Source organism: Nonomuraea sp. NPDC005983 (assembly GCF_040614375.1).
Classification (GTDB): domain Bacteria; phylum Actinomycetota; class Actinomycetes; order Streptosporangiales; family Streptosporangiaceae; genus Nonomuraea.
Genome location: NZ_JBEXUP010000055.1, coordinates 1 through 53,635 on the forward strand (window position 1 = coordinate 1; position 53,635 = coordinate 53,635).

At 68.6% G+C, this 53,635-nt stretch carries 64 protein-coding genes and 2 pseudogenes; 55 read left to right on the plus strand and 11 right to left on the minus strand.

Annotated elements, in window-relative coordinates; genetic code table 11:
* Window positions 1–125 precede the first annotated feature (125 nt).
* The 40 genes and pseudogenes from ABZ297_RS23585 to ABZ297_RS23780 all read left to right on the plus strand — a co-directional run.
* A complete protein-coding gene (locus ABZ297_RS23585) occupies window positions 126–4,001 on the plus strand; it encodes a DNA-directed RNA polymerase subunit beta' (protein ID WP_355349925.1) in 3,876 nt (1,291 codons plus the stop codon).
* A 1,169-nt stretch (window positions 4,002–5,170) separates the two neighbouring features.
* Window positions 5,171–5,545: a 30S ribosomal protein S12 gene (gene rpsL, locus ABZ297_RS23590; protein WP_043623420.1), complete on the plus strand. Its 375-nt coding sequence runs from the start codon at window positions 5,171–5,173 to the stop codon at window positions 5,543–5,545.
* Between the two features lie 2 nt (window positions 5,546–5,547).
* Window positions 5,548–6,018, plus strand: coding sequence for a 30S ribosomal protein S7 (gene rpsG, locus ABZ297_RS23595; protein WP_020542314.1), 471 nt, complete (start codon window positions 5,548–5,550; stop codon window positions 6,016–6,018).
* A gap of 39 nt (window positions 6,019–6,057) precedes the next feature.
* Window positions 6,058–8,157, plus strand: coding sequence for an elongation factor G (gene fusA, locus ABZ297_RS23600; protein ID WP_355349929.1), 2,100 nt, complete (start codon window positions 6,058–6,060; stop codon window positions 8,155–8,157).
* Window positions 8,158–8,320: 163 nt separating this feature from the next.
* Entirely contained in the window at window positions 8,321–9,514 is a 1,194-nt protein-coding gene (tuf, locus tag ABZ297_RS23605; RefSeq protein WP_350803936.1) for an elongation factor Tu, read from the plus strand.
* Window positions 9,515–9,787: 273 nt separating this feature from the next.
* Window positions 9,788–10,096, plus strand: a complete 309-nt coding sequence (rpsJ, locus tag ABZ297_RS23610; RefSeq protein ID WP_012887830.1) for a 30S ribosomal protein S10 — start codon at window positions 9,788–9,790, stop codon at window positions 10,094–10,096.
* A 14-nt stretch (window positions 10,097–10,110) separates the two neighbouring features.
* Complete coding sequence (gene rplC / locus ABZ297_RS23615; RefSeq protein ID WP_355349933.1) at window positions 10,111–10,764, plus strand: 50S ribosomal protein L3; 654 nt, start codon at window positions 10,111–10,113, stop codon at window positions 10,762–10,764.
* The gene (gene rplD, locus ABZ297_RS23620) at window positions 10,761–11,423 is read left to right on the plus strand and encodes a 50S ribosomal protein L4 (RefSeq protein WP_355349936.1); all 663 of its coding nucleotides are present in this window, start codon (window positions 10,761–10,763) and stop codon (window positions 11,421–11,423) included. Before rplC ends, rplD begins: the two co-directional genes overlap by 4 nt.
* Window positions 11,423–11,725 (plus strand): 50S ribosomal protein L23, encoded by a 303-nt coding sequence (gene rplW, locus ABZ297_RS23625; protein WP_111180891.1) that lies wholly within the window; start codon window positions 11,423–11,425, stop codon window positions 11,723–11,725. Before rplD ends, rplW begins: the two co-directional genes overlap by 1 nt.
* Before the next feature lie 105 nt (window positions 11,726–11,830).
* Window positions 11,831–12,667 (plus strand): 50S ribosomal protein L2, encoded by an 837-nt coding sequence (gene rplB, locus ABZ297_RS23630; RefSeq protein WP_090769688.1) that lies wholly within the window; start codon window positions 11,831–11,833, stop codon window positions 12,665–12,667.
* Between the two features lie 11 nt (window positions 12,668–12,678).
* Complete coding sequence (gene rpsS, locus ABZ297_RS23635; protein ID WP_049572698.1) at window positions 12,679–12,957, plus strand: 30S ribosomal protein S19; 279 nt, start codon at window positions 12,679–12,681, stop codon at window positions 12,955–12,957.
* 28 nt (window positions 12,958–12,985) lie between these two features.
* A complete protein-coding gene (gene rplV, locus ABZ297_RS23640) occupies window positions 12,986–13,339 on the plus strand; it encodes a 50S ribosomal protein L22 (protein WP_350803932.1) in 354 nt (117 codons plus the stop codon).
* Window positions 13,339–14,181, plus strand: a complete 843-nt coding sequence (gene rpsC / locus ABZ297_RS23645) for a 30S ribosomal protein S3 (RefSeq protein ID WP_350803930.1) — start codon at window positions 13,339–13,341, stop codon at window positions 14,179–14,181. The genes rplV and rpsC overlap by 1 nt, the downstream gene beginning before the upstream one ends.
* A 2-nt stretch (window positions 14,182–14,183) precedes the next feature.
* Window positions 14,184–14,603, plus strand: a complete 420-nt coding sequence (gene rplP / locus ABZ297_RS23650) for a 50S ribosomal protein L16 (protein WP_049572692.1) — start codon at window positions 14,184–14,186, stop codon at window positions 14,601–14,603.
* Window positions 14,603–14,839: a 50S ribosomal protein L29 gene (gene rpmC, locus ABZ297_RS23655; protein ID WP_138694754.1), complete on the plus strand. Its 237-nt coding sequence runs from the start codon at window positions 14,603–14,605 to the stop codon at window positions 14,837–14,839. The genes rplP and rpmC overlap by 1 nt, the downstream gene beginning before the upstream one ends.
* Window positions 14,832–15,116 carry a 30S ribosomal protein S17 gene (rpsQ, locus tag ABZ297_RS23660; protein ID WP_350803929.1) on the plus strand — a complete coding sequence of 95 codons (285 nt, stop codon included), beginning with the start codon at window positions 14,832–14,834 and terminating at the stop codon, window positions 15,114–15,116. Before rpmC ends, rpsQ begins: the two co-directional genes overlap by 8 nt.
* A 188-nt stretch (window positions 15,117–15,304) precedes the next feature.
* A complete protein-coding gene (rplN, locus tag ABZ297_RS23665) occupies window positions 15,305–15,676 on the plus strand; it encodes a 50S ribosomal protein L14 (protein WP_026214151.1) in 372 nt (123 codons plus the stop codon).
* Window positions 15,677–15,684: 8 nt separating this feature from the next.
* The gene (gene rplX, locus ABZ297_RS23670) at window positions 15,685–15,972 is read left to right on the plus strand and encodes a 50S ribosomal protein L24 (protein WP_350803975.1); all 288 of its coding nucleotides are present in this window, start codon (window positions 15,685–15,687) and stop codon (window positions 15,970–15,972) included.
* The gene (gene rplE, locus ABZ297_RS23675; protein ID WP_355349945.1) at window positions 15,972–16,547 is read left to right on the plus strand and encodes a 50S ribosomal protein L5; all 576 of its coding nucleotides are present in this window, start codon (window positions 15,972–15,974) and stop codon (window positions 16,545–16,547) included. Before rplX ends, rplE begins: the two co-directional genes overlap by 1 nt.
* A gap of 1 nt (window position 16,548) precedes the next feature.
* Complete coding sequence (locus tag ABZ297_RS23680) at window positions 16,549–16,734, plus strand: type Z 30S ribosomal protein S14 (protein WP_350803927.1); 186 nt, start codon at window positions 16,549–16,551, stop codon at window positions 16,732–16,734.
* Window positions 16,735–16,919: 185 nt separating this feature from the next.
* The gene (gene rpsH, locus ABZ297_RS23685; protein ID WP_355349948.1) at window positions 16,920–17,318 is read left to right on the plus strand and encodes a 30S ribosomal protein S8; all 399 of its coding nucleotides are present in this window, start codon (window positions 16,920–16,922) and stop codon (window positions 17,316–17,318) included.
* A 16-nt stretch (window positions 17,319–17,334) separates the two neighbouring features.
* Window positions 17,335–17,877: a 50S ribosomal protein L6 gene (rplF, locus tag ABZ297_RS23690; protein WP_355349951.1), complete on the plus strand. Its 543-nt coding sequence runs from the start codon at window positions 17,335–17,337 to the stop codon at window positions 17,875–17,877.
* A 2-nt stretch (window positions 17,878–17,879) separates the two neighbouring features.
* Window positions 17,880–18,263 (plus strand): 50S ribosomal protein L18, encoded by a 384-nt coding sequence (rplR, locus tag ABZ297_RS23695; RefSeq protein WP_355349954.1) that lies wholly within the window; start codon window positions 17,880–17,882, stop codon window positions 18,261–18,263.
* A gap of 25 nt (window positions 18,264–18,288) precedes the next feature.
* Window positions 18,289–18,918 (plus strand): 30S ribosomal protein S5, encoded by a 630-nt coding sequence (gene rpsE, locus ABZ297_RS23700; RefSeq protein WP_355349957.1) that lies wholly within the window; start codon window positions 18,289–18,291, stop codon window positions 18,916–18,918.
* Between the two features lie 2 nt (window positions 18,919–18,920).
* On the plus strand, window positions 18,921–19,103 hold the full coding sequence (gene rpmD, locus ABZ297_RS23705; RefSeq protein WP_080043226.1) for a 50S ribosomal protein L30: 183 nt from the start codon (window positions 18,921–18,923) through the stop codon (window positions 19,101–19,103).
* A gap of 2 nt (window positions 19,104–19,105) precedes the next feature.
* Window positions 19,106–19,561: a 50S ribosomal protein L15 gene (gene rplO, locus ABZ297_RS23710; protein ID WP_350803922.1), complete on the plus strand. Its 456-nt coding sequence runs from the start codon at window positions 19,106–19,108 to the stop codon at window positions 19,559–19,561.
* A 168-nt stretch (window positions 19,562–19,729) separates the two neighbouring features.
* Window positions 19,730–21,040, plus strand: coding sequence for a preprotein translocase subunit SecY (gene secY, locus ABZ297_RS23715; RefSeq protein WP_355349961.1), 1,311 nt, complete (start codon window positions 19,730–19,732; stop codon window positions 21,038–21,040).
* Entirely contained in the window at window positions 21,040–21,690 is a 651-nt protein-coding gene (locus ABZ297_RS23720) for an adenylate kinase (RefSeq protein WP_355349964.1), read from the plus strand. Before secY ends, ABZ297_RS23720 begins: the two co-directional genes overlap by 1 nt.
* Window positions 21,691–21,801: 111 nt before the next feature.
* The gene (map, locus tag ABZ297_RS23725) at window positions 21,802–22,611 is read left to right on the plus strand and encodes a type I methionyl aminopeptidase (RefSeq protein ID WP_355349967.1); all 810 of its coding nucleotides are present in this window, start codon (window positions 21,802–21,804) and stop codon (window positions 22,609–22,611) included.
* Between the two features lie 15 nt (window positions 22,612–22,626).
* The gene (locus tag ABZ297_RS23730; protein WP_355349970.1) at window positions 22,627–23,055 is read left to right on the plus strand and encodes a DUF1707 domain-containing protein; all 429 of its coding nucleotides are present in this window, start codon (window positions 22,627–22,629) and stop codon (window positions 23,053–23,055) included.
* A 177-nt stretch (window positions 23,056–23,232) separates the two neighbouring features.
* On the plus strand, window positions 23,233–23,454 hold the full coding sequence (locus tag ABZ297_RS23735; protein ID WP_355349973.1) for a hypothetical protein: 222 nt from the start codon (window positions 23,233–23,235) through the stop codon (window positions 23,452–23,454).
* 511 nt (window positions 23,455–23,965) lie between these two features.
* Window positions 23,966–24,187: a translation initiation factor IF-1 gene (gene infA / locus ABZ297_RS23740; protein ID WP_012887858.1), complete on the plus strand. Its 222-nt coding sequence runs from the start codon at window positions 23,966–23,968 to the stop codon at window positions 24,185–24,187.
* A 24-nt stretch (window positions 24,188–24,211) separates the two neighbouring features.
* Complete coding sequence (gene rpmJ, locus ABZ297_RS23745; RefSeq protein ID WP_003956441.1) at window positions 24,212–24,325, plus strand: 50S ribosomal protein L36; 114 nt, start codon at window positions 24,212–24,214, stop codon at window positions 24,323–24,325.
* A 210-nt stretch (window positions 24,326–24,535) separates the two neighbouring features.
* Window positions 24,536–24,916 (plus strand): 30S ribosomal protein S13, encoded by a 381-nt coding sequence (gene rpsM / locus ABZ297_RS23750; RefSeq protein WP_350803915.1) that lies wholly within the window; start codon window positions 24,536–24,538, stop codon window positions 24,914–24,916.
* A gap of 45 nt (window positions 24,917–24,961) precedes the next feature.
* Window positions 24,962–25,366 carry a 30S ribosomal protein S11 gene (gene rpsK / locus ABZ297_RS23755; protein ID WP_020542285.1) on the plus strand — a complete coding sequence of 135 codons (405 nt, stop codon included), beginning with the start codon at window positions 24,962–24,964 and terminating at the stop codon, window positions 25,364–25,366.
* A gap of 20 nt (window positions 25,367–25,386) precedes the next feature.
* A complete protein-coding gene (gene rpsD / locus ABZ297_RS23760) occupies window positions 25,387–26,013 on the plus strand; it encodes a 30S ribosomal protein S4 (RefSeq protein ID WP_350803914.1) in 627 nt (208 codons plus the stop codon).
* Window positions 26,014–26,113: 100 nt separating this feature from the next.
* Window positions 26,114–27,130 carry a DNA-directed RNA polymerase subunit alpha gene (locus ABZ297_RS23765; RefSeq protein ID WP_189126373.1) on the plus strand — a complete coding sequence of 339 codons (1,017 nt, stop codon included), beginning with the start codon at window positions 26,114–26,116 and terminating at the stop codon, window positions 27,128–27,130.
* A gap of 147 nt (window positions 27,131–27,277) precedes the next feature.
* Window positions 27,278–27,820, plus strand: a complete 543-nt coding sequence (gene rplQ / locus ABZ297_RS23770) for a 50S ribosomal protein L17 (RefSeq protein WP_355349981.1) — start codon at window positions 27,278–27,280, stop codon at window positions 27,818–27,820.
* Between the two features lie 103 nt (window positions 27,821–27,923).
* A pseudogene (locus tag ABZ297_RS23775) lies at window positions 27,924–28,142 on the plus strand (tRNA pseudouridine(38-40) synthase TruA); the annotation flags it as partial.
* Between the two features lie 393 nt (window positions 28,143–28,535).
* A pseudogene (locus ABZ297_RS23780) lies at window positions 28,536–29,123 on the plus strand (tRNA pseudouridine(38-40) synthase TruA); the annotation flags it as partial.
* Between the two features lie 30 nt (window positions 29,124–29,153).
* Here the strand turns inward: ABZ297_RS23780 and ABZ297_RS23785 are convergent.
* The 3 genes from ABZ297_RS23785 to ABZ297_RS23795 form a co-directional block, all read right to left on the minus strand.
* Window positions 29,154–31,163 carry a hypothetical protein gene (locus ABZ297_RS23785; protein ID WP_355349984.1) on the minus strand — a complete coding sequence of 670 codons (2,010 nt, stop codon included), beginning with the start codon at window positions 31,161–31,163 and terminating at the stop codon, window positions 29,154–29,156.
* 103 nt (window positions 31,164–31,266) lie between these two features.
* Window positions 31,267–32,121 (minus strand): hypothetical protein, encoded by an 855-nt coding sequence (locus tag ABZ297_RS23790; protein WP_355349987.1) that lies wholly within the window; start codon window positions 32,119–32,121, stop codon window positions 31,267–31,269.
* Between the two features lie 25 nt (window positions 32,122–32,146).
* A complete protein-coding gene (locus tag ABZ297_RS23795; protein WP_355349990.1) occupies window positions 32,147–32,890 on the minus strand; it encodes a CAP domain-containing protein in 744 nt (247 codons plus the stop codon).
* Window positions 32,891–33,211: 321 nt separating this feature from the next.
* Between ABZ297_RS23795 and rplM the strand changes: the two genes are divergently transcribed.
* From rplM to glmM, 3 genes are read left to right on the plus strand one after another with little or no spacing between them, the layout of a single operon-like run.
* A complete protein-coding gene (rplM, locus tag ABZ297_RS23800; RefSeq protein WP_355349993.1) occupies window positions 33,212–33,655 on the plus strand; it encodes a 50S ribosomal protein L13 in 444 nt (147 codons plus the stop codon).
* A 26-nt stretch (window positions 33,656–33,681) separates the two neighbouring features.
* Window positions 33,682–34,203 (plus strand): 30S ribosomal protein S9, encoded by a 522-nt coding sequence (gene rpsI / locus ABZ297_RS23805; RefSeq protein WP_350803906.1) that lies wholly within the window; start codon window positions 33,682–33,684, stop codon window positions 34,201–34,203.
* A 1-nt stretch (window position 34,204) separates the two neighbouring features.
* On the plus strand, window positions 34,205–35,551 hold the full coding sequence (gene glmM / locus ABZ297_RS23810) for a phosphoglucosamine mutase (protein ID WP_355349997.1): 1,347 nt from the start codon (window positions 34,205–34,207) through the stop codon (window positions 35,549–35,551).
* 57 nt (window positions 35,552–35,608) lie between these two features.
* Here glmM and ABZ297_RS23815 read toward each other — a convergent pair whose 3' ends face one another.
* The 5 genes from ABZ297_RS23815 to ABZ297_RS23835 form a co-directional block, all read right to left on the minus strand.
* A complete protein-coding gene (locus ABZ297_RS23815) occupies window positions 35,609–36,325 on the minus strand; it encodes an ABC transporter permease subunit (protein ID WP_355350000.1) in 717 nt (238 codons plus the stop codon).
* 264 nt (window positions 36,326–36,589) lie between these two features.
* Entirely contained in the window at window positions 36,590–37,504 is a 915-nt protein-coding gene (locus ABZ297_RS23820) for an ABC transporter ATP-binding protein (RefSeq protein ID WP_355350003.1), read from the minus strand.
* Window positions 37,501–38,355, minus strand: coding sequence for an ABC transporter permease subunit (locus ABZ297_RS23825; RefSeq protein WP_355350006.1), 855 nt, complete (start codon window positions 38,353–38,355; stop codon window positions 37,501–37,503). The genes ABZ297_RS23820 and ABZ297_RS23825 overlap by 4 nt, the downstream gene beginning before the upstream one ends.
* On the minus strand, window positions 38,348–39,256 hold the full coding sequence (locus ABZ297_RS23830; protein WP_355350009.1) for an ABC transporter ATP-binding protein: 909 nt from the start codon (window positions 39,254–39,256) through the stop codon (window positions 38,348–38,350). Before ABZ297_RS23830 ends, ABZ297_RS23825 begins: the two co-directional genes overlap by 8 nt.
* Before the next feature lie 39 nt (window positions 39,257–39,295).
* Entirely contained in the window at window positions 39,296–40,222 is a 927-nt protein-coding gene (locus tag ABZ297_RS23835) for a DUF389 domain-containing protein (RefSeq protein ID WP_355350012.1), read from the minus strand.
* 63 nt (window positions 40,223–40,285) lie between these two features.
* Here ABZ297_RS23835 and ABZ297_RS23840 point away from each other — a divergent pair, with 63 nt between their 5' ends.
* Window positions 40,286–40,420, plus strand: a complete 135-nt coding sequence (locus ABZ297_RS23840) for a hypothetical protein (protein WP_355350015.1) — start codon at window positions 40,286–40,288, stop codon at window positions 40,418–40,420.
* Here ABZ297_RS23840 and coaA read toward each other — a convergent pair.
* A complete protein-coding gene (gene coaA, locus ABZ297_RS23845; RefSeq protein ID WP_355350052.1) occupies window positions 40,392–41,294 on the minus strand; it encodes a type I pantothenate kinase in 903 nt (300 codons plus the stop codon). The genes ABZ297_RS23840 and coaA overlap by 29 nt on opposite strands.
* Window positions 41,295–41,603: 309 nt before the next feature.
* On the opposite strand from coaA, the gene ABZ297_RS23850 reads away from it, so the two are divergent.
* The 11 genes from ABZ297_RS23850 (at window position 41,604) to tsaD (ending at window position 50,681) form a co-directional block, all read left to right on the plus strand.
* Window positions 41,604–41,954, plus strand: a complete 351-nt coding sequence (locus tag ABZ297_RS23850) for a holo-ACP synthase (protein WP_355350018.1) — start codon at window positions 41,604–41,606, stop codon at window positions 41,952–41,954.
* A gap of 9 nt (window positions 41,955–41,963) precedes the next feature.
* Window positions 41,964–43,454, plus strand: coding sequence for an NAD(P)H-hydrate dehydratase (locus ABZ297_RS23855; RefSeq protein ID WP_355350021.1), 1,491 nt, complete (start codon window positions 41,964–41,966; stop codon window positions 43,452–43,454).
* Window positions 43,455–43,458: 4 nt separating this feature from the next.
* A complete protein-coding gene (gene alr / locus ABZ297_RS23860) occupies window positions 43,459–44,601 on the plus strand; it encodes an alanine racemase (protein WP_355350024.1) in 1,143 nt (380 codons plus the stop codon).
* A complete protein-coding gene (locus ABZ297_RS23865; RefSeq protein WP_355350027.1) occupies window positions 44,598–45,647 on the plus strand; it encodes an alpha/beta hydrolase in 1,050 nt (349 codons plus the stop codon). Before alr ends, ABZ297_RS23865 begins: the two co-directional genes overlap by 4 nt.
* Window positions 45,647–46,156, plus strand: coding sequence for a tRNA (adenosine(37)-N6)-threonylcarbamoyltransferase complex ATPase subunit type 1 TsaE (tsaE, locus tag ABZ297_RS23870; protein WP_355350030.1), 510 nt, complete (start codon window positions 45,647–45,649; stop codon window positions 46,154–46,156). Before ABZ297_RS23865 ends, tsaE begins: the two co-directional genes overlap by 1 nt.
* A 129-nt stretch (window positions 46,157–46,285) precedes the next feature.
* The gene (locus tag ABZ297_RS23875) at window positions 46,286–46,978 is read left to right on the plus strand and encodes a hypothetical protein (RefSeq protein WP_355350033.1); all 693 of its coding nucleotides are present in this window, start codon (window positions 46,286–46,288) and stop codon (window positions 46,976–46,978) included.
* A 2-nt stretch (window positions 46,979–46,980) separates the two neighbouring features.
* On the plus strand, window positions 46,981–47,520 hold the full coding sequence (locus tag ABZ297_RS23880) for a class F sortase (protein ID WP_355350036.1): 540 nt from the start codon (window positions 46,981–46,983) through the stop codon (window positions 47,518–47,520).
* A gap of 55 nt (window positions 47,521–47,575) precedes the next feature.
* Window positions 47,576–48,508: an aminoglycoside phosphotransferase family protein gene (locus ABZ297_RS23885; RefSeq protein WP_355350039.1), complete on the plus strand. Its 933-nt coding sequence runs from the start codon at window positions 47,576–47,578 to the stop codon at window positions 48,506–48,508.
* Window positions 48,509–48,569: 61 nt separating this feature from the next.
* A complete protein-coding gene (gene tsaB, locus ABZ297_RS23890) occupies window positions 48,570–49,214 on the plus strand; it encodes a tRNA (adenosine(37)-N6)-threonylcarbamoyltransferase complex dimerization subunit type 1 TsaB (RefSeq protein WP_350803972.1) in 645 nt (214 codons plus the stop codon).
* Window positions 49,215–49,225: 11 nt separating this feature from the next.
* Complete coding sequence (gene rimI / locus ABZ297_RS23895) at window positions 49,226–49,657, plus strand: ribosomal protein S18-alanine N-acetyltransferase (protein ID WP_355350055.1); 432 nt, start codon at window positions 49,226–49,228, stop codon at window positions 49,655–49,657.
* On the plus strand, window positions 49,650–50,681 hold the full coding sequence (gene tsaD, locus ABZ297_RS23900; protein WP_355350042.1) for a tRNA (adenosine(37)-N6)-threonylcarbamoyltransferase complex transferase subunit TsaD: 1,032 nt from the start codon (window positions 49,650–49,652) through the stop codon (window positions 50,679–50,681). Before rimI ends, tsaD begins: the two co-directional genes overlap by 8 nt.
* A gap of 190 nt (window positions 50,682–50,871) precedes the next feature.
* Here tsaD and ABZ297_RS23905 read toward each other — a convergent pair whose 3' ends face one another.
* Both ABZ297_RS23905 and ABZ297_RS23910 read right to left on the minus strand, forming a co-directional pair.
* On the minus strand, window positions 50,872–52,557 hold the full coding sequence (locus ABZ297_RS23905; protein WP_355350045.1) for a hypothetical protein: 1,686 nt from the start codon (window positions 52,555–52,557) through the stop codon (window positions 50,872–50,874).
* Window positions 52,558–52,762: 205 nt separating this feature from the next.
* Window positions 52,763–53,635 (minus strand): SAM-dependent methyltransferase (locus ABZ297_RS23910; RefSeq protein ID WP_355350048.1); only part of this gene is annotated, 873 nt, incomplete at its 5' end.

Sequence of the window (53,635 nt, forward strand, 5' to 3'; positions counted from 1 at the left end):
GGCATGTCCATCGAGATGCGCGACACCGACGAGGACGTCTTCCGCGCGGCGGAAGAGCTCGGTATCGACCTGTCCCGGCGTGAGCCGAGCAGCGTGGAAGAAGTCTGAGGGGGAGATCGCACATAATGCTGGACGTCAACTTCTTCGACGAGCTTCGGATCGGGCTGGCGACGGCCGACGACATCCGTCAGTGGTCGCACGGTGAGGTCAAGAAGCCAGAGACCATCAACTACCGGACTCTCAAGCCGGAAAAGGACGGGCTCTTCTGCGAGAAGATCTTCGGTCCGACCCGCGACTGGGAGTGCTACTGCGGCAAGTACAAGCGCGTCCGCTTCAAGGGCATCATCTGTGAGCGCTGTGGCGTCGAGGTGACTCGCGCCAAGGTGCGTCGTGAGCGGATGGGCCACATCGAGCTGGCCGCGCCCGTCACGCACATCTGGTACTTCAAGGGCGTTCCTTCGCGCCTCGGCTACCTGCTCGACCTGGCCCCGAAGGACCTTGAGAAGGTCATCTACTTCGCGGCCTACATGATCACGCATGTCGACACCGAGATGCGTGAGCGTGACCTGCCCTCGCTGGAGGCGAAGATCTCCGTCGAGCGGCAGCACATCGAGCAGCGCCGCGACGCCGACGTCGAGACCAGGCAGAAGAAGCTCGAAGGCGACCTGGCCGAGCTGGAGGCCGCCGGCGCCAAGGGCGACCAGCGCCGCAAGGTGCGCGAGGGCGCCGAGCGCGAGATGCGTCAGCTCCGCGACCGGGCCCAGCGCGAGCTGGACCGCCTCGACGAGGTCTGGAGCCGCTTCAAGAACCTCAAGGTCCAGGACCTCGAGGGCGACGAGCTGCTCTACCGCGAGATGCGCGACCGCTTCGGCCGCTACTTCAAGGGCGGCATGGGCGCGCAGGCGATCCAGGACCGCCTGATCAGCTTCGACCTCGACGCCGAAGCCGAGAACCTGCGCGAGACGATCCGCAGCGGCAAGGGCCAGAAGAAGGCCCGCGCGCTCAAGCGGCTCAAGGTCGTGTCGGCGTTCCTGAACACCACCAACTCGCCGCGCGGCATGGTCCTCGACTGCATCCCGGTCATCCCGCCGGACCTGCGCCCGATGGTGCAGCTCGACGGTGGCCGGTTCGCGACGTCCGACCTGAACGACCTGTACCGCCGGGTGATCAACCGGAACAACCGCCTCAAGCGTCTGCTCGACCTCGGTGCGCCCGAGATCATCGTGAACAACGAGAAGCGGATGCTCCAGGAGGCCGTCGACGCGCTGTTCGACAACGGCCGTCGCGGTCGCCCGGTCACCGGGCCCGGCAACCGTCCGCTGAAGTCCCTCAGCGACATGCTGAAGGGCAAGCAGGGCCGGTTCCGCCAGAACCTGCTGGGCAAGCGAGTCGACTACTCCGGCCGTTCGGTCATCGTCGTCGGCCCGCAGCTCAAGCTGCACCAGTGCGGCCTGCCCAAGCAGATGGCGCTGGAGCTGTTCAAGCCGTTCGTGATGAAGCGCCTGGTCGACCTGAACCACGCGCAGAACATCAAGTCGGCCAAGCGGATGGTCGAGCGTGCCCGTCCGGTCGTGTGGGACGTGCTGGAAGAGGTCATCACCGAGCACCCGGTGCTGCTCAACCGCGCGCCGACGCTGCACCGTCTGGGCATCCAGGCGTTCGAGCCGCAGCTGGTCGAGGGCAAGGCCATCCAGATCCACCCGCTCGTCTGCACCGCGTTCAACGCGGACTTCGACGGCGACCAGATGGCCGTGCACCTGCCGCTGTCGGCTGAGGCCCAGGCCGAGGCTCGCATCCTGATGCTCTCGACCAACAACATCCTCAAGCCGGCCGACGGCAAGCCCGTGACGATGCCCACCCAGGACATGGTCATCGGCCTGTACTGGCTCACCACGCAGAAGGACGGCGCCGAGGGCGAGGGCCGGGTCTTCGGCTCGATCGCCGAGGCGCAGATGGCCTTCGACCGTCGCGAGCTGGAGATCCAGGCGAAGATCCAGATCCGGCTCAAGGACGTCCTGCCGCCTCGCGACTGGGTCGCGCCCGAGGGCTGGGAGCAGGGCGACCCGATCCGCCTGGAGACGACGTTCGGGCGGTGCCTGTTCAACCAGACGCTGCCCGCGAGCTACCCGTTCGTCAACTTCCAGGTCGGCAAGAAGCAGCTGTCCACGATCGTGAACGAGCTGGCCGAGACCTACCCCAAGGTCGAGGTCGCCAACTCGCTCGACGCGCTCAAGGACGCCGGCTTCCGCTGGGCGACTCGCTCCGGTGTGACGATCTCGATCGACGACGTGGTCGCGCCGCCGAACAAGTCCGACATCATGGAGAACTACGAGCGCCGGGCCGACAAGGTCCAGCGTGAGTACGAGCGTGGTCTGATCACCGACGAGGAGCGCCGCCAGGAGCTCATCGAGATCTGGACCCACGCGACGGCCGACGTCGAGACCGACATGGTCAACGCCTTCCCGGCGACCAACCCGGTCTGGATGATGGTCAACTCCGGCGCCCGAGGCAACAAGATGCAGGTGCGCCAGATCGCCGGTATCCGTGGCCTGGTGTCCAACACCAAGGGTGAGACCATCCCGCGTCCGATCAAGGCCTCGTTCCGCGAGGGCCTGTCGGTGCTGGAGTACTTCATCTCCACCCACGGTCAGCGGAAGGGTCTGGCCGACACCGCCCTGCGTACCGCCGACTCGGGTTACCTGACCCGTCGTCTGGTGGACGTCGCGCAGGACGTCATCGTCCGCGAGATCGACTGCGGCACCGACCGCGCGGTCCCGCTGCACGTCGGCGAGCGCGACGCGTCCGGCAACCTGGTCAAGGCGGAGAACGCCGAGTCCAACGTGCACGGCCGCATCCTGGCCGAGGACGTCGAGGTCGACGGCAAGGTCATCGTGTCGGTGGGCACGGACATCAACGACATCCACGTCACCAAGCTGGTCGACGCCGGTATCGAGACGGTCCGCACCCGCAGCGCGCTGGTCTGCGAGGCCAAGATCGGTGTCTGCGCGACCTGCTACGGCCGCTCGCTGGCCACCGGCAAGCTCGTGGACGTCGGCGAGGCGGTCGGCATCATCGCCGCCCAGTCGATCGGCGAGCCCGGCACGCAGCTGACGATGCGTACCTTCCACACCGGTGGTGTGGCCGGTGCCGACATCACGCACGGTCTGCCCCGAGTCCAGGAGCTGTTCGAGGCGCGCATCCCCAAGGGTGTCGCCCCGATCTCCGAGGCCGAGGGCAGGGTCCGCATCGACGAGACCGACAAGGCCAGGAAGCTGGTCATCACCCCCGACGACGGGTCGGAGGAGATCGCCTACCCGGTCTCGATGCGCTCGCGCCTGCTGGTCTCCGACGGCCAGCGCGTCTCCGTCGGCCAGCAGCTGGTCGCCGGTGCGGTCAACCCGAACGAGGTGCTGCGCATCCTCGGCCCGCGTGCGGTGCAGCTGCACCTGGTGGCCGAGGTCCAGCAGGTGTACCGGTCGCAGGGTGTGTCGATCCACGACAAGCACATCGAGATCATCGTGCGCCAGATGCTCAAGCGGGTGAACGTGCTGGAGTCGGGCGAGACCGACCTGCTCCCCGGCGAGCTGGTCGAGCGTCCGCGCTTCGAGCAGATGAACCGCGAGACGGTGGCCGAGGGCGGTTCTCCTGCCGCGGGCCGTCCGGTGCTCATGGGCATCACGAAGGCGTCGCTCGCCACCGAGTCGTGGCTGTCGGCGGCCTCCTTCCAGGAGACGACCAGGGTCCTGACGGACGCGGCGATCCACGCCAAGTCCGACTCGCTCCTGGGCCTGAAGGAGAACGTCATCATCGGTAAGCTCATCCCGGCCGGTACGGGTATGCCCCAGTACCGCAACATCCGGGTGGAGCCGACCGAGGAGGCCAAGGCCGCGATGTACACGGTCGGCGGCTACGACGGCTCGGCGGCCGACTACACCTTCGGCACGGGCAGCGGCGAGGCCGTCCCGCTGGAGGAGTACGACTTCGGCCAGTACAACCGGTAACACGGCGTAAGGCGACGCGCCCGGTCTCTTCGGAGGCCGGGCGCGTTCGTTTTGGGGCGGCTTCCTGGGTGCCGCGCATGATGTGAGGGCGCGTGTCGGCGGGAAGCGTCGTGGTGGTGCCTTGCGGTCGGTGGCACTCGTCTGACTCCTCGGCGGGAGAAGGCCGGAGGCTGCCCACTTTCGCGGCAGCGGGCGAAACGTCGGTGTGGCGGGCGGAGCGCCAGGCCCTCGGCCGTTGGCCGGCCCACGGACTCCCGGGGTGTGCGTGATGAGAACGGCGATGTCGTCGGTGCTGCTGCGATCGTCATCGCGGGCTTGGGCTGCGGCACCGGCTCTTCGCACCTCGCCGACGCCCCTGTGCGCGCCGCTGTGGCTCTGCCCCGTGGCTGCCGGGACGGAGGGATGGCTGGGGCGCTGTGCGCCGGTGAGCGGGCAAACGGCGTGCCCGATCGGGCGGTCCTGGGGCCCACCGTGGAGGAGGGTTGTGTCGGCGATCTGTTCAGGATGGTGCGGAAGATCGCGCAGCAACGCGATGTCCCCGTGTGCAGCGTCAGAGTGGCGAGGCCTGCCGTCGAGGTGGGGTGTCGGCCGTCCTCGGCGGCAGTGCGGACTTTCTCTGTTCGGCGCCCCGTCCTGTGTTCATCCAGTAGGGCGTATGGCGGGGTGGGGGCGGCGCCTGGGGTTCATTCGTCGGACCCGCGGCGCGCCTTGCCGCAGTCACGTTCGCCCGGCGTCGGCCCGTACGCGGGGCCCGGCGCTATGCACGGAGGGGGGTGGCGCGTTCGCCGTCCTGTCGAAGCGCGCCGAAACGCTCCCCGAGCCGGATATCATGTCTCGGGAGCAGTAGCCGGGCATGGCTCGAAGCAGGCTCAGTGACCAGCGGAGTGACAAAGCTTGTCCGCTTTGTCGCGCTGCTTTGACGTGTCGCGTGGGCCTGGGTAGTCTTGTGCATCGTGCCCGTTGCTAGCGGGCTCTCGACCGTGCGCTCATTGCGGGAGCGCGGGACGGCTTCCTGGCTCGTAGTCCTCGTGGATGTGATTGCGCGAAGAGCGCGACACGCCCGAGCGCGGGGGCGCGGGAGCAAGGAATACCAGCAGGTCATGACACCGGCAGAACCTGCGAATTGAACAAACAGACGTAACACCGGCCAGGCACGAAACGGAGTGGCAGTGCCCACTATTCAGCAGTTGGTCCGCAAGGGCCGGCAGGACAAGGTCGCTAAGACCAAGACTCCTGCCCTCAAGGGGAGTCCGCAGCGGCGCGGTGTGTGCCAGCGCGTTTACACCACGACTCCGAAGAAGCCCAACTCGGCACTGCGCAAGGTGGCCCGCGTTCGGCTCACGAACGGCATCGAGGTCACGGCCTACATCCCGGGTGTGGGTCACAACCTGCAGGAGCACTCCATCGTGCTCGTGCGTGGCGGTCGTGTGAAGGACCTGCCGGGTGTTCGCTACAAGATCATCCGCGGCTCGCTCGACACCCAGGGTGTCCGCAACCGCAAGCAGGCCCGTAGCCGTTACGGCGCGAAGAAGGAGAAGAGCTAACAATGCCTCGCAAGGGTTCTCCTGGCCGTCGTCAGCTGATGGCTGACCCGGTTTACAGTTCGCCGCTGGTCACTGCCCTGATCAACAAGGTGCTTCTGGACGGCAAGCGCTCCATCGCGCAGTCGATCGTCTACGGCGCCCTCGAGGGCTGCAGGGAGAAGACGGGCAACGACCCGGTCGTCACCCTGAAGCGCGCGCTTGACAACGTCAAGCCGACGCTCGAGGTCCGCAGCCGTCGAGTCGGTGGCGCGACCTACCAGGTCCCGGTTGAGGTGCGCGCCGCGCGCAGCACCACCCTGGCCCTGCGCTGGCTGGTGCAGTACTCCCGCGCCCGCCGCGAGAAGACCATGACCGAGCGCCTCATGAACGAGCTCCTCGACGCCAGCAACGGCCTCGGGGCGAGCGTGAAGAAGCGCGAGGACACCCACAAGATGGCCGAGTCCAACAAGGCCTTCGCCCACTACCGCTGGTAACCCCGGCGGGTTCGACGAGACGACGAGGACGCGAGAGAAGTGGCCACCACGACCGCTCTTGACCTGGCCAAGGTCCGAAACATCGGGATCATGGCCCATATCGACGCGGGCAAGACCACCACGACCGAGCGCATCCTGTTCTACACCGGCATCAACTACAAGCTCGGTGAAGTCCACGAGGGCGCTGCCACCATGGACTGGATGGAGCAGGAGCAGGAGCGCGGCATCACGATCACGTCTGCCGCGACGACCTGTGAGTGGCTCGGTCACACCATCAACATCATCGACACCCCGGGTCACGTCGACTTCACCATCGAGGTGGAGCGTTCGCTTCGCGTCCTCGACGGCGCGGTCGCCGTGTTCGACGGCGTCGCTGGTGTCGAGCCGCAGTCGGAGACGGTGTGGCGCCAGGCTGACCGCTACGACGTTCCGCGCATCTGCTTCGTGAACAAGATGGACCGCGTCGGCGCGGAGTTCCACCGCTGCGTCGACATGATGATCAACCGTCTGGGCGCGACCCCGGCGGTCATCCAGCTTCCGTGGGGCGTTGAGGCCGACTTCAAGGGCGTCATCGACCTCATCAGGATGAAGGGTCTCATCTGGAGCGCCGAGGCTGCGAAGGGCGAGATGTACGACACCGTCGACATCCCGGCCGACCACGCCGAGGCGGCGCGCGAGTGGCGCGACCGGCTGATCGAGACCGTCGCCGAGAACGACGACGAGCTGATGGAGCTCTTCCTCGAGGGCGTCGAGCCCACCGAGGAGCAGCTGATCGCGGCCATTCGCCGCGCCACGGTGAGCAGCTCCATCAACCCGGTGCTGTGCGGCACCGCGTTCAAGAACAAGGGCGTGCAGCCCCTGCTCGACGCGATCGTCGCCTACCTCCCCGCCCCGACCGACATCCCGGCCTTCAAGGGCCACGCGGTCGGCAAGGAGGACCAGGTGATCGAGCGTCACGCGGACCCGAGCGAGCCGTTCTCCGCGCTGGCCTTCAAGATCGCCAGCGACCCGCACCTGGGCAAGATCACCTATATCCGCATCTACTCGGGCACGCTCGAGGCCGGTTCACAGGTCGTCAACTCTGTGAAGGGCAAGAAGGAGCGGATCGGCAAGATCTACCAGATGCACGCCAACAAGCGTGAAGAGCGGCCTACGGCCACCGCTGGTCAGATCGTCGCCGTCATGGGTCTGAAGGACACCACGACTGGCGACACGCTGTCCGACCCGTCGAACCAGGTCGTGCTCGAGTCGATGACGTTCCCGGCTCCGGTCATCAACGTCGCCATCGAGCCCAAGACCAAGGGCGACCAGGAGAAGCTGTCCACCGCGATCCAGCGCCTGGCCGAGGAGGACCCGTCCTTCCAGGTCCGTCGCGACGAGGAGACCGGCCAGACCGTCATCTGGGGCATGGGCGAGCTTCACCTGGAGATTCTCGTCGACCGCATGCGGCGCGAGTTCAAGGTCGAGGCCAACGTCGGCCGTCCCCAGGTCGCCTACCGCGAGACCATCCGCCGCAAGGTGGAGAAGATCGACTACACCCACAAGAAGCAGACCGGTGGTTCTGGTCAGTTCGCGCGGGTCATCATCAACCTCGAGCCGCTCGGCGAGGGCAACGACGGCTACGAGTTCGAGAACAAGGTCACGGGTGGCCGTGTCCCGAGGGAGTACATCCCGTCGGTCGACGCGGGCGCTCAGGAGGCCGCCGAGTTCGGCGTGCTGGCCGGCTACCCGATGGTGGGCGTGAAGGTGACGCTGACCGACGGTGCCGCGCACGACGTCGACTCCTCGGAAATGGCCTTCAAGATTGCCGGCTCGATGGCCTTCAAGGAGGCCGCGCGCAAGGCCGACGCTGTGCTCCTTGAGCCGATGATGGCCGTCGAGGTCACCACGCCCGAGGACTACATGGGTGACGTCATCGGCGACCTCAACGGTCGTCGCGGGCAGATCCAGGCGATGGACGAGCGGGCAGGTGCCCGAGTCGTCCAGGCGCTCGTGCCGCTGTCTGAGATGTTCGGCTACGTGGGCGACCTGCGTAGCAAGACGCAGGGGCGCGCGAGCTACAGCATGCAGTTCGACTCCTACTCGGAGGTGCCTCCGGGCATCGCCAAGGAGATCGTCGCGAAGGCCCGGGGCGAATAGTCCCGGGACCCCAATGGCGGGTGCCGAGTGATCGGTGCCCAGCCGCCATAGGGGCCTCGGCCCCTGGTGAGGCGGTGCGAGCCGCCTCACCGCTTAGGGGTTCGGGATTACCCGGGCCCGAGTGTGCAGACGAAAGTCAGTCAGATTCTCAAGGAGAGAACCAGTGGGCAAGGCCAAGTTCGAGCGGAACAAGCCGCACATGAACATCGGCACCATTGGGCATATCGACCACGGTAAGACCACTCTGACCGCGGCGATCACCAAGGTGCTTCACGACCGTTTCCCCGAGCTGAACCAGGCTACGCCGTTCGACAAGATCGACAAGGCGCCCGAGGAGAAGGCCCGCGGTATTACGATCTCCATCGCGCACGTCGAGTACCAGACCGAGAAGCGCCACTACGCCCACGTGGACTGCCCCGGTCACGCCGACTACGTGAAGAACATGATCACCGGTGCCGCCCAGATGGACGGCGCGATCCTCGTGGTCGCCGCCACCGACGGCCCGATGCCGCAGACGAAGGAGCACGTCCTCCTGGCCCGCCAGGTCGGCGTTCCCTACATCGTCGTGGCCCTGAACAAGGCCGACATGGTCGACGACGAGGAGATCCTGGAGCTCGTCGAGCTCGAGGTCCGCGAGCTCCTGTCCGCTCAGGAGTTCCCCGGCGACGACCTGCCGGTCGTCCGCGTCTCCGCGCTCAAGGCTCTTGAGGGCGACGAGAAGTGGGCCGACAGCATCATCGAGCTGATGAACGCCGTCGACGAGAACGTGCCCGAGCCGCCGCGTGAGACGGACAAGCCGTTCCTCATGCCGGTCGAGGACGTCTTCTCGATCACCGGTCGCGGTACGGTCGTCACCGGCCGTATCGAGCGCGGTGTCGTCAAGATCAACGAGCAGGTCGACATCATCGGCATCAAGCCGGAGAAGACCACCACCACCGTCACCAGCATCGAGATGTTCAACAAGATGCTCGACGAGGGTCACGCGGGTGACAACGCCGCCCTGCTGCTCCGCGGCATCAAGCGCGACGACGTCGAGCGCGGCCAGTGCATCATCAAGCCGGGCACGACCACCCCGCACACCGAGTTCAACGGCCAGGTCTACATCCTGTCCAAGGACGAGGGCGGCCGCCACACGCCGTTCTTCAACAACTACCGTCCGCAGTTCTACTTCCGTACGACTGACGTGACCGGTGTGGTGAACCTCCCCGAGGGCACCGAGATGGTCATGCCGGGCGACAACACCGAGATGCGCGTTGAGCTGATCCAGCCCATCGCCATGGAGGAAGGCCTCAAGTTCGCGATCCGTGAGGGTGGCCGCACCGTCGGCGCCGGTCGGGTCACGAAGATCATCAAGTAGCGCGACCGCGGGGCGGCGGTCGGCCCCCACACCGGGGCCGACCGCCGAACCACGAGGGGCGGGAACCAGCATGGTTCCGGCCTCACAGGGCTCCACGAAAAAGCCGTGATCTCGCAGTCACTTCGGCGTGACCGAAGTAACTGCCGGATCACGGAAGAAACGGCAGGCACCATACGCCTGCCACGTGGGGTCATGCGGGCTCGACCTGCATGAACAGCGGCAACAGGCCGCACGATACTTTTTCAGACGACAGCGAAGGACACCGAGGCCACTATGGCGGGACAGAAGATCCGCATCCGGCTTAAGGCCTATGACCACGAGGTCATCGACAGCTCGGCCAAGAAGATCGTCGAGACGGTGACGCGGACTGGCGCGAAGGTCGCGGGCCCGGTGCCGCTGCCGACCGAGAAGAACGTGTACTGCGTCATCCGCTCGCCGCACAAGTACAAGGACAGCCGCGAGCACTTCGAGATGCGCACGCACAAGCGGCTGATTGACATCATCGACCCGACGCCCAAGACCGTCGACTCGCTCATGCGGCTCGACCTTCCCGCGGGTGTCGACATTTCGATCAAGCTCTGAGGGAACGCACTGACATGGCTAAGACGATCAAGGGCGTCCTGGGCAAGAAGCTCGGCATGACCCAGGTCTTCGACGCGGACAACCGGATGGTTCCGGTGACCGTGGTCGAGGCCGGTCCGTGTGTGGTGACCCGTGTCCGCACCGCCGACAAGGACGGCTACTCCGCCATCCAGCTCGGCTTCGGGCAGGTCGACCCCCGGAAGGTCAACAAGCCGCTCGGCGACTACCTGCGTAAGCACGACATCACCCCGCGCCGTTACTTCGCGGAGATCCGCACCGACGACGCGAGCGACTACACCCTCGGCCAGGAGCTGCTGGCCGACACCTTCGAGGCCGGCCAGTTCGTCGACGTGACGGGCAAGAGCAAGGGCAAGGGCTTCGCCGGTGTCATGAAGCGGCACGGCTTCGGTGGTCTGGGTGCGTCGCACGGTACGCAGCGCAAGCACCGCTCGCCGGGTTCCATCGGTGGCTGCGCCACCCCGGGCCGCGTTTTCAAGGGTCTGCGCATGGCTGGTCGGATGGGTAACGTCCGCACCACGGTGCAGAGCCTCAAGGTTCACGCCGTCGACGTCGAGAAGGGCCTCATCCTGATCAAGGGTGCGATCCCCGGCGCCAACGGCAGCCTGGTCCTCGTCCGCACCGCTGCCAAGAAGGGGGCTGCCAAGTGACCAGCATTGACGTCCTCGACGCCAGCGGCGCCAAGGCCGGCACCGTCGACCTGCCCGAAGACATCTTCGGCGCCAAGGTCAACATTCCTCTGATCCACCAGGTGGTCGTGGCCCAGCTCGCCGCTCGCCGGCAGGGCACCCACAAGGCCAAGACCCGTGGTGAGGTCAGCGGCGGTGGCAAGAAGCCGTACCGCCAGAAGGGCACCGGCCGCGCCCGTCAGGGCTCGACCCGTGCGCCGCAGTTCACCGGCGGTGGCGTCGTCCACGGCCCGGTGCCGCGCGACTACTCGCAGCGGACTCCCAAGAAGATGAAGGCCGCCGCGCTGCGCGGCGCCCTGTCTGACAGGGCGTCCGGCGGTCGCGTGCACGTGGTGAGCAGCCTGGTCGCCGGCGAGACGCCGAAGACCAAGGTGGCGCTTACCGCGCTTCGCAAGATCACCCAGGCCAAGTCGGTGCTCGTCGTCGTCGGCGAGACCGACGAGATGACCTGGCTGAGCCTGCGTAACGCTCCCGAGGTCCACCTGCTGGACGCCGGGCAGCTCAACACCTACGACGTTCTCTGCTACGACGACGTGGTCTTCACTCAGGAGGCGTACGACCAGGTCGTGGCGAGGCTGTCGGCTCAGGCGGCAGCTCAGAGTGAGAAGGAAGACGCCTGATGGAGAAGATCGCCGACCCGCGCGACATCATCATCAAGCCGGTCGTCTCCGAGAAGAGCTACGGCCTGATCGATGAGAACAACAAGTACACGTTCCTGGTGAAGAAGACCGCGAACAAGACCCAGGTCAAGATCGCGGTTGAGCAGATCTTCGGGGTCAAGGTCACCAGCGTGAACACGATCAACCGGCAGGGCAAGCGCAAGCGCACCCGTACCGGTTTCGGCAAGCGTCCCGACACCAAGCGCGCGATCGTGAGCCTGGTCGAGGGCGATCGGATCGACATCTTCGGTCAGATCGGCTAGCAGCCATAGAAGTAAGCGGGCCCGCTGGGCCTGCGCGGGGCCGAGACCGCCGCACTCCTGTGCGGCGGGCTCACCCATGTAACCGACGAAGGATGAACGAAAAAGATGGGCATCCGTAAGTACAAGCCGACGACGCCGGGTCGCCGCGGTTCGAGTGTCTCGGACTTCTCCGAGATCACCCGCAGCACGCCCGAGAAGTCGCTGCTTGCGCCCCTTCACAGCAAGGGCGGCCGCAACGTACACGGCCGGGTCACCGCTCGCCACCAGGGCGGCGGTCACAAGCGCGCCTACCGGATCATCGACTTCCGTAGGCATGACAAGGACGGCATCCCGGCGAAGGTCGCTCACATCGAGTACGACCCGAACCGCACTGCCAACATCGCTCTGCTGCACTACGCCGACGGCGAGAAGCGCTACATCATCGCGCCGACGGGCCTCAAGCAGGGCGACCGTATCGAGAACGGCCCTGCGGCCGACATCAAGCCGGGCAACTGCCTGCCGCTGCGCAACATCCCGACCGGTACCTTCATCCACGCGGTGGAGCTCCGTCCCGGTGGCGGTGCCAAGCTCGGCCGTTCCGCGGGCGCTCAGATCCAGCTGCTCGCGAAGGAAGGCCAGTACGCCACGCTGCGTATGCCGTCTGGTGAGATGCGCATGGTCGACGTGCGCTGCCGGGCGTCGGTGGGCCAGGTCGGCAACGCCGAGCAGGCCAACATCAACTGGGGCAAGGCCGGCCGTATGAGGTGGAAGGGCAAGCGCCCGACCGTCCGCGGTGTCGCGATGAACCCCGTCGACCACCCGCACGGTGGTGGTGAGGGCAAGACCTCCGGTGGTCGCCACCCGGTGAACCCGAAGGGCAAGCCTGAGGGCCGCACGCGCCAGGCCAACAAGGCCAGCGACCGGCTGATCATCCGGCGTCGTAGCAAGAGGAAGAAGCGGTAGGAGCAGCCGAAATGCCACGTAGCCTTAAGAAGGGTCCCTTCGTGGACGAGCACCTTCAGAAGAAGGTCGACGTCCAGAACGAAAAGGGCACCAAGAACGTCATCAAGACGTGGTCGCGGCGCTCCATGATCGTTCCCGACATGCTGGGGCACACGATCGCCGTGCACGACGGCCGCAAGCACGTCCCGGTGTTCGTCACCGAGTCGATGATCGGTCACAAGCTGGGAGAGTTCGCCCCGACGCGGACGTTCCGCAGCCACGTCAAGGAAGACCGCCGCAGCCGGCGATAACGGCCTTCAGAAGTAAGAGGAGTAAGCGATGGAAGCCAGGGCTCAGGCGCGGTTCGTCCGCGTCACGCCCCAGAAGGCCCGCCGCGTGGTGGACCTTATTCGCGGGCTGCCCGCTTCGGAGGCGCAGGCCGTGCTGCAGTTCGCTCCCCAGTCGGCGAGCGAACCGATCTACAAGGTGCTCTCCAGCGCCATGGCGAACGCAGAGCACAATTTCGATCTCGACCCTCAGTCGCTCGTCGTGAGCCGCGCGTGGGTCGATGAGGGCCCGACGCTGAAGCGGTTCCGTCCGCGTGCCCAGGGTCGTGCCTATCGGATCAACAAGCGGACGAGCCACATCACTGTGATCGTGGAGTCCCGCGAGCCGAAGGGAAGGACCCGATAGTGGGCCAGAAGGTTAACCCGCACGGGTTCCGCCTCGGCATCACGACCGACTTCAAGAGCCGGTGGTACGCCGACAAGCTGTACAAGTCGTACGTCGCTGAGGACGTGTCGATCCGCCGCATGCTGCAGAAGGGCATGGAGCGGGCCGGTATCTCCAAGGTGGAGATCGAGCGCACGACCGACCGTGTTCAGGTCGACATCCACACCGCGCGTCCGGGCATCGTCATCGGCCGTCGCGGCGCGGAGGCCGACCGCATCCGCGGTGACCTGGAGAAGCTGACCAAGAAGCAGGTCCAGCTCAACATCCTCGAGGTGAAGAACCCCGAGATCGACGCCCAGCTCGTCGCGCAGGGCGTCGCCGAGCAGCTCTCCAGCCGTGTCTCGTTCCGTCGCGCCATGCGCAAGGCGATGCAGTCGGCCATGAAGAGCGGCGCCAAGGGCATCCGGGTCCAGTGCTCGGGTCGTCTTGGCGGCGCCGAGATGTCGAGGTCGGAGTTCTACCGCGAGGGCCGCGTGCCGCTGCACACGCTCCGCGCTGACATCGACTACGGCTTCTACGAGGCCCGCACCACCTTCGGCCGCATCGGCGTGAAGGTCTGGATCTACAAGGGCGAGGCTCCGACCAGCCGCGCCGAGCGCGAGGCGGCCGCCGCCGGTGCTCGCGCCGGCCAGCGTCGCGAGCGCGACGACCGTCGTGGTGGCGGCGACCGTCCCCGTCGCGGTGGCGCCGGTGGCGCCCGTCGTGGTGGCGGCCGCTCGGACCGCGCCCCCCGCACTGAGGCGGCCGCACAGGCCGCCCCCGAGACCGGCCCGGCTGCGCAGCCGGGTGCTGAAGGGAGCTGACCATGCTGATCCCGCGCAGGGTCAAGCACCGCAAGCAGCACCGGCCCGACCGCAGTGGCGCCGCCAAGGGCGGCACCAGGGTCGTGTTCGGCGAGTTCGGCATCCAGGCGATTGAGCACTCCTACGTGACCAACCGCCAGATCGAGTCGGCTCGTATTGCGATGACCCGTCACATCAAGCGTGGTGGAAAGGTGTGGATCAACATCTACCCTGACCGCCCGCTGACCAAGAAGCCGGCCGAGACCCGCATGGGCTCCGGTAAGGGTTCGCCCGAGTGGTGGATCGCGAACGTCAAGCCGGGGCGCGTCATGTTCGAGCTTTCCGGCGTTGCCGAGCCGATTGCCCGTGAGGCACTCACTCGCGCGATCCACAAGCTCCCCATGAAGTGCAAGATCGTTAAGCGTGAAGTTGGTGAGGCGTGATGGCTAAGGGCCTGACCGCCGGCGAGCTGCGGGTGGAGGACCAGGACACCCTGGTCCAGAAGCTCAAGGAAGCCAAGGAGGAGCTGTTCAACCTCCGCTTCCAGTCAGCGACCGGTCAGTTGGAGAGCCACGGGCGGCTGCGCGCCGTCCGCCGCGAGATCGCCCGTATCTACACCGTGATGCGCGAGCGGGAGCTCGGCATCGTCACGGTCGAGAAGGAGACGAGCGATGGCTGAGACCGAGACCACCGAGACCACCGACGCGCGGAACTTCCGCAAGGTCCGCGAGGGCCTGGTCGTCAGCGACAAGATGGACAAGACCGTCGTCGTCGCCGTCGAGGACCGCGTCAAGCACCGTCTGTACGGCAAGGTCATCCGCCGTACGACCAAGTACAAGGCGCACGACGAGGGCAACGCCTGTGGCGTCGGCGACCGCGTGCTGCTGATGGAGACCCGCCCCCTCTCCGCCACCAAGCGGTGGAGGGTCGTGGAGATCCTCGAGAAGGCCAAGTAGGCCCTCTCGGATATACCGCGCCTCGTGGGGGTGGAGACACCCCCATGACAGCGTCCAAGGACGGGCGAGCGTCCGCTCGCCCGTCGCCTGCGGTGCGGCTCCAGGCGGAGCTGTGGCCGGAGGAACAAGACAACGACGGGTTCCGCCAGGCTCAGCGATGAGAACCGGCGCGACTAACAGGAGTTAACGTGATCCAGCAGGAGTCGCGGCTCAAGGTCGCCGACAACACGGGTGCCAAGGAGATCCTTTGCATCCGTGTTCTCGGTGGCTCGGGCCGACGCTACGCCGGTATCGGCGACGTCATCGTCGCCACTGTCAAGGACGCCCTGCCCGGCAGCACGGGCGTCAAGAAGGGCGACGTGGTCAAGGCCGTCATCGTCCGCACGGTCAAGGAGCGCCGCCGGCCCGACGGCTCCTACATCCGCTTTGACGAGAACGCCGCCGTCATCATCAAGGACAGCGGCGACCCTCGCGGCACTCGTATCTTCGGCCCGGTGGGCCGCGAGCTGCGCGACAAGAAGTTCATGCGCATCATCTCGCTCGCCCCGGAGGTGCTGTAATGCCGAAGCTGCATGTGAAGAAGGGTGACCTCGTCCAGGTCATCGCCGGCAAGGACAAGGGTGCCAAGGGTCATGTGATCGCTGCCTACCCGCGGGAGGACCGCGTGGTGGTCGAGGGCGTCAACATGATCAAGAAGCACTCTAAGGAGACCAACCAGGGTCCGCGTGGCGCCAAGACCGGCGGCGTGCAGACCATGGAGGCCCCCATCCACGTGAGCAACGTGAAGAAGCTCAAGGACGACAAGCCCGCCGACAAGAAGGCCGACAAGGCCGACGAGACGGGTGAGGACAGCTGATGACTGCCACGACCACCGAGACCGAGCGCCCGACGCCGCGCCTCAAGACGAAGTACCGCGAGGAGATCGCGGCCAAGCTTCGCGAGGACTTCGGCATCGAGAACGTCATGCAGATCCCTGGCCTGGTGAAGATCAAGGTCAACATGGGTGTCGGCGAGGCGGCCCGCGACTCCAAGCTCATCGAGGGCGCCGTCCGCGACCTCACCGCGATCACCGGTCAGAAGCCGGCCGTCGTCCGGGCCCGCAAGTCCATCGCGCAGTTCAAGCTGCGTGAGGGCATGCCGATCGGCGCGCACGTCACGCTTCGCGGCGACCGGATGTGGGAGTTCCTCGACAGGCTGCTGTCGTTGGCGCTGCCCCGTATCCGCGACTTCCGCGGTCTGTCGCCGAAGCAGTTCGACGGCAACGGCAACTACACCTTCGGTCTGACCGAGCAGGTCATGTTCCACGAGGTCGACCAGGACAAGGTCGACCGGCCGCGGGGCATGGACATCACGATCGTGACCACCGCGAAGAACGACGACCAGGGCCGGGCGCTGCTGAAGCTCCTCGGCTTCCCGTTCAAGGAGGCCTGACATGGCGAAGAAGTCGCTGATCGCCAAGGCAGCGCGTAAGCCCAAGTTCGAGGTTCGCGCGTACACCCGCTGCTCGCGCTGCGGGCGCCCGCGCGCCGTCTACAGGAAGTTCGGCCTGTGCCGCGTGTGCTTCCGCGAGATGGCGCACCGGGGCGAGCTGCCTGGCATCACCAAGTCCAGCTGGTAGTTACCCTAGGGGGCGGCCACTTGTCGCCCCCTAGGCGGCTGCGAGCCGTACATATCGATAGAAATGTCAAACCCAGGGGCTCTCGACGAGAGTCCCGATGACCGCGCCGAAGGTCCACCGGCAGAGCAGTGCTGAGGCACTGGACTTCGCTGGCAGTGAAACCGCGGCGAGGAAGGCCACTGGCCATGACGATGACCGACCCGATCGCAGACATGCTCACGCGTCTGCGTAATGCGAACTCGGCGTACCACGACAGCGTGTCGATGCCGTACTCGAAGATCAAGGCGCACATCGCCGAGATCCTCCAGCAGGAGGGTTATATCCAGGCTTGGTCCGTCGAGGACGCCAAGGTTGGAAAAAACCTCGTGGTGGAGCTCAAGTTCGGGCCAACCCGTGAGCGTTCGCTCGCGGGCCTGCGCCGGGTGTCCAAGCCCGGTCTGCGGGTCTATGCGAAGAAGGACAACCTGCCTCGAGTCCTGGGCGGGCTGGGCGTCGCGATCATCTCGACGTCCGCCGGTCTCATGACCGACAAGCAGGCCGGCAAGCGTGGTGTGGGCGGGGAAGTCCTCGCCTACGTCTGGTAGAGGGGAGGAACACAGCATGTCGAGAATCGGACGGCTGCCCATCCCTGTGCCCAGTGGCGTAGACATCACGATCACCGGCCGGGATGTCCAGGTCAAGGGCCCGAAGGGCACGCTTTCTCACACGGTCGCCGAGCCCATCGCCGTGGCTCGTGACGACGACGGCGCCATCGCCGTCACCCGACCCAACGACGAGAACAAGGTCCGTGCGCTGCACGGCCTGTCCCGGACGCTGATCGCCAACATGGTGCAGGGCGTCACCCAGGGGTACTCCAAGACCCTGGAGATCGTCGGCGTCGGTTACCGCGTCCAGGCCAAGGGGCCGACGCAGCTGGAGTTCTCGCTGGGCTTCAGCCACCCGGTCATCGTCGACGCTCCCGAGGGCGTCTCCTTCCGCGTCGAGAAGCCGACCCTGTTCCACGTCGACGGCATCGACAAGCAGAAGGTCGGCGAGGTCGCGGCCAACATCCGCAAGTTGCGCAAGCCCGACCCGTACAAGGGCAAGGGCGTTCGCTACCAGGGCGAACAGATCCGCCGCAAGGTCGGAAAGGCTGGTAAGTAGGCATGGCTCCGAAGACTGCGTTCAGCAAGCACACGGCTGCCCGCACGCTCTCGCGGGCCCGCCGTCACCGCCGCGTCCGCAAGAACGTCGTCGGCACGGCCGCGCGTCCGCGCCTGGTCGTCAACCGTTCGACCCGTCACCTGTTCGTGCAGATCGTGGACGACACGGTCGGCCACACGCTGGTGAGCGCGTCCACCATGGACGCCTCGCTGCGCGCGCTGGAGGCGGACAAGACCGAAAAGGCCAAGAAGGTCGGCGAGCTCCTCGCTCAGCGGGCCAAGGATGCCGGGATCACCGCTGTCGTCTTCGACCGCGGTGGCAACCGCTACGCCGGGCGCATCGCCGCCCTGGCGGACAGCGCTCGCGAAGGCGGGCTCGAGTTCTAATGGCTACTGAGATGAGGAACCACTGATGGCTGCAGCTCCGCGTCGCGGTGGCGGCACCGGTGGCGAGCGGCGGGACCGTCGTGACGATCGCCGCGGTGGCGCCGCCGACAAGGGCGTCTCGTACATCGAGCGCGTAGTGAAGATCAACCGAGTGGCCAAGGTCGTGAAGGGTGGTCGTCGCTTCAGCTTCACCGCCCTGGTTGTCGTCGGTGACGGCAACGGCCTGGTCGGCGTCGGCTATGGCAAGGCCAAGGAAGTCCCCGCGGCCATCGCCAAGGGTGTCGAAGAGGCGAAGAAGCACTTCTTCAAGGTGCCTCGGATCCAGGGCACGATCCCGCACACGGTCCAGGGCGAGGAGGCGGCCGGTGTCGTCTTCCTGCGTCCGGCCTCGGCCGGTACCGGCGTCATCGCCGGCGGCCCGGTGCGCGCGGTCCTGGAGTGCGCCGGCATCCACGACGTGCTTTCGAAGTCGCTCGGCTCCGACAACCCGATCAACATCGTGCACGCCACGGTGGCCGCTCTGAAGGGCCTGTCCCGGCCCGAGGAGATCGCCGCCCGCCGCGGCCTGCCGATCGAGGACGTCGCTCCGGCCCGGATGCTCAAGGCTCGCGCCGAGGGTCTCGCCGAGGCTGCGGCGGCCAAGGCGGTGAGCTAGTCATGGCACGCCTGAAGATCACTCAGGTTCGCTCGAAGATCGGTGGCAAGCAGAACCAGCGTGACTCGCTGCGTTCGCTTGGCCTGAAGCGAATCGGCGACGTCGTCGTCAAGGAGGACCGGCCCGAGATTCGCGGGATGGTCTCCGTGGTGACGCACCTCGTCGAGGTGGAAGAGGTCGACTAGTCATGACTGACAAGGCTCCGCTCAAGATTCACGACCTGCGTCCGGCCCCCGGCGCCAACAAGGCCAAGATCCGCAAGGGTCGCGGCGAGGCGTCCAAGGGCAAGACGGCCGGTCGCGGCACCAAGGGCAGCCGCGCCCGTACCACGGTTCCCCTCGGCTTCGAGGGTGGCCAGGTGCCGCTGCAGAGGCGTCTGCCGAAGCTCAAGGGCTTCTCCAACGCGCTGTTCAAGACGACCTACCAGGTCGTCAACCTCGACAGGATCAGCGAGCTGTTCCCCGAGGGTGGCGAGGTCACCGTCGAGGCCCTGGTCGCCAAGGGTGCTGTTCGCAAGAACCAGCTCGTCAAGGTGCTGGGCACCGGTGAGATCTCGGTCGCGGTCGACGTGAAGGTGCACGCCTTCTCGTCCGCCGCGAAGGAGAAGATCGCCGCGGCCGGTGGCTCCGTTACCGAGCTGTAAGAGGTATTACGAGGCGTGGGGGCTCCGACAATGGGCCCCCACGCCCGTAGTGCGTTAGAGTTCGCGAGACGGCAGGCATCTGTCCGGCTCGTATGACCTGATACTTCAGATGGCAGATCCCCGCACCATTGCATACTCACATCGCCTCATAGGCGCGCAGGAGGGACCGTGCTGACCGCGTTTACCCGGGCGTTCCGGACCCCGGACCTGCGCAAGAAGTTGCTCTTCACGCTGGGCATCATCGCGCTGTTCCGGCTGGGTTCGGTACTTCCGACCCCGGGCGTCCACGTCCAGAACATTGCGGCCTGTTTCGATCAGGTCCGCAACGGCCAAAACGGCAACATCTACGGGATGGTGCAGCTGTTCAGCGGCGGCGCGCTCCTGAAGCTGTCGGTATTCGCGCTGGGCATTATGCCTTACATCACCGCGAGCATCATTCTGCAGCTGCTCGTCGTGGTCATTCCCAGGCTCGAGGCGCTCAAGAAGGAGGGCCAGGCCGGGCAGACCAAGATCACGCAGTATACGCGGTATCTGACCATCGGTCTCGGCATTCTCCAGTCAACGGCGTTCATCGCGCTCGCGCGCTCCGGCCAGCTCTTCCAGGGCTGCGACCGGGACGTTCTGCTCGACCCCGACAACGTCTTCATGATCGTCACGATGGTCATCATCATGACGGCGGGTACGTCCGTGATCATGTGGCTGGGCGAGCTGATCACCGACCGGGGTGTCGGCAACGGCATGTCCATTCTGATCTTCACCCAGGTCGTCGCGGTCTTCCCGTCCGAGCTGGCCAACATCTTCTCCGCGAACAAGTTCACCTTCGCGGTCGTCATGGTCGTCGGCGTCTTCATGATCGCCGCGGTCGTCTTCGTCGAGCAGGCGCAGCGGCGCATTCCCGTCCAGTACGCCAAGCGGATGGTCGGGCGCCGGATGTACGGCGGCACGTCCACCTACATCCCGCTCAAGGTCAACCAGGCCGGCATCATCCCGGTCATCTTCGCGTCCTCGCTGCTCTATCTGCCGCAGCTGCTGACCTCGCTGTTCGCGAACGCCGAGAACCCGAACGCGGTCGTGCAGTGGATCTCGCAGCACCTCGTCAAGGGTGACACGCCCATCTACATGGGCACGTTCTTCCTCCTGATCGTGTTCTTCACGTACTTCTACGTGTCCATCACGTTCAACCCCGCTGAAGTCGCTGACAACATGAAGAAGTACGGTGGGTTCATTCCGGGCATCCGCCCGGGCCGGCCGACGGCTGAATACCTGAACTTCGTGCTCACCCGTCTGACCGCGCCTGGCGCGCTCTATCTGGGTCTGATCGCCATGATCCCGATCGTCGCGTTGGCGGTGTCCGGTGCGAGCCAGAACTTCCCGTTCGGAGGGACGAGCATTCTGATCATGGTTGGCGTCGGCCTTGATACGGTGAAGCAGATCGAGAGCCAGCTGCAGCAGCGCAACTACGAAGGTTTCCTGCGGTAGTGCGTCTCGTTCTTGTCGGGCCCCCCGGAGCGGGTAAGGGGACACAAGCCCAGTACATCGCGTCGAACCTGTCCATCCCGAAGATCTCGACAGGTGACATCTTCCGTGCCAACGTCTCCGGCGGCACGGAACTCGGCAAGCTCGCCAAGACCTACATGGACCGCGGCGACCTGGTGCCTGACGAGGTCACGATCGCGATGGTCCGCGATCGTCTCTCGGAGGAGGACGCGCAGGACGGTTTCCTGCTCGACGGCTTCCCGAGAAACGTGCCGCAGGCCGAGATTCTCAAGAAGATGCTCAACGAGTGGGGCCAGTCCCTCGACCTGGTCCTTGAGCTGGTCGTCGACGACGACGAAGTGGTCAGGCGGCTCGCGGGGCGGCGTACCTGCAGCCAGTGCGGGCGCATCTGGCACGTGGAGTTCGACGACAAGCAGGACGATCGGTGCGACGCCTGCGGCGGCACGCTGTTCCAGCGTGACGACGACAAGGAGGAGACCGTCAGGCACCGCCTGGAGGTCTACCAGGAGCAGACCGCGCCGCTGGTCTCGTACTACGCCGATGAGGGCATCCTGGTGGGCGTCGACGCGACCGGTCCGGTCGAGGAGATCACCACGCGCGCCATGGAGGCGATTCGCCCCTACATGGGATAGTTCTGCCGACGTACTGCGGAGGTGGCACGGTATTCCGTGCCACCTCGCGGCTATTGTGGGGGAATTGGGCTCCCATGTCGGCCCGTTCAAACCCCGGGGGGTGCCGAAAGAATGTTCAAGAAGAACCGACACGGAATCCAGATCAAGTCGCCGGAGCAGCTTGAGAAGATGCGCGCGGCCGGTCTGGTGGTCGGGCGTACGCTCGACCTGCTCGCGCGCTCAGTGGAGCCCGGCATGACGCCGCTCGACCTCGACGTGATCGCCGAGAAGGCGATCAGGGACGAGGGCGCGATCCCGTCCTTCAAGGGATACCAGGGCTTTCCCGCGTCGATCTGTGCGTCGGTCAATCACGAGGTCGTGCACGGGATCCCGACGAACGCCCGCAAGCTCCGTGAGGGCGACATCATCTCGATCGACTGTGGGGCCATCCTCGACGGCTGGCACGGCGACTCGGCCGTCACGGTGCCCGTCGGGGGGGTGGATCCGAAGCTGACCGAGCTGATGCGGATCACCGAGGAGGCCATGTGGCGCGGGATCGCCGCGCTCGGCGCCGGACGCCACCTGTCCGACATCGGCCACGAGGTGGAGCGGTACGTCAAGTCGCAGGGACGCTTCGGCATTCCGCCTGAGTACGGCGGGCACGGCATCGGCACCGAGATGCACATGGACCCGTGGATCGCCAACCACGGCAGGCCAGGAAGAGGCCCTGCGCTGGAGGTCGGGATGTGCCTGGCGATCGAGCCGATGGTCAACCTCGGCACCGAGCGCACCCGCGTGCTGGCCGACGACTGGACGGTCGTCACCGTCGACGGCAAGGCGTCGGCACACTTCGAGCACAGCGTCGCGGTGACACATAATGGACCTTGGGTGCTAACCGCCCTCGACGGGGGCAAAGAGCGCCTCGCCCAACTGCAGAACTAGCCAGGAGTGGTGGGTATGGCGCAGAGCCCCGAGATGCGTGCCTCCGACGTCGACCGCGACCGGGTGGCCGCCATACTCCGCGAGCACACCGCCGACGGCCGCATCACCATGAACGAGTTCAACGAGCGGCTGGAGCAGCTCTACAAGACCAAGACCTACGGCGAACTGGCCAGGCTCACCGCCGACCTGCCCGACGTGGACCTGCGCGCCAGGCCCGCCAAGGTCGCCCCCACACCCGTGCCGAAAGCGGGCATGCACCCCGGCATGCGCGCGGCCTGGGGAGCCTGGGCAGCGGCGAGCTCCATCAACTGGGCGATCTGGTTGATCGTCAGTATCACGAGCGGCCACATGATCTACCCGTGGCCGCTCTGGGTGATGGGTCCGTGGGGCGTGGTGCTGCTGATGAGCACGATCTTCGGGAACGCGCCCGGCAAGCGGCCGTGAACTGCCGCTGTGTGGAGGAGTGCACTGTGTGCATTCCTCCGCAGAAGGGATGAACGCTTCTTCCTAGCGTGAGTGGTGTCGAAAGCACCGCTCTCCCGGAAGAAACGACATGCGTAGGCTCCTTACGGCCGTCGCCCCCACCGCCGCCAACGCGTCGAGCGCGGCTCAGGCGAGCAGGTGCACAACTGGGGCAAGTTGTACTCCAGCAACCGCAAGGCCTACACGTTCGGCTCCACGTACGCGTCGCACGGCGAGGTCTACACGAAGTGGTACGGCAAGGAGTCGACCCCGAAGCTCGGGTACGTGTGGTGGCCGGCGCCGTGCGGTCCCGTCGTTTCGGATGGCGATCGGACGGTCGGGCGGCGGCGGTCGGCTCTCGTGGTTGCCGCGGGCGCGTGACCGTGCCCGCTGGCGCTCCGTGAGTGTGTGATCGCCTCTCGCAGGCGCCTGACCCGTTCTCGCGAGCGGGTGACCGTTCCCGCAGGCGCGTCACTTGTTCTCGCGAGTCCGTCAGCGTTCCTAGGGGCATGTGGTGTGCGCCCGCGGGCCTCTGGCTGGTCCCCTCTACGGGCGGGGTGGCCCGTTTCCGCTGGTGCGGCCTTGTTCCTGCAGTGAGCGTCGACGGGGGAGCGGCGTCTTGGGCCGCGAGGTCCTGCGGGCTGCTTTGCCGGTCCTTGCGGGAATGGCGGAGCGCGGTGACAGGTTGGGGTAAACTGGCTCATGGTTGTGTCAGGACACCTGGCACGCGCTTTCGCGTTTTGGGCTCAGGTGTCGTACACTCCTTAGTCGGCTCACTATGACTATCACGCGTCGGCGGTCCTTGCAGATCGCCGCTCTCTTCGAAGCGTGAAGTCGCGGCTGCTTAGTGAACCGGAGCCTCAGACGACCGATCAGTGAAACGCGAGGGATTTTGGCCAAGAAAGACGGCGCCATCGAGATCGAGGGCACTGTGGTTGAGTCGCTCCCGAACGCCATGTTCCGGGTGCAGCTCGACAACGGCCATAAGGTCCTGGCCCACATCAGCGGACGGATGCGGATGCACTACATCCGAATCTTGCCTGACGACCGGGTGGTCGTGGAACTGAGCCCCTACGACCTCAGTCGTGGGCGGATCGTCTACCGATACAAGTAAGACGTCTGAGGAACACGAAGGACTATGAAGGTAAAGCCGAGCGTCAAGAAGATCTGTGACAAGTGCAAGGTGATCCGCCGGCACGGTCGCGTCATGGTGATCTGCGACAACCTGCGCCACAAGCAGCGCCAGGGCTAGTCGCCGCAAGGCTTCTCCGAGTCCGCCCCAGCAGGGTGCGGGCTCGACGCATGAGAAGCCTGAGTCAGTAATCGCGCGTCACACCTGGGCAGGCGGCGCAAGTCGTACCACCCAGGAGACCCCCGGTCGGAGGCCGGGGCCCTCACCCCGGGCATGGGGAGGGGTAGTGAGGCGCAAGACCTCCGCCAAAGTGAAGGAGAATGCCCGACCATGGCTCGCCTGGTTGGCGTCGACCTCCCCCGCGAGAAGCGGCTGGAGATCGCTCTCACCTACATCTACGGAATCGGCCGCACCCGGGCCCAGGAGATTCTCCAGGCCACCGGTGTCAGCGGCGACATCCGCGTGCACCAGCTCACCGACACTGAGCTCGTCCCGATGCGTGACTACATCGAGGCGAACTTCAAGATCGAGGGTGACCTGCGCCGCGAGGTCCAGGCCGACATCCGTCGCAAGATCGAAATCGGTTGCTACCAGGGCATCCGGCACCGCAAGGGGCTGCCTGTCCACGGTCAGCGCACGCAGACCAACGCGCGCACCCGCAAGGGCAAGAAGAAGACCGTGGCCGGCAAGAAGAAGCCCGGTAAGAAGTAGTCCGCGCAGCCGCAGGACCGAACACCTCAGGAGTGAAGGCAAAGGATGCCTCCTAAGAGCCGCCAGGGTGCGCCGAAGAAGGTGCGCCGCAAGGAAAAGAAGAACGTCGCTCACGGGCACGCCCACATCAAGAGCACGTTCAACAACACGATCGTCTCGATCACCGACCCGAACGGGAACGTGATCTCCTGGGCCAGCGCCGGCCACGTGGGTTTCAAGGGCTCCCGTAAGTCCACCCCGTTCGCCGCTCAGATGGCCGCCGAGAACGCCGCCCGCCGGGCCATGGAGCACGGCATGCGCAAGGTCGACGTCTTCGTCAAGGGTCCCGGCTCCGGCCGTGAGACCGCGATCCGCTCCCTCCAGGCCACGGGTCTCGAGGTCGGCTCGATCCAGGACGTCACGCCGGTTCCGCACAACGGCTGCCGTCCGCCGAAGCGCCGCCGCGTCTGATCCCCAGGAGATATTGAGAAATGGCTCGTTACACGGGCGCGGACTGCAAGCTCTGCCGTCGCGAGAAGACCAAGCTCTTCCTCAAGGGCAGCAAGTGCGAGTCCGCCAAGTGCCCCATCGAGATCCGTCCTTACCCGCCGGGTGAGCACGGCCGCGGACGCCCCAAGGAGTCCGAGTACCAGCTTCAGCTTCGCGAGAAGCAGAAGACCCGTCGCATCTACGGCGTCCTCGAGAAGCAGTTCCACAACTACTACGAGGAAGCCAGCCGCAAGACCGGCAAGTCGGGTGAGGTCCTGCTCCAGATCCTGGAGAGCCGCCTCGACAACGTGGTCTACCGCGCCGGTTTCGCCCAGTCGCGCGACGCCGCTCGCCAGCAGGTCCGCCACGGCCACATCACGGTGAACGGCAAGAAGGTCGACATCCCGTCGTACCGCGTGCGCGAGCACGACATCATCGAGGTCCGCGAGTCCAAGCGGAACCTGCTGCCGTACGAGGTGGCCCGCGCCACCGCCGGCGAGCGCACGGTTCCGGCCTGGCTGGGCGTCGTGCCGGAGAAGCTCCGCGTCCTGGTGCACCAGCTGCCCGTCCGGCAGCAGATCGACACCCAGGTCCAGGAGCAGCTCATCGTTGAGTACTACTCCAAGTAGTCACTCATAGTTCGGGTACAGCAGTGCGCTGTACCCGAACTAAGCTGTTTATCGGAGTGGCGTCATATAGCGGTCGCCACACGACAGGGGGAGAACCCGCATGCTGATCGCTCAGCGTCCGACTCTTCTCGAAGAGTCCATCGACGACACCCGTTCCAGGTTCGTTATCGAGCCGCTGGAGCCGGGCTTCGGTTACACCATCGGCAACTCGCTCCGCCGCACGCTGCTGTCGTCCATTCCGGGCGCGGCCGTGACGAGCATCCGGATCGAGGGTGTGCTGCACGAGTTCTCGACCGTTCCCGGGGTCAAGGAAGACGTCACCGACATCATCCTGAACCTCAAGGAACTGGTCGTCTCGTCCGAGCACGACGAGCCGGTCGTGATGTACCTGCGCAAGCAGGGCCCGGGTGAGGTCACCGCCGCCGACATCGCGCCTCCGGCCGGTGTCGAGGTGCACAACCCCGAGCTGCGCATCGCCACGCTGAACGGCAAGGCGAAGCTGGAGATGGAGCTGACCGTCGAGCGCGGTCGCGGCTACGTCTCCGCCGCGCAGAACAAGCAGCCCGGCCAGGAGATCGGCCGTATTCCGATCGACTCGATCTACTCGCCGGTGCTCAAGGTCACCTACAAGGTCGAGGCGACCCGAGTCGAGCAGCGCACCGACTTCGACCGCCTGATCCTCGACGTCGAGACCAAGCCGGCCATGAAGCCGCGCGACGCGGTGGCGTCCGCCGGTAAGACGCTCGTCGAGCTCTTCGGCCTGGCCCGTGAGCTCAACGTCGAGGCCGAGGGCATCGACATCGGCCCGTCGCCGACCGACGCCGCCCTGGCCGCCGACCTGGCACTGCCGATCGAGGAGCTGAACCTGACCGTTCGCTCCTACAACTGCCTCAAGCGCGAGGGCATCCACACCGTGGGTGAGCTCGTCGCCCGCAGCGAGCAGGACCTGCTCGACATAAGGAATTTCGGCGCCAAGTCGATCGAAGAGGTCAAGCAGAAGCTGCACGAGATGTCGCTGGCGCTCAAGGACTCCCCGCCCGGGTTCGACCCGAGCGCGGTGGCCGGCGCCGGTTACGACGACGACGACAGCGCGTACGTCGAGACCGAGCAGTACTGATTTCCGCGAGATCCCTCGCGAGCCCCCGCGCCAGGCGGCCCAGCCGCCCGGCGCGGGTGACAGGAACGGACCGCACCTGACAGGTGCGTCCGGCCCGACTCCGGTACCTGGCACGGCCGGGGCGGGTTAACTCACAAGGAGAGCGCAATGCCCAAGCCCACCAAGGGCGCACGCCTTGGCGGCAGCCCGGCGCACGAGCGGCTGATCCTGGCGAACCTCGCCACGGACCTGTTCCGCCACGGCAAGATCCGCACCACGGTTACCAAGGCCAAGCGGCTCCGCCCGCTGGCGGAGCGTCTGATCACCAAGGCGAAGAAGGGCGACATCCACAACCGTCGCCAGGTGCTGACCGTCGTCAAGGACAAGGGCGTCGTCCACCAGCTGTTCACCGAGATCGCGACGACGTTCGCCGAGCGTCCTGGCGGCTACACCCGCATCACCAAGGTCGGGCCGCGCAAGGGCGACAACGCCCCGATGGCGGTCATCGAGCTGGTGACCGAGCCGCTGAACGCGGTCCGCGTCTCCCGCCCCGAGGCTCCGGCCGCCGCTGCGGCGCCCGCCGCCGAGGAGGCCCCGGCTGCTGAGGCTCCCGAGGCTCCGGCCGCTGAGGCTGCTGAGGCCCCGGTCGCCGAGGCCGCCGAGGAGACCCCGGCCGCTGAGGGTGGCGAGGCGAAGAAGGACGAGGCCTGATCCGTCAGGCCACCAGGAACGGGTCCGGCCCCCTCGCGGGGGCTCCGGGCCCGTTTCGCATTTCACCGGCCCGGTTGTGCTGGGCTGCTGAGTTTTCAGGAGGATGATCGTGGTACGGCTCCGCCTCGATCTCGCGTACGACGGGACGGACTTCAGAGGGTGGGCCCGCCAGCCTGGGAAGCGGACGGTCCAGGGGGAGATCGAGGAGGCCCTCGGCAAGATCCTGCGCCTGCCCGAGCCGCCCATGCTGACGGTGGCGGGGCGCACCGACGCGGGCGTCCACGCCCGGGGGCAGGTGGCGCACGTGGACCTGCCGGTGTCGGCCCTGGCCGAACTGGACCGCAACCGCCGCGCTGCCGTTCGCACCGTCCTCGGCGAGGCAGGTGGTGCCGGCGAGGGGGAGGTAGCCGCCGTCAGTGGTGCTTCGGGGAGTCGTGTCACCGCTGGTGCCGGCGGGGTGAGCGGTGCCGGCGGTGGTGCCTGCGAGGCGGGGGGAGCCGTAGCAAGCGGTGCGGGTGGGTTCGCGATGGGCGCTTCCGGGACGTGGGGCGCCGCGAACGGCCTTGCCGCGGGTGCTGGTGCCCTGGGCGGTGGCGGAGGCGTTCCAGGGAACGGTGTGCCTGGTGGGGACGCTTCGGCGGATGGTCTGTCCGGTGGGGACACCCCAACGGGTGAAGGGCCTGGCGCGGGCGAGGAGTTGCCCCTGGACGTGGGTGAGCGGCTTGCTGCGCTGGTGCGACGGCTGGCCGGGGTGCTTGACCCGGATGCGCGGATTCATCGCGTCACAGTCGCTCCTGAGGGCTTTGACGCTCGGTTCGGTGCGATGTCGCGCCGGTACGCCTATCGGGTGAGCGACGCGCCTGGCGGCGTGGACCCGTTGCGGCGGCGCGAGGTGGTCTGGCACAACCGGCCGCTCGACCTTGACGCGATGAACGCGGCCGCCGCGCGGCTGCTGGGTGAGCACGACTTCGCGGCGTTCTGCAAGAAGCGCGAGGGAGCGACCACGATCAGGGAGCTCCAGCGGCTCGAGTGGGTGCGCGATGACGACGGGGTCCTGGTCGCCACGGTGGTGGCCGACGCGTTCTGCCATTCGATGGTGCGGGCCTTGGTGGGGTCGCTGCTGGCCGCCGGTGACGGGCGCAGGCCGGTGGAGTGGCCGGGCGAGGTGCTGACGCGCGCCGTACGGGACTCGGGTGTGCACGTGGCGCCCGCGCACGGGCTCTGCCTGGAAGAGGTCACGTATCCGCCGGACGAGGAACTGGCGACACGGGCCGCCCTCACCCGCCGGGTCCGGACGCTCTGACGGAGGCCCTGGCGGGCTCCCGCCAGAGGGTCAGCCCTTGGCGAGGCGGCGTTCCAGGACGAGGGACATCTGGTCGCGGAAGGCGCTGCTCAACTTGCTGAGGGCCTTCTCCTTGGACGTGGGAGTGTGCCCGTCGGCGTAGGTGGCGTAGCTGAACACGATGTAGCGCCCCCAGACGAGCCCGGCCGCGTAGCCGCCCGCGATGTGGACGCGGTCGCCGCCCGTGCCCGCCGCCGCCGGAAGCGCGCGGAACCACAGGTTGCGGCCGAGGTTCTTCGCCTGGTCGGCCTCGATGGCGGCCTCCCTGGTGGGAAGGACGGCGATGCCGGTCGTCACCGCGTACCGCTTCTTGGAGTCGACGTAGGTCGCCCTCAGCACGCGGCTGCACTTCTGGTCCCGCAGCGCGTCGGCGAAGGGGCCCGCGGCCGCCTGGCCGCAGTTCGTCGCCAGGTTCGTCTTGACCCTGTTGAACGCCGATCCCGCCGCCTGGATCTTCTTCTGGGGGAAGGCCTCGGTGAGTGACAACTTCTTGGGGTCCGTCTCCTCGGAGTTCAGCATGGACGCGCTCGGCTGCTCCGGGGGCGGGCTGGTGGAAGGGGAGGCGGTGGACGTGGGGGCGGCGGCCTGGGACTTGGCGGGCGAGGCGCTCGGAGCGCTGGACGTCGCCTTGTAGGCGAAGAAGCCTCCGGTGGCGACTCCGGCCATCGCCAGCACGCCGAGCGTGACCAGCAGGGCCTTCCTGCTTCTGCCGCGCTGGGGGGCGGGAGGCGGGAGCTGGAACTGCGGCTGCTTGAACGCGCCCGGCGGGAAGGCGGGGCCGCCGTGCGGCGGGGTGGGCTGGTCGCCGAGGGCCGGAGGGAGGGCCAGTGGCGTGCGGGTGGCCGGTTGGGTGGACTTCCCGCTCCAGATGTCCGCGCCGAACGGCAGCTCTGGGAGTCGGTCGCTCTGAGGGGACTCGTGGGCGGGCAGCGGTGGCCACACCGGCACGTCTCCGGGCTCGGCCGGACGCGCCTGGACGTTGGGGTCGAACAGCGACGGAGGCGTGCTGTCGGAGGGCGGTGAACCCTTCGTGACTGCGCCGAAGGGCGGCGGGCCCGCGTTGAGGGAGTGCGGCGCGGTGGCGTTGGGGTCGGGTTGCTGGGGCGCGGGGATGTTCGGGACGAGCTGGTGCGGCGCTGTCGCGTTGGGGTCGGTGTCGTCCGGCGCTGTGGCGTTCCATCCCGCCTGACGTGGTGCGGTCGGGGCCGGGTGGGTGTCTTCCGGTGTGGTGGTGTTCCAGCCGGTCTGTCGTGGTGTGGTCGCGTTGGGGTCGGTGTCTTCCGGCGTTGTGGTGTTCCAGCCGGTCTGACGTGGTGGGGTCGGGTTCGGGTCGGTGTCTTCCGGCGCGGTGGCGTTCCAGCGCGCCTGTCGTGGTGTCGTCGCGTACGGGTCCCGCGGCTGCGGTGCCGCAGGCGTGGCTTCGGCGGCGGGGGCGCCGGACGCGGGCTCGTCCTCGGTGTCGGGGTCGAGTTCGCCGGTGGCGGCCGGCCACGGCGGCGTGGTGGGCGGGCCGCCCGGGGGCCACACCTGCATGCCTGCTGCCGCCGCGGTGAAGGCCGGAGGCGGCTCCCATGGGGGAGAGCCAGGGGGCGCCCAGGCGTCGGCGGGCGTCGCCGCGGCGGTTACCTGCGGGTGGTCGTGGTTGACGACCGGGCAGCCGGCGGGCGGAAGGGCGGACTCGCCCGGGGCGTCCGCGAACCAGTCGTACGGGGCGGCGTCGTCCTCGGAGACCTCCCATGGCTGCGCGCCGGGGAAGGCAGGGAGAGTGCCCTCACCGGGCTCGGGCTCGGGCGGGCTGGTCTGGGGGACGTCCCGCCACGCGCCGGGGGACCACGCCTCGAACGGCGGCGGGCCGGAAGGCTCGCTGCCCGGCGGGTCGACGTCCGGTTGTGGAACGTTCTGATCGGTCGGCGGCTGCTGGCCGAAGCTCGGCGGCGGCGTCGCCGGTGTGGCCGAGCCGTCGGATTCCCTACGCTCGTGCTCAGACCCAGGTCCCCGCATAAGGGCGAGCCTAGCGAGAGTGGCGAGATCGTCATGCCGGTATGGGCGTTCCCGGCCGGATCGGCAGCCCTGTTTGCCCTCCTAACTCGTCGAAAGACCGAGTTCAGGCCGGGTAGCCGGTCAGGGTCCGGGAGTCCAGGGCCTTGAAGACGCTCGCCTTGGTGAAGTCGTCGACCGCCTCGAAGAGTCGCTTGGTGCCCTTCTTGTCGGGCTTCGTGCCGTCCTTGGTCTGCACCCAGACCATCACGGCGTAGTGGCCGTGAGTCCACACCTTGGTGCCGCCGCTGCCCGTGCCGACGAGCTTGGTGACGGAGTCCTTGCCGGCCAGCGGCTTGACGTAGTTCTTCTGGTCGCCGATGGCCGCCACCTTGCCCGCGTTCGTGGCGGTGCTGAGGTTGGCGACGCCGACGGTGCCGATCACCTTGCCGCCCTTGTCGCGGAAGCTGGCGCGTACCAGCTGGGTGCACTTGGCCTTCTTGAGCGCCTTCTGGAGCTTGTCGCCGATCACCACGTCAGCGCACTTCTTGGCCTTGCCGGTGACCGTCATCTCGTACGAGCGGCCCTCGAAGGCGAGCTTCTTCGTCGGGAACAGCTCCTTGACCGTGAGCGGCTCCGGGTCGGTCGACCGGTTCTCCGCGAAGCCGTACTTGCCGGGGGGCGTCGTCGGGAGCGGCGCGGACGACGGCCGGCTCGCCTCGGTCTCCGCCGACTGCGGCCCATCGGCGTTCCACATCACCCACAGGCCGGCGCCGAGCAGGCCCAGCACCGCCACTCCGCCGATCGCGAACCAGAGCGGGCCGCGGGAGCGCTTGCCTTCGGCGTAGGGGCTCCACGTCTGGGCTCGGGGGGCGGCAGGCTCCTTGGCCTTGTCGCGAGGCTCCTTGGTCTTGTCGCGGTCCTTACGGGAGCGGCGGGGGACGCTCTGCGTGCTGGACTCGCCTTCCTCGGGAAAACCCATGCGGGTGACACTATCGCGAGGCGGCTCAGGGATAACCGAAGTCCTGCGTCCACCACGGCCCGCCGGGCCCGGTCACGACGCCCACCCCGATCGTGCCGAGCCGGCAGTTGAGGATGTTCTTCCGGTGGTCGGGGCTGGCGAGCCAGGCGTCCACCGCCTCTTGGGGGGACGAGTAACCGCGTCCGATGTTCTCGGCGGCGCCCAGGCCGTACCCGGCGCGCTCCATCCGGTCCCACGGCGAGGAGCCGTCGGGGGAGTCGTGCGAGAACCGGCCGGTACGGGCCATCTCCAGCGAGTGCGTACGGGCTGAGCGGGTGAGCCTGGAATCGACCCTGAGCCGACGGCATCCCTGCTCGACCCTGGCGGTGTTGGTGAGCGTGACGACCTGGGACGCCATCGCCGGAAGCGCTTCGACGGGCTGCCCGCCGAGCACCTGTGTGGGGTCCTCCGCGGTGAAGCCGGGCACCTCGCCCGTTGGACGTCTGGTCGGCTTGGACGTCACCCTGCCGCGCGGGACGGCTGTGGTGATCTCCCTGGCCACCCGGCCGGCGTGCTGCTGCGACTTCTTGGGCGTCGGCACGGCCTTCAGCGCGGCCGCGGGCGGGGCGGTCTCGTTGAGGTAGACGTGGCCGGTCGGCTCGGCCGTGTCGGACAGCCGTCCGAGCAGCACGCCCGTGAACAGGGCGGCCATGAGGCAGGCGAGGGCCCCCAGATGGTTCCGGCGCCTTGCGCTCCGCTGGGTGTGCCGGTTGAGAAAGCTCTGCCACATGCCGGAGCCCACGATAGAGAGGAGAGGTCCTGGTGAAGAAGGGGTCCCAGGGAACCGAAATCGAACCGTTCTATGTCAGGTAGACTCGACGCGGGTTACCGGTCTTTTGACCACCACCCGTTAGGGCAGGTAGCCTAATCGTTCGTTGTGTGCATAGGTCCTGCGTGACCGATGCGCGGCGCGTCCGGCGTCATCTCCCATCAGCGACCCATTCGGGCGGGGAGACGGAAGGTCCGGGCCGTCGTGTGCCCGCACCGACCGACCAATGTAGCTGTCACATCCGACAGCGCCGAAGACGCGAGCATAAAGAAGGCTACGACCGTGCGCACGTACTCACCGAAGCCCGCCGACGTCCAGCGTCAGTGGTACGTCATCGACGCGACCGATGTCGTGCTGGGCCGGCTGGCCAGCCACGTCGCGACCCTGCTCCGCGGCAAGCACAAGCCGATCTTCGCCAACCACGTCGACACCGGTGACTTCGTCATCGTCATCAACGCCGACAAGATCGCGCTGAGCGGCAACAAGCTTGAGCAGAAGAAGGCGTACCGCCACTCGGGCTACCCGGGCGGTCTGCGTTCCGTCAGCTACGGCGAGCTCATGGAGAAGCGGCCCGACAAGGCCGTCGAGAAGGCCGTCAAGGGCATGCTGCCGAAGAACTCCCTCGGCCGGAAGATGGCCAAGAAGCTGAAGGTCTACGCGGGTTCCGAGCACCCGCACCAGGCCCAGCAGCCGGTGCCGTTCGAGATCACCCAGATCGCCCAGTAGTAGTTCGAAAGAGTTAGAGGAGAACCGTGGCTGAGCCCACCGGTGTCGAGACGGCCGTCGAGGCCGAGCTGGAGGACTACTCCGGCGAGGAGTTCCCGTCCGAGTACACCACCGAATCCACCGCCAGCGCTGACGCTCCCGTGCGTAAGCCCGTCACCACGGGCAACTCGTACGGCACCGGCCGCCGCAAGGAGGCGATCGCCCGCGTGCGCATCGTCCCCGGCACCGGCAAGTGGACGATCAACGGTCGTTCGCTTGACGTCTACTTCCCGAACAAGGTCCACCAGCAGATCGTCAACGAGCCCTTCGTGGTGCTCGGGGCCGAGGAGGCCTTCGACGTCATCGCGCGCATCGACGGCGGTGGCGTGACCGGCCAGGCGGGCGCGCTCCGCATGGGCCTGTCCCGCGCGCTGGCGATCCTGGACGTCGAGGTCAACCGCCCGCCGCTGAAGAAGGCCGGCTTCCTCACCCGTGACGCCCGCGCCACGGAGCGGAAGAAGTACGGCCTCAAGAAGGCCCGTAAGGCTCCGCAGTACAGCAAGCGCTAAATTGGGGCGCCTTTTCGGCACCGACGGGGTACGTGGGGTCGCGGGTCGCGACCTCACCGCCGAGCTCGCCATGGACCTCTCGGTCGCGGCGGCTCACGTCCTCGGCGATGCAGGCGCGTTCACCGCTACCGGGCGCCGTCCGGTAGCGGTCGTAGGCCGGGACCCGCGTGCCTCGGGAGAGTTTCTCGAGGCCGCTGTGGTCGCCGGCCTCGCGTCGTCCGGAGTGGATGTGCTGCGCCTCGGCGTGCTGCCCACCCCGGCCGTCGCCCACCTCACGTCCGCGCTCGGCGCCGACCTCGGCGTCATGCTGTCGGCGTCGCACAACCCGGCGCCCGACAACGGCATCAAGTTCCTGGCGCGCGGCGGCTTCAAGCTGTCCGACGCGGTCGAGGACGAGATCGAGCGGCGGCTCGGCGAGGAATGGAGCTTTCCCGTCGGCTCGGCGGTCGGGCGCGTCCGCGACGCGTACGGCGAGGCCGACCGCTACATCTCGCACGTGCTGACCTCCATCGACGGCAGGCTCGACGGCCTCGACATCGTCGTCGACTGCGCCCACGGCGCCGCCCACATGGTGGCTCCTGAAGCGCTGGTGCGTGCGGGGGCCAGGGTCGAGGCGATCGGCGCGAGGCCCGACGGCCTCAACATCAACGCCGGGCACGGCTCCACCCACCTCGACAAGCTGCAGCAGATCGTCGTCTCGCGCGGCGCCGACCTCGGCATCGCCTACGACGGCGACGCCGACCGCTGCCTCGCGGTCGACCACACGGGCGCGATCGTCGACGGCGACCAGATCATGGCGATCCTCGCGGCCGCCATGCACGCTGAGGGCACGCTGGCCAAGGACACCGTGGTCGCGACCGTGATGTCCAACCTGGGCTTCAAGCTGGCGATGCGCGACGCGGGCATCAACGTGATCGAGACCGCGGTGGGCGACCGCTACGTGCTGGAGCGGATGAAGTCCGACGGTTACAACCTGGGCGGCGAACAGTCGGGGCACGTCATCCTGCTCGACCACGCCACCACGGGCGACGGCCTGCTCACCTCGCTCCACCTGCTGTCGGTGGTGGCGGCCTCGGGCAGGTCGCTCAGGGAGCTGGCGGCCGTCATGACCCCGCTGCCGCAGATCCTGATCAACGTCAAGGACGTCGACAGGGCCAAGTCCACGGCGTCCGAGCTCACGGCGGCCGTGGCTGAGGCCGAGGCGGAGCTCGGGGAGACGGGCCGCGTCCTGATCAGGCCGAGCGGCACCGAACCGATGATCCGCGTCATGGTCGAGGCCTCCTCGGAGGACCAGGCCACCAAGGTCGCGGAACGCCTGGCGGACGTCGTCCGCGCCGCCTGCGCCTGACCCCGGCCCGGCCTGCACCAGGCACACCCGTGCAGGCCGCGCCGGGACGTCGGCGGGCTACTCGTCGCCTGTCAGGGAGAACGCGCGCAGGCGCTGTCCGGCCCAGAAGACGGCGACGACGGTCACGATCACCAGGGCCGGGATCGCGAAGCCGAGGGTGACGTCGGCCTTCAGGAACGGCGAGTCGGAGACCTGGTCGGCGATCGACTGGGCCCACTGCTGGATGGAGAAGTCCTTCGCCCCGCGCACGAGGTTGCCGATAAGGCCCTCCCAGACCAGGGCGTAGATGATGCCGATCGTCACCGCGTGGCGGGTGATCACCCCCAGGAGGAGGAAGACGGCGGCGTAGGCGATGCCCGCTGCCAGGGCGCCCAGGGCGTAGCCGGGGGCGATGCCGTCCTCGTTGCCCACCAGCAGCCAGGCCGCGACGTACGTCGGGACCGCGGCGAACACCGCCAGCAGGGACGCCGCCACCAGGAACTTGGTCTGGGCGATGGCGGGGCGGGAGATCGGCTTGGACATCAGGTGGATGATCGTGCCGTCGTCGATCTCGGGGGCGATCACGCCGGTGCCCGCGATGAGGCCGAGCAGCGGCAGCATGGTGCTGATGGCGAACTTCTCCATCAGCATCCAGGCCGAGCGCTGGTCGTCGTTGCCCGTCAGGCGGAGCAGCAGGGCCAGGCCGATCAGCGCGAGCGGGAGCAGGATCAGCAGCACGATCCGGCGCCTGCCGAGCAGCGCCCGGTAAGTGATGCCGGCAATGACTGTGTTCAAGGCCTCACTCCGTTCGGCGGCTCGGTCGCTGAGGTCCGGCGTCTTCCTTCGTCGCTGTGGTCGCTTCGCTCCCGCCGCTCCTCTGTCCAGACGCCGGCGCTCCCTCGCGGGTTCATGGCCTCACTCCGTTCGGCGGCTCGGTCGCTGGGGTCCGGCGGCTTCCTTCGTCGCTGTGGTCGCTTCGCTCCCGCCGCTCCTCTGTCCAGACGCTCCGCGGGTTCATGGCCGCGCTGTGGGAGGCGGCTGGGGGTCGGTGGGGTGGCATCAGGTGCTCCGGGTGATCAGGTAGGCGAAGACGCTTTCGAGGTCTTCGTCGGCGGGGGAGACCTGGTGCAGGCTGATCCCTTCTGCGCGGGCGACGCGCGGCAGCAGCCAGGCGAAGCGCCGGTACTCGACGGCGCGCACCTCCAGCCCGTCGGGGCCGAGTTCCACGCCGCCCGCCGAGCTGTCGACGATCAGGGCGGCGGCGAGTTTCCTGTCGTCGCTGGAGCGGATCCTGAACAGGTGGGGCCTGTCGGTCATCAGCCGGCGGATCTCGCGGAAGTTGCCGGACGCCGCGTGCCTGCCCGCCACCAGGACCTCGATGTGCTGGGCGACCCGCTCGACCTCCTCCAGGATGTGCGAGCTGAACAGGATGGTCTTGCCCGAAGCCCCCATGGCACGGATGAGGTCCATCAGGTGCATGCGCTGGCGCGGGTCCATGCCGTTGAACGGCTCGTCGAGCAGCAGCACGGGCGGGTCGTGGACGAGCGCGGCGGCGACCTTCATCCGCTGGCGCATGCCCTTGGAGTAGGTCTCGACGCGGCGGTCCTTGGGTTCCTCCATCTCGACCGTGGCCAGCGCCTTGCGGGCGGCTCCGACGGGGTCGGGCAGGCCGTGCAGCCTGGCCGCCGAGAGGACGAACTGCCAGCCGGTGAGGAAGCCGTACACTCCCTCCCGCTCCGGCACGAGACCGATATTTCGGTAAACGTGGTGGTTCTTCCAGACGGGTTTGCCGTCCAGCGTGACCGTGCCGCCCGACGCGGCCAAGAAGCCCGACATCATGTGCAGCAGCGTCGACTTGCCGGCGCCGTTGGGGCCGAGCAGGCCGGTGACACCCGGGCCGATGGTCATCGTGACGTCGTTGACGGCCACCACGTTGCCGTACCAGCGCGAGACCTGGGAGAGCTCGATCTTCATCGCGAGGCCGCCTTCCGGTAGCGAAGCGCGAGGACCGCCGCCGCGACGGCGACCAGCACGACCACGATGACGGCGGGAACGGGCCCGGATGGATAGCCGCCCTCGGAGTTGGGCGTGGTGCCGAACAACCACACCTGCACGGCGTCGACCAGCCAGAACGGGTTGATCAGCCAGGCCCATCTGGCGGCGGCGTCGTTGCCGGTGGAGGTCAGCGTCGCGTAGATCACCGGGACGGAGGCCGACGCGAGCAGGTACACGGCGATGACCGAGGCCACCCCCAGCCCGCGCCTGGGCGTCAGCGAGGCGAGCGCCAGCCCGAACGACGACAGCAGGACGGACAGCACCGCCGCCATCGCCAGCGCGCCCAGGTACTCCTTGGTCTGCGGCGGGCCCTTGAGGTCCACGAGCAGCTCGCCCACGTAGATCAGCGTCAGCGGGACGGCGACCAGCAGGAACAACGCCACCGTCATGGCCACGACCTTGGCGCCGACGTACTCGCCGATCGTGACGGGACGCGACAGGTACAGCGGCAGCACCCGATAGCGCAGGTCGGGAGCCACCACGGTGGGCGCCTGCGAGGCCAGGAAGATCGCCAGGACGGGCTGCATGAAGACGGCGAACCCGCTGTAGCTCATCCCGCGCTGCTTCATCAGGGCCATCATCGCGACCGACACCACGGCGGGCAGCAGCATGATGACGCCCAGGGCGAACGGCATGATCTTGCTGCGCGCGGTGCGTCCGAGGCCGAAGACGCCGCGCAGGCTGTGGACGGCGAGCGCCCGCGAGGAGTAGCCGCGGCCGTGCCGGGGGCCGTCGTAGTGGCGGTAGCCGATGTCGTAGATCTCAGACATTCGTGGCCTCCTCCCTGAAGACGTCCTCGATGCGGTGGCGGCCCTGCTCCAGGCGGATCAGGCAGAGGTCGAGGTCGACGGTGGCGTCGCGGATGACGTCGAACGTCTCGGGCCCGAGCACCTTGACGAGCAGCAGACGCCCGTGCGGGGTGACGGTCTGGCCCAGCTGCGCCAGGCGTTCCGCCAGCGGCTGCGTGCCCTCCTCCACCTCGACCGTGACGGTCTGGGTCGACTGGGTGAACTCGGCGATCGCGGACGAGCGCAGCAGCCGCCCGGCGTCGATCACGACGACGTGGTCGCAGATGCGTTCCAGCTCACCGAGCAGGTGGGACGTGACGAGCACGCTGATGCCGAACTCGGTGCCGATGCGCCTGATCAGCATGAGCATCTCGTCGCGTCCGCGCGGGTCGAGGCCGTTGGTGGGCTCGTCCAGGAAGATCAGTTTGGGGTCGTGCACGAGCGCCTGGGCCAGCTTGACCCGCTGCTTCATGCCCGTGGAGTAGCCGCCGATCGCTCGGTAGCGCTCTTCGGCCAGGCCGACGTGGCGCAGCACGTCGGCGGCGCGTTCGCGGGCCGCCGTGCGCGGCAGCCCGGACATCTGGGCGAGATGGACGACGAACTCGGTGGCGGACACGTCGGGCGGCAGACAGTCGTGCTCGGGCATGTAGCCGACACGGCGGCGGATCTGCGGGCCCTGCTCGGTCACGTCCAGGTCGAGCACGCGGGCGCTGCCCGCGGACGGCGGCAGCAGGCCCAGCATGATCTTGATCAGCGTCGACTTGCCCGCGCCGTTCGCGCCGACCAGCCCGGTGACGCCGGGCCCGACGCTGACCGTGAGCTGGTCGAGCGCGGTGACGGTCGGGAAGCGTTTGGTCAGCCCCTCGGTCGCGAGGATGTGCATGATCCGGACCCTACCCGCAGGGGGGCCGTCCGGCCTCGTTCAAAGGGATGAACGGCGTCCTACCTGAGGCCAGAATCTGCGCTGGACCATCAGCGTCACGGTGCCGGAGATGACCATCCCGAGGATGTTCAGCGCGAGCTGCGCGACCGAGCCGGGAACCTCCTTCCAGTCGCTCAGCGCGAGCGCGACCGCCACGTACCCGGCGGCGGGAACCGTGGTGACCGAGATGAAGACGCCGACCAGCGCGGACGACTTGCCCGCCGTGACCGACAGCACCCCGGCCCCGCCCGCGAGCAGCGCCACGATGAACGACCAGCGGTCGGGCTTGACGATGAACTGGACCTCCGCGTTGATCTGCAGGTTGTGCGGGTCGATCCACCCCAGCCAGTACGAGACCAGCGCGCAGGCGAACGTCACCGCGATCCCGGCCGTGAAGCCGACGACGAGCGTCCTGAGAGACGTGGTGACCAGCCGCCACCTGCCGCCCAGGAGGCCGAAGCAGATCGCCGCGATCGCGCCGAACTCCGGGCCGAGCACCATCGCGCCGACGATCAGGATGGGGGAGTTCTGCAGCACGCCGATGCCGGCGAGCTGTGTCGCGATGGCCATGAACGCCAGGTACGCCCAGGTGATCTGGGAGTCGGCTCGCACCTTGTGTGCGAGCTCCTCCCAGATCACCGCGTCGTCGGGCTCGCCGGGGGCCTCCTCGACGGCGTCCTCCGCCACCTTGGACAGCGCGAGGTCGACCTGCTCGATGGCGATCGACCCCTCCTCCTTCAGCCACTTGAGCCGGTCGATCACCTCGTTGCCCGACTCGCGCGCCACGTCGCAGAGGATCAGGTCGCCGCGGGGCTCGCGCGCCGCCCCCGGCACGATGACGATGTTGGTGACGCCTGGGCAGTCGTCCAACACCGCCGAGACCTCGTCGGTGCGGGGGTGTGGGCTGATCAGTCTCAAATGGAGCACGAGCCCCATTGTCGACTATCCGATATTGATGATCTATTGACCGCCGTCCGGGAGGCTTGTCCCATGATGACGTTCACCTGCCACGGTCAGGACGAGGAATGCTGGTTCGCCGACATCGACGACCAGGGGTGCGCGGGCCGGTTCGCGAGCTACCTGTTCGAGGAGACGTTCAGGTTCGGCGAAGCCGTACCCGCCTGACCGAGTGGTCACGCCCCTTCTGCAGGACGAGGTCGGCCCGGCCGCGGGTGGGGGCGATGTTCTCGACCAGGTTGCGCTCGTTGATGTCGCGCCAGACGTTGACCGCGAACTCCGTCGCCTCGTCGTAGGAGAGTTCGGCGATGTACTTGAAGTACGACTTCGGGTCCTCGAAGGCGGTCCGGCGCAGCTTGTGGAAGCGGTCGACGTACCAGGTGCGGACGTCCTCCACCTTGGCGTCGACGTAGATCGAGAAGTCGAAGTAGTCGTTGACGGCCAAGGCGGTGGGCGGGGCGGGCTGGAGGACGTTGAGCCCCTCGATGATCAGGATGTCGGGGTTCTTCACGAGCTGGGTCTCGCCGGGGACGATGTCGTACTCGAGGTGGCTGTAGATCGGGGCCCGTACCTCGGGCATACCCGCCTTCGCTTCGGCCACGAACCGCACCAGCGCCCTGCGGTCGTAGCTCTCCGGGAAGCCCTTGCGGTGCATGATCCCCTTGGCCTCCAGCACCGCGTTCGGGTAGAGGAAACTGTCGGTGGTGATCAGTTCGACGTGCGGGTGCTCGGGCCAGCGGGCCAGCAGCGTGTGCAGCAGCCGCGCCGTCGTCGACTTCCCGACCGCGACGCTGCCCGCGATGCCCAGGACGTACGGGACGCGCTGCTCGGGGTGCCCGAGGAACGCACTCAGCACGCTGCTGCGCTGTTTGGATCCGGTGAAGTGCAGGTTCAGCAGCCGGGTGAGAGGAAGGTAGATGTCGGTGACTTCAGTGAGGTCGATGGGGTCGTCGATGCCGCGTAGCTCTTCCAGCTCTTCTGCGGTGAGAGTCAAGGGCGTGTTCTTGCGGAGTTCGCTCCACTGCTCCCTGCTCAGTTCCACGTAGCCGTTGGTCACCTAGGCAGCGTAGCGACGCGCGGCAAACCGGCCCTCGGCCGGGTCGCGCCTCCCGTCCGTCCACAGCCTGTGGACAAAATCATGGGATTGCCGACACCCAGTTCGGGGAATGCCTATCCTTTCGCACCTCCGAAGCGGCGAAACCTGGGATGCGGCACGGCGTTCGGAGCGCCGGGCGCCACCTTCGGCCCCGGCGGGCTGACGCTGTACGTCAACGTCCAGTCCGCGGTGGGGCGCTCGTTCGCCATCTGGGGCCCCTGGGAGAAGGGCGCCTTCTGACCGTAGCCTTGGGTGATGATCCTGGGCATCGGTGTGGACGTGGTGGACATCGACCGGTTCGGCAGATCGCTCGAACGCACGCCTAACCTGCGCGAACGGCTGTTCACCGAGGGCGAGCGGCCGTTGCCGGTGCACTCGCTGGCGGCCAGGTTCGCCGCCAAGGAGGCGGTGGCCAAGGCGCTGGGCGCGCCGAAGGGGCTCGCCCATCTGGAGGCCGAGGTGCGCTGCGACGCGCTCGGCAAGCCCGAGCTGCACGTCTCGGGCAAGGTCGCGGAGGTCGCCTACGGGCTGGGCGTCAAGCGCTGGCACGTGTCTCTCAGCCACGACGCGGGCGTGGCCGTGGCCTACGTGATCGCGGAGGGATAGCTTCTGATCATGCGTACCGCGTACACGGCCGACCAGATCAGGGCGGCGGAACAGGGGCTGATGGCCACGCTGCCGGAGGGTGCGCTCATGCAACGGGCCGCCGCCGGGCTCGCCGCCGTCTGCGCGCCCCTGCTCGGACGGGTGTACGGCTCGCGCGTCCTGGTGCTGGTCGGCAGCGGCGACAACGGCGGCGACGCCCTGTACGCCGCGGCCAGGCTGGCCAGGCGCGGGGCCAGGGCCGAGGCCGTGCTCGCCGGGGCGAGGACCCACCAGGCGGCGCTGGAGGCGTTCCTCGCCGCCGGCGGCCGGGTCGCCGACGCCACCGCGATCGAGCACGCGGACCTGGTCATCGACGGCCTGGTCGGCATCGGCGCGGCGGGCGCGCTGCGCGAGCCGTACGCGGGGCTGGCGCTCGCCGCCAACGCCGCGCCCGCGATGGTGGTCGCCGTGGACGTGCCCAGCGGCGTGGACGCCGGCACCGGGGCCGTTGAGGGGGCCGCCATCGAGGCCCAGGTGACCGTGACGATGGGCGCCTACAAGACCGGGCTGCTCGTCGATCCCGGGGCCGCGCACGTGGGTGCGGTCGAGCTGATCGACATCGGGCTCGGGCCGTACCTGCCCGATCCGGACGTCGCCGCCCTCACCCACGGCGACCTGGACGTCCTGCTGCCGCGTCCGGCAGGTGAGTCCGACAAGTACCGCAGGGGCGTGCTCGGTATCGCGGCGGGCAGCGACCTGTACACCGGCGCGGCCGTGCTGGCGGTCGGCGGGGCGCTGCGGGCGGGTGCCGGCATGGTGCGCTACGCCGGGCCGAGCGCGCCGATCGCGCAGGTGCGCTCGCACTGGCCGGAGGCCGTCGTCACCGAGCTGGACCACCCGTCGATCGCCGAGGTCGGACGGGTGCAGGCGTGGGTGCTCGGTCCGGGGCTCGGCACCGGCGACTGGGCGCACGAGCTGGCCGCCCAGGTGCTGGCCAGCGATGTGCCCGTGCTGGTCGACGCCGACGCGCTCACCCTGGTCGCCAGGGACAGGGGGCTGCTCAGGCGTGCCGCGCCCGTGCTGATCACGCCGCACGCGGGCGAGCTGTCGCGGCTGATCAGAGCCGACCGCGACCAGATCGAGGGACGCAGGCTGGAGCACGCCCGCAGGGCGGCGGCGGAGCTGGGCGTGACCGTGCTGCTCAAGGGGTCCACCACGGTCGTGGCCGAGCAGGACAGGCCGGTTCGGGTGAACGGGACGGGCACCTCGTGGCTGGCCACGGGCGGCACGGGCGACGTCCTGTCGGGGGTGGCGGGCTCGCTGCTGGCGCAGGGGCTGAGCTGCTACGACGCCGGATCGTGCGGCGCCTACCTGCACGGGCTGGCGGGGCGCATCGCGGCCTGCGGCGCCCCGCTGACGGCGGCCGACGTCGCGGCGGCGCTGCCCTCGGCCATCCGCGCGGTGAAGGCGCGCGGCGGCCCGGGATTCGCGCTCGACCACGTCGGCGAGCTGCCAAACTAGAGGGATGTACTCCCCGAAGGCGACGCCCGCCGAGGCCCGCGTGGATCTGGCCGCCATCAGGCACAACGTCGCGCTCCTCAAGGAGCACGCGGCCGGCGCCGAGCTGATGGGCGCCGTCAAGGCCGACGCCTACGGTCACGGTCTGGTCCCCGCCTCGAAGGCCGTCCTGGAGGGCGGCGCGAGCAGGCTCGGCACCGCCTACATCAGGGAGGCGCTGGCGCTGCGCGAGGCGGGCGTCACCGCGCCGGTGCTGTCGTGGATCATCACCCCGGGCGAGCCCCTCGACGAGGCCCTGGAGGCCGACGTCGAGCTGTCGGCCGCCGACGAGGGGCTGCTCGACGAGATCGCCGCCGCGGCCCGCCTCACCGGGCGCACCGCCCGCATGCACCTGGAGGCCGACACCGGCATGGGCAGGGGCGGCGCGCCGCTGGCCGCCTGGCCGGGCCTGCTGGCCAAGGCGCTGGCGCTGCGGGCCGAGGGCGTCGTGGAGATCGTCGGGCTCTGGTCGCACTTCGCCTGCTCCGACATGCCCGGCCATCCCTCGATCGAGCTGCAGATCGACGCGTTCGACACCGCGCTGAAGATGGCCGAGCAGGCCGGCGCGGGCGGGTCCCACGTGATCAGGCATCTCGCCAACTCCGCCGCCACCGTCACGCTGCCGCGGGCCCGCTACGACATGGTCCGCACGGGCATCGCGATGTACGGGCTCAGCCCCATCCCTGAGCTCGGCGACCTCGGGTTCGTCCCGGCGATGACGCTGGTGGCCAGGGTCGCGCTGGCCAAGCGGGTGCCCGAGGGCTCGGGCGTCTCCTACGGGCACCTGTACGTCACCGACCGCGAGACCACACTCGGGCTGGTCCCGCTCGGGTACGCCGACGGGATCCTCCGGCACGCGACCGGGCGCGCCGAGGTGCTGGCAGGGGGCCGTCGAAGGACGGTCACCGGCAGGGTGTGCATGGACCAGTTCATGATCGACATGGGCGACGACCCGCTGCGGGCAGGCGACGAGGTGGTCCTGTTCGGGCCGGGAGGGGAGGGGGAGCCGACCGTTCAGGAGTGGGCGGATACCCTCGGCACGATTACACATGAGATCGTGACCAGGATCGGTTCGCGGGTGCCACGGGTGTACAAGGGATGGGCGACATGACGACGACAACACGGCAGAAGGTCGGGATCGCCGGCGCGATCGTCGGTGCCGCGTCGGCAGGCGTCGCGGCGGCCGCGCTGGCCAAGCGCTACGCGGTGGGCCGGATCAGGCTGCGTCCCGACATCGAGGCCAGTGAGCCGTTCGGCGAGTTGCGCGGCAGGGAGCGCACGCTGATCACCTCCGACGGGACGGCCCTGCACGTCGAGATCGACGGGCCGGAGGACGCGCCGCTGACGATCGTGTTCTGCCACGGCTACTGCCTCAGCCTGGAGTCCTGGCACTACCAGCGCAGAGACCTGCGTGAGAACTACCGCATGGTGCTGTGGGACCAGCGTTCGCACGGCAGGTCCCAGCGCGGCACCGCCGCCGACAGCACCATCGACCGGCTGGGCGACGACCTGGCCGAGGTGATCGAGCGGTTCGTGCCCGGCCCCTGCGTGCTGGTCGGCCACTCCATGGGCGGCATGACGATCATGGCGCTCGCCGACCGGCATCCCGAGTTGTTCGGCGACAAGATCCGCGCGGTGTCGCTCATCGCCACGTCCGCGGGCAAGCTGGCCGAGATCACGCTGGGCCTGCCCGCGCTGGTGTCGAAGGTCGTGCACAAGGTCGCCCCCACGACGGTCTCGATGCTTGGCAGGCGTGGCGCGCTGGTCGACCGCACCAGGAGCGTCGGCAGCGACATCGCCTTCCTGATCACCCGCTACATGGGCTTCGGCGACTCGAAGAACGTCAGCCCCACCCTGGTCGACTTCGCCGAGTCGATGATCCGTGCGACCCCCACCGAGGTGATCGCCGACTTCTACCCCGCCCTGATGAACCACGACAAGCTTCAGGCCCTCCACGTCCTCGACCCGGTGCCCACGGCGATCCTGGTGGGCGCCAAAGACTGGCTGACCCCGCCCGAGCACAGCGCGGCGATCGCGGCGGCGTTGCCCGAGGCGCAGCTCACCGAGGTCCCCGACACCTCCCACCTGATTCAGCTGGAGCGTCCTGGCGTGGTGAACGACGCGCTGCGGGAGCTGATCAAGCGCGTGGAGCTGTGATGGAGCGACTCGCGACGGCCGACGAGATGCGGGCGTACGGCACCCGGCTGGCCGCCCGGCTGCGCCCCGGCGACCTGGTGGTCCTGTCGGGGCCGCTGGGCGCGGGCAAGACCACGCTGGTGCAGGGCATCGCCGAGGGGCTCAAGGTACGCGGCCCGATCACCTCGCCCACCTTCGTGATCGCCAGGGTCCACCCTTCGCTGGGGGAGGGGCCGCCGCTCGTGCACGCCGACGCCTACCGCCTCGGCGGCGACCTGGAGGTCGACGACCTCGACCTCGACGCCTCGCTGGAGGAGTCGGTGACGGTCGTCGAGTGGGGCGAGGGCCTGGTGGAGGGGCTGTCGGAGGACCGCCTGGAGATCCACATCGACCGCGAGTCGGGCGACGACGCCCGCATCGTGACCCTGCGCGGCGTCGGCCCCCGATGGGCCGGCACAGAGGCCCGCACAGGGGCCGACAGGGGGGTCGACGGAGGGGCCGACACGCCGTCTGATCCGGCCGAAGAGTAAAACCCGCGCCATCGCCGGGTCTGGCTGGCACCCTTGACGTACCCGGCCATTGATATGAAACATGATCATTGGCTGGGGTTCGCCCGGATTTTCTGGGTATCAGGAGGGGCAGCATCCCAAAATCTGGGGATGCTTTTCGGCAAGACGGCAAAGTGGGGTGCGGCGGTGCTCAGGGTCAGGCGGGTCGCGTACGCGGGAGCCATTGTCACGATCGGCCTGGTCGGATGCTCCGCTTCAGCGGAGACCACACCGACCGCCACGCCCTCGGGTACGGCGACGTCGTCGACGTCCGCCACCCCGACCGGGTCTCCTCCCGCCACCAGGAAGGCCATCGACGTCCAGCTCAACCCCGACAGCGTCACCGCGGGCGAGACGTCGAAGGTGTGGATCCTGGCCAACTGCCCCGTCCCGACCGGCGGGCCCGCGCACACCGGCACCGCCACCTCCAAGGCGTTCATCTCCGGCGTCTCGCTCAACCCGGTACCCGCGTCCTCGGCCACGCCGACCGCGACGGGCGCGCCCGCCAACACCCCGTGGGTGCGCGGCGAGGCGCAGGTGTCGGGCACGGTCAAGCGCGGCTCCTACAGCGTGGACGTCAAGTGCGACGGCACCAACGACATCGGCAAGGCCACGCTGAAGGTCGTCAAGGCGGAGGCCCTCCCGACCGGCGTGCCCACGAAGGCGCCGAGAGCGGGCGGCGGCGGCACGTACGCCAAGGACGTCTCCGACGAGTCCACGGTGCCGCTCGGCCCCGCGGGCGTCGTCCTCGGGCTGGCGCTGGCGGCGGGCATCGGGGTGGCGATCAAGCGCCGCAGGGCCTAGCCATGGCCCGCAAGGGAGCGGTGGTCCTCGCGGGGGCCGCCACGGGGTTGGTGCTGGTCGCGTTCGGCAGGTCCCTGCAGACCACCCCGCAGAGCGCCGGGGCGTCCGTGGTGCCCGAGAGCATCGACATCCCGTCGATCGACGTCGAGGCGCCGCTGATGAAGCTCGGGCTGAGCAAGGACGGCGAGGTCGAGCTGCCGCCGTACGAGAAGCCCAAGATGGCGGGCTGGTTCTCGGGCAGCGCGGTGCCGGGTGAGAAGGGCGCCTCGGTGATCGTCGGGCACGTCGACACCAAGACCGCGCCCGCCGTCTTCTTCAAGCTGCGCCAGGTCCGCAAGGGCGAGATCGTCAAGGTGGAGCGGAGCGACGGCAAGGTCGTCGAGTACAAGGTCGACTCGATCGAGCAGGTGCACAAGGACAGCTTCCCGGCCAAACGGGTCTACGTCGACGACGGGCTCAAGCTGGTGACCTGCGGCGGCAAGTTCGACTACGCCAAGGGCGAGTACGTCGACAACATCATCGTCTACGCCTCCAAAGCCTGACCCGCTCCCCGGTAGCTGCCGGAAAACCGGTTGTCCGGTCCCGGAAGATGGGGAGATGAGCGTAGACAGCAACCCGCCCGCCTCAGGCTCGCGGGTTCCCTGGCAGGAGGTCCACCCGGCCGCCCGCGACGCCGTCGAGGAGTTCCTCGGCGGGCGCGTGGTCGAGGCGGTCACGCAGACGAACGGGTTCTCGCCCGCCGCGGCGGTGCGGCTGCGCGCCGCCAACGGCCGCCGCGCCTTCGTCAAGGCCGTCGGGCCCGAGCCGAACGCCGAGAGCGTCGTCATCTACCGCGCTGAGGCCAGGATCGCCGCGTCGCTGCCGGGCTCCGCCCCCGCTCCTCGGCTGCTGCACAGCTTCGAGGTCGACGGCTGGGTGGTGCTGATCTTCGAGGACGTCGAGGGCCACCACCCCGCGATGCCGTGGCGGCGCGACGAGCTGGACCGGGTGCTGGAGGCCGTTCGGCGGATGTCGAGTGCGCTCACGCCGTCGCCGATCGACGCGCCCACGGTCGGCGAGCGGTTCGGCGACTCCTTTCGCGGCTGGCGCAGGCTCCTCGGCGAGGACACCACCGGCCTCGACCCCTGGGCGCTCAGGAACCTCGACGGGCTGGCGGAGCTGGAGTCCGGCTGGGTCGAGGCGGCCGCCGGCGACACGCTCGTCCACGCCGACCTGCGGGCCGACAACGTGCTGCTCACCGACGACGGCCGGGTGTACGCGGTGGACTGGCCGTGGGCGTCCGTCGGGGCGCCCTGGTTCGACGTGATCGGCATGCTGCCGTCGGTCGCCATGCAGGGCGGGCCGCCTCCGCAGGAGCTCTTCCCCGATCCCGACCCGGCCGCCACGGCGGTGCTCGCCGCGTTCGCGGGGTTCCTGGTGCGGCAGGGACGCCAGGCGCCGCCTCCGGGGCTGCCCACCGTGCGGGCGTTCCAGCTGGCCCAGGGCGCGGTCGCGGTCGAGTGGCTCAAGCTGCGCACCGGCTGGGCCTGAGCGTCCGGCAGGCGGGCGGATGGGCGGGGTCTGGGCCGTCCGGCGGGTAGGCTAGACAGTCGTGCTGGTCCTGGCCTTTGATACCGCGACTCCTGCCGTCACCGCGGCCCTTCACGACGGTGAGCGGGTGCTCGCCGAGTCGACGACGATCGACGCCCGCCGTCACGGCGAGTTGCTCGTCCCCACCGTCGAGCGCGTGCTGGCGGAGGCGGGCGCCGCGTTGCGCGACGTCACCGCCGTCGTCGCGGGCAGCGGCCCCGGCCCCTACACGGGCCTGCGCGTCGGGCTGATGACCGCGCAGGGGCTCGCCACCACGCTCGGCGTCCCCGCGTACGGCGTGTGCACGCTCGACGCGGTCGCCTACGGCAGCGGGCTCTCGGAGCCGTTCCTCGCGGCCACGGACGCGCGGCGCAAGGAGGTGTTCTGGGCGCGCTACTCCGACCTGCGCACCAGGCTCGCCGGGCCGTTCGTCGACAGGCCCGCGGACGTGCCGGTCGAGGGTCTGCCGGTGATCGGCGCGGGCGCCGCCCTTTATCCCGAAATATTGGGGCACAGCGCGGCTCCTCCGTACCCCTACGCCGGCGCTCTGGCCTCTCTGGCGGCCGAGCGGCTCGCGGCGGGAACCCCCCTCGACCCGCCACGCCCGATCTACCTGCGGCGGCCCGACGCGGTGGTGCCCGGAGCGCCCAAGAAGGTGACGGCGTGAACCTCCGCCAGATGACCGAAGCCGACCTGCCCATGGTCATGGCCATCGAGCGCACCACGTTCCCGCTCGACGCCTGGAGCGAGGGCATGATGCGCGGCGAGCTGGCCGACCAGCCCCGCAGCAGGCACTACGTGGTGGCGCTCGTCGACGGCGTGATCGTCGGGTACGCCGGCCTGGCGGCCGCCGCCGACCAGGCCGACGTCCAGACCATCGCCGTCCTGGAGGCGCACCAGGGCAGCGGCATCGGCGGCGCCATGCTGACCGAGCTGCTCGCCGAGGCCCGCAGGCGCGGCGCCCGCGAGATGTTCCTGGAGGTCCGGTCCGACAACCCGCGGGCGCGCGGCGTGTACGAGCACTTCGGGTTCACCGAGATCGGCCTGCGGCGGCGCTACTACGACGACGGAACCGACGCGATCATGATGAGAAGGAACCTGGATGGCTGACGAACCGCTGGTCCTCGGCATCGAGACCTCCTGCGACGAGACCGGCGTCGGCATCGTCAGAGGGCACACGCTGCTGGCCAACACGATCGCCTCCAGCATGGAGGAGCACGCCCGCTTCGGCGGCGTCGTGCCCGAGGTCGCCTCGCGCGCCCACCTGGAGGCGATGACCCCCACGGTGGAGAAGGCGCTGGCGCAGGCCGGGCTGACCTTCTCCGACATCGACGCGATCGCGGTGACCGCGGGCCCCGGGCTCGCCGGCGCGCTGCTGGTCGGCGTCGCCGCGGCCAAGGCGTACTCGCTGGGGCTCGGCGTGCCGCTCTACGGGGTCAACCACCTGGCCGCGCACGTCGCCGTCGACCAGCTCGAACACGGCCCGCTGCCCAAGCCGTGCGTCGCGCTGCTCGTGTCGGGCGGCCACTCGTCGCTGCTCCTCGTCCCGGACGTGGCCGAGGACGTGATCTCGCTCGGCTCCACCGTCGACGACGCGGCGGGCGAGGCGTTCGACAAGGTGGCACGGGTGCTCGGCCTGCCGTTCCCCGGCGGCCCGCACATCGACAGGGCCGCCACGTCCGGCTCCGGCACCGCCGTCGCCTTCCCCCGAGGCAAGATCGACGACGGCACGCTCGACTTCTCCTTCTCCGGGCTGAAGACCGCCGTCGCGCGCTGGGTGGAGGCCCGTGAGGCGTCCGGCCAGTCGATCCACGTGCCCGACGTGGCCGCCTCGTTCCAGGAGGCCGTCGTGGACGTGCTGACCCGCAAGGCGCTCCAGGCGTGCAAGAAGTACGACGTCCACGACCTGCTGATCGGCGGTGGCGTGGCGGCCAACTCGCGGCTGCGCGCGCTCGCCCAGGAGCGGTGCGACGCGGCGGGCGTGCGGCTGCGCGTGCCGCGTCCGGGGCTGTGCACCGACAACGGCGCCATGGTCGCGGCCCTCGGCTCGAACCTGGTCGCGGCCGGGGTGAGCCCGTCCACGCTGGAGATCCCCGCCGACTCCTCGCTGCCGATCACCACAGTCCACGTGTGACGCCCTCGGGGTGGCTCGGGAAGGCGGGAGCCCCTGCTTCGCCCGGCTCGCGCAGAGCCTGATGCGGGTGCCCACAGGGTAGGTGGGGCCCCGCTGTGCGGAGCGGGGCCCCTCAGCGGTCGGTCCACCGGGCGTTTCGGCCCTGTGGCGCTTCCGCCGGGAACGCGCCTGCCGTTCCGGCCCTCCGCCCTCAGTCCTTCGTCCTGGACGGGCGGAGGAGGGCTTCGGCCAGCGCGAGCATGGTCTCCTCCAGGGCTCCCAGCCGCTTGGTGAGGTCGCCGGTGGCGGGGGTGACGATGTCGGTGACGGTCTGGGCGACCTCGTCGCGGTCGGGACGCGCCTGGACCATCTCCGCGAGCGCGGCGGCGGCCGCCTCCACCCGCCCGGCCTGGTCGGCCGTCTGAGAGTCGAGCAGCTCGCTCATCCGTGTGCCGATGCCGAGCGTGGTGGGGAGCTGACCGACGCGCTGGTTGACCGCCTCGACCCGGTCGTCGACGGCCTCCAGCTGCTCGCCCGCCTGCTCCGCCCGCGCGGCCAGGCCCGTGAGCTGCGTGTCGAGCCCGTCGAAGCGGGTGGCGAGCTGGGCGTCGACGGCGTCGAGACGGGTGTTGACGCGGTTCTCCGCGCTCTCGATACGACTGTCGGCGGTGTCGTGGCGGATGGTCAGCCGCTCTTCGACCTCGCCGAGGCGCTCGTCGAGCGTTTCGAGGTGGTTGTCGAGGTTGTTGAAGCGGCCCTCGTTGCGGGTGGCCGCCTCGGTGAGGTGCTGGTCGGTGCCCGCCAGGGCTTGGTCGAGCGCGCCGAAGCGGCTGTCGACGCGGCCGTTGAGCTGGTCGAAGCGGTCGTCGTGGCGGCTCAGGTGGGCATCGACCGCAGTGAGCCGCTTGCCGGCCGTGTCGAGCTGGTCGTCGACTGAGGTGATGCGCTTGTCGACGCCGTCGAGACGGGAGTCGACGCCGCCGAGACGGGTCTCGATGTCGGTCAGGCTCTCGTCGGCCGACTCGATGCGGCCGTCGACGCTGCTGAGCCTGGTGTCGATGGCCAGCAGCCTGCCGTCGACCCGCTCGGCCCGGCCGTCGAGCCCGTCGAGACGGCCTGACAGGCGCTGCTCGGTCTCGCCGAGATGGCTGGTGAGGCGGTGCTCCGCGGCGTCGATCTTGATGCTCACCTGCTCGGTGACCGAGCTGAGCCGGTCGGTGGTGGCGGCCAACCTGGCCTCGACGGTTTCCGGCAGGCCGAGCACGGCGGACTCGATGCGGTCGGCCCGCGCCGCCAGCTCGGCGATCGACTTGTCGAGCCTGGAGAAGCGGTTGGCGGCGGCCTCCATGCTGACGTTGAGCTGGCCCAGCTTGGTGGCGAAGTCTCCCATCCGGCCGGCCAGCCCGTCGGCGCCGTCGGTGCCGTCGAGCAGCGACTGCAGCCGCTTGAGCGTCTTGTCGACGCTCTCGCCCACGGTGCCGAGGTCGGCCCGCAGGCCGGGCAGCTCGGCCACCGGCGAGACCAGCTCGTTGACCGACTCGATGCGCGCGTCGACGGTGCCGACCTGCTCGCTCACGGCGTCGACGTGATCGCGGACCACCTCGATGTGCTGGGCCAGGCCCTCGGCCCACATCGGCGGCTTGGCCGTGATGTCGTCGAGGCGGCCGCTCACGGTCTCCAGGGTGCCGCTGAGGCCGCCGAGCTCGCGTTCGCGTACCTCGCGCAGCAGCCACTCCATGCCTTCGAGGCGCTGGCGGATCTCGTCGAGGACGGCTCCCTGCGTGCGCTGCTCGTAGACGTGATCCTGGCTGACCCGCGCGAGCAGATCCCGCATCCTCTCGTTGATGGCCCGTTCGCTGCCTGCCTGCAGAAGGCCGGTGTGGTTGGAATGATCCACCGAAAGCTCCTTCGACGCCGACGGTCTGCCATAGTCGGTAGGTCCGGTTTGCTGATGAAAGAAGGAGGAACGCGGTTAAGCGCAACAGGGGAGAACTCCCGCCCGCCCACCTTAGCCTTTCGATCAAGGTCCGTCAGGGGCGCGGAAGAAGTTCGTGATTATCGATGGATCGCCCTGATTTGTCATTCCCGCAGGTCAGCGCGGGTCAGCGCTGGTCGCAAATGAGGACGGAGGGGCGGTCCATGACTCGCGTCAAGATGATTGTCGCTGATTTATCGCCAGAAAGGCGACGGTGCAATTCGCTGCGCAGCCGGTCGATGTCGACCGCCGATCCCCGCTTTTTGACGACGACATTTCCGATTTCTCGTTCCCTGAGCGCGGCGCGCAGCCGTTTCACCGAGAACGGCATCACGTCCCGCACCTCGTACCGGGCGGCCCAGGGGGTGTCGACGGGCTCGTCGGCCGTGATGTAGGCGATCATCGGGTCGGCCAGCCGTCCGCCGACGAGCTCGGCCACCTCGCCCACGAGGTGCGCCCTGATCGCGGCGCCGTCGGGCTCGTACACGTAGCGGCCGACGGGCCCGATTGGGGCCGTCACGCCGGTCGCGGTGAGCGTGTGCCCGCCCGGGAGCAGCGTGGCGCGCCGGACGAGCCCCGTCGCGGCCCCGCCGGTCCACAGCGAAGCCTCCTTCACCTCGCCCCGGTACGACACCCACTCGGCCTCCGCGCCGTCGGGGATGAACTCGTACGGGATGCCGGGGGCGACCTTGAGGCACGCCCGCCCGGCCCGGGACAGCAGGTCGAGCACCACCGGCCACGGCGGCGAGTAGGCCATCGGGTCGAACGTCCGCCCCCGGGAGGAGCCGCTGGGGGCCCGGCGGGCCGGGTCGGCGAACAGGACGTCGTAGCCCTCGGGCGCGGCCTCGGCCGCGTCGCCCACCGTGACCGTCACCCTGTCGGAGAGCCCGAGCGCCTCGGCGTTGGCTCTGGCCACGGCGACGGTCAGCGGGTCGGTGTCGAGCGCGTCGACCATGCAGCCGGCGCGGGCCAGCGCGACGAGGTCGCCGCCGACCCCGCA

Coding starts and splice junctions, on each gene's coding strand:
- ABZ297_RS23585 (WP_355349925.1), top strand. CDS start 126: ATGCTGGACGTCAACTTCTTCGACGAGCTTCGGATCGGGCTGGCGACG.
- rpsG (WP_020542314.1), top strand. CDS start 5,548: ATGCCTCGCAAGGGTTCTCCTGGCCGTCGTCAGCTGATGGCTGACCCG.
- rpsJ (WP_012887830.1), top strand. CDS start 9,788: ATGGCGGGACAGAAGATCCGCATCCGGCTTAAGGCCTATGACCACGAG.
- rplC (WP_355349933.1), top strand. CDS start 10,111: ATGGCTAAGACGATCAAGGGCGTCCTGGGCAAGAAGCTCGGCATGACC.
- rplW (WP_111180891.1), top strand. CDS start 11,423: ATGGAGAAGATCGCCGACCCGCGCGACATCATCATCAAGCCGGTCGTC.
- rplB (WP_090769688.1), top strand. CDS start 11,831: ATGGGCATCCGTAAGTACAAGCCGACGACGCCGGGTCGCCGCGGTTCG.
- rpsS (WP_049572698.1), top strand. CDS start 12,679: ATGCCACGTAGCCTTAAGAAGGGTCCCTTCGTGGACGAGCACCTTCAG.
- rplV (WP_350803932.1), top strand. CDS start 12,986: ATGGAAGCCAGGGCTCAGGCGCGGTTCGTCCGCGTCACGCCCCAGAAG.
- rplP (WP_049572692.1), top strand. CDS start 14,184: ATGCTGATCCCGCGCAGGGTCAAGCACCGCAAGCAGCACCGGCCCGAC.
- rpmC (WP_138694754.1), top strand. CDS start 14,603: ATGGCTAAGGGCCTGACCGCCGGCGAGCTGCGGGTGGAGGACCAGGAC.
- rpsQ (WP_350803929.1), top strand. CDS start 14,832: ATGGCTGAGACCGAGACCACCGAGACCACCGACGCGCGGAACTTCCGC.
- rplE (WP_355349945.1), top strand. CDS start 15,972: ATGACTGCCACGACCACCGAGACCGAGCGCCCGACGCCGCGCCTCAAG.
- ABZ297_RS23680 (WP_350803927.1), top strand. CDS start 16,549: ATGGCGAAGAAGTCGCTGATCGCCAAGGCAGCGCGTAAGCCCAAGTTC.
- rpsH (WP_355349948.1), top strand. CDS start 16,920: ATGACGATGACCGACCCGATCGCAGACATGCTCACGCGTCTGCGTAAT.
- rplF (WP_355349951.1), top strand. CDS start 17,335: ATGTCGAGAATCGGACGGCTGCCCATCCCTGTGCCCAGTGGCGTAGAC.
- rplR (WP_355349954.1), top strand. CDS start 17,880: ATGGCTCCGAAGACTGCGTTCAGCAAGCACACGGCTGCCCGCACGCTC.
- rpsE (WP_355349957.1), top strand. CDS start 18,289: ATGGCTGCAGCTCCGCGTCGCGGTGGCGGCACCGGTGGCGAGCGGCGG.
- rpmD (WP_080043226.1), top strand. CDS start 18,921: ATGGCACGCCTGAAGATCACTCAGGTTCGCTCGAAGATCGGTGGCAAG.
- rplO (WP_350803922.1), top strand. CDS start 19,106: ATGACTGACAAGGCTCCGCTCAAGATTCACGACCTGCGTCCGGCCCCC.
- map (WP_355349967.1), top strand. CDS start 21,802: ATGTTCAAGAAGAACCGACACGGAATCCAGATCAAGTCGCCGGAGCAG.
- ABZ297_RS23730 (WP_355349970.1), top strand. CDS start 22,627: ATGGCGCAGAGCCCCGAGATGCGTGCCTCCGACGTCGACCGCGACCGG.
- rpmJ (WP_003956441.1), top strand. CDS start 24,212: ATGAAGGTAAAGCCGAGCGTCAAGAAGATCTGTGACAAGTGCAAGGTG.
- rpsM (WP_350803915.1), top strand. CDS start 24,536: ATGGCTCGCCTGGTTGGCGTCGACCTCCCCCGCGAGAAGCGGCTGGAG.
- rpsK (WP_020542285.1), top strand. CDS start 24,962: ATGCCTCCTAAGAGCCGCCAGGGTGCGCCGAAGAAGGTGCGCCGCAAG.
- rpsD (WP_350803914.1), top strand. CDS start 25,387: ATGGCTCGTTACACGGGCGCGGACTGCAAGCTCTGCCGTCGCGAGAAG.
- ABZ297_RS23765 (WP_189126373.1), top strand. CDS start 26,114: ATGCTGATCGCTCAGCGTCCGACTCTTCTCGAAGAGTCCATCGACGAC.
- rplQ (WP_355349981.1), top strand. CDS start 27,278: ATGCCCAAGCCCACCAAGGGCGCACGCCTTGGCGGCAGCCCGGCGCAC.
- ABZ297_RS23785 (WP_355349984.1), bottom strand. CDS start 31,163: ATGCGGGGACCTGGGTCTGAGCACGAGCGTAGGGAATCCGACGGCTCG.
- ABZ297_RS23790 (WP_355349987.1), bottom strand. CDS start 32,121: ATGGGTTTTCCCGAGGAAGGCGAGTCCAGCACGCAGAGCGTCCCCCGC.
- ABZ297_RS23795 (WP_355349990.1), bottom strand. CDS start 32,890: ATGTGGCAGAGCTTTCTCAACCGGCACACCCAGCGGAGCGCAAGGCGC.
- ABZ297_RS23820 (WP_355350003.1), bottom strand. CDS start 37,504: ATGAAGATCGAGCTCTCCCAGGTCTCGCGCTGGTACGGCAACGTGGTG.
- ABZ297_RS23825 (WP_355350006.1), bottom strand. CDS start 38,355: ATGTCTGAGATCTACGACATCGGCTACCGCCACTACGACGGCCCCCGG.
- ABZ297_RS23830 (WP_355350009.1), bottom strand. CDS start 39,256: ATGCACATCCTCGCGACCGAGGGGCTGACCAAACGCTTCCCGACCGTC.
- ABZ297_RS23840 (WP_355350015.1), top strand. CDS start 40,286: ATGATGACGTTCACCTGCCACGGTCAGGACGAGGAATGCTGGTTCGCC.
- ABZ297_RS23850 (WP_355350018.1), top strand. CDS start 41,604: ATGATCCTGGGCATCGGTGTGGACGTGGTGGACATCGACCGGTTCGGC.
- ABZ297_RS23855 (WP_355350021.1), top strand. CDS start 41,964: ATGCGTACCGCGTACACGGCCGACCAGATCAGGGCGGCGGAACAGGGG.
- alr (WP_355350024.1), top strand. CDS start 43,459: ATGTACTCCCCGAAGGCGACGCCCGCCGAGGCCCGCGTGGATCTGGCC.
- ABZ297_RS23865 (WP_355350027.1), top strand. CDS start 44,598: ATGACGACGACAACACGGCAGAAGGTCGGGATCGCCGGCGCGATCGTC.
- tsaE (WP_355350030.1), top strand. CDS start 45,647: ATGGAGCGACTCGCGACGGCCGACGAGATGCGGGCGTACGGCACCCGG.
- ABZ297_RS23875 (WP_355350033.1), top strand. CDS start 46,286: ATGCTTTTCGGCAAGACGGCAAAGTGGGGTGCGGCGGTGCTCAGGGTC.
- ABZ297_RS23880 (WP_355350036.1), top strand. CDS start 46,981: ATGGCCCGCAAGGGAGCGGTGGTCCTCGCGGGGGCCGCCACGGGGTTG.
- ABZ297_RS23885 (WP_355350039.1), top strand. CDS start 47,576: ATGAGCGTAGACAGCAACCCGCCCGCCTCAGGCTCGCGGGTTCCCTGG.
- rimI (WP_355350055.1), top strand. CDS start 49,226: ATGACCGAAGCCGACCTGCCCATGGTCATGGCCATCGAGCGCACCACG.
- tsaD (WP_355350042.1), top strand. CDS start 49,650: ATGGCTGACGAACCGCTGGTCCTCGGCATCGAGACCTCCTGCGACGAG.